Origin of the sequence: Nitratireductor sp. ZSWI3 (assembly GCF_024655565.1) — a bacterium.
Classification (GTDB): domain Bacteria; phylum Pseudomonadota; class Alphaproteobacteria; order Rhizobiales; family Rhizobiaceae; genus Nitratireductor.
This window is the reverse complement of sequence record NZ_JANKOF010000018.1, coordinates 1-56,578: the sequence shown is the minus strand read 5'-3', so window position 1 is coordinate 56,578 and position 56,578 is coordinate 1. Positions and strand designations below refer to the sequence as shown.

The window sequence follows — 56,578 nt, the reverse complement described above, 5'->3', positions numbered from 1 at the left end:
CGGCGGCGACCACAGCCTGTCGGCCGGCTCCGTCTCGGGGATAGCCCGGCGCGCCGCCGAGACAGGCCGGCCGCTGTTCGTCCTGTGGCTCGATGCGCATCCCGATTTCCATACACTTGAAACCACCGCCAGCGGCAATCTGCACGGTGTGCCGCTGGCCTATGCGGCCGGCCAGCAGGGCTTCGAGGGCTATTTCCCGAAACTTGCGGCGCCCGTCGATCCAGGCCGCATCTGCACGCTCGGCCTGCGCAGCGTCGATCCGGCCGAGCGGGAGGCGCTCATGAGGGCGGGCGTCACCATCCACGACATGCGCGCCATCGACGAGCACGGCATCGCGCCGCTTCTGCGCGCCTTCCTGGAGCGGGTGGCGGCGGAGAACGGCATGCTGCATGTCAGCCTCGACGTCGATTTCCTGGATCCGTCGATCGCCCCGGCGGTCGGCACCACCGTGCCGGGCGGCGCCACCTTCCGCGAGGCTCACCTGGCCATGGAGATGCTGCACGACGCCGGCCTCGTCACCAGCCTCGACCTGGTGGAACTCAACCCGTTCCTCGACGAGCGCGGACGCACCGCGATCCTGCTCGTCGACCTGACCGCCAGCCTGATGGGCCGGCGCATCATGGATCGCCCGACAAGGAGCCATTGACCGCCATGACCGCCGATCTCGCCGACCGTCACCTGAATCTCGTTCCCTTCGTCAGCGTCCACCATATGATGGAACTGGTGCTGGAGATCGGCGTCGAGCGGTTCCTGACGGAGCTTGCCGCCTATATCGAGGAGGATTTTCGCCGCTGGGAGGATTTCGACAAGACGCCGCGCGTCGCCTCGCACAGCCGCGAGGGCGTGATCGAGCTGATGCCGACCAGCGACGGCAGGCACTACGGCTTCAAGTATGTGAACGGTCATCCGAAGAACACGCGTGAGGGGCGGCAGACGGTGACGGCCTTCGGCGTCTACGCCGATGTCGGCACCGGCTACCCGCTGCTCATTTCCGAGATGACCATCCTGACGGCGCTGCGCACGGCCGCCACCTCGGCGCTGGCGGCGAAATATCTGGCGCCCGAGGGCGCGCGATGCATGGCCATCATCGGCAACGGCGCCCAGGCCGAATTCCAGGCGATGGCCTTCAAGGCGCTGCTCGGCATCGACCGGCTGCGCTTCTTCGACATCGATCGCCAGGCGACGCAGAAGTGCCTGCGCAACCTTGCCGGCCTCGGCTTCGACATGACGGCCTGTTCGACCGCGCAGGAGGCGGTCGAAGGAGCCGACATCATCACCACAGTCACCGCCGACAAGCAGTATGCGACCATCCTCACCGACAACATGGTCGGCTCCGGCGTCCATATCAACGCGGTGGGCGGCGACTGCCCCGGCAAGACCGAATTGCACCGCGACATCCTGCTGCGCTCCGACATCTTCGTCGAATATCCGCCGCAGACGCGCATCGAGGGCGAGATCCAGCAGCTCGATGCCGATCATCCCGTCGAGGAGCTCTGGCGGGTGATCGCCGGCAAGGCCGGCGGGCGGCGCGATGCGCGGCAGATCACGCTGTTCGATTCCGTCGGCTTCGCCACGGAGGACTTTTCCGCCCTGCGCTATGTCCGGGACCGGCTGGCCGGCACCAGCCACTATGTCGATCTCGATCTTCTCGCCGACCCCGACGAGCCGCGCGATCTCTTCGGCATGCTGCTGCGCTTCCCCGGTTCGTCGCTTCTGGCAGCGCGCCGGAGCGCCTGACCCTGGCATGCGGAGCAAGGCGCGGCTGCTCCGGCCGGCGGTGCAAGCGTCATTGGTTGCAGGCATCGGGGCTCGGCTGCTAAATTGACGGCGGTGGTATCGGATGCGGGACGGGGGTTTGAGTGGCAAGTGCCCGGCAACGAGGCTTGCATGGCGACAGGGACATGTCGATTTCCACGGCCTTGTCGCGCGGGCTGAGCCTGCTTGCCGCCTTTGCCGAAGCGCCGGTCTGGCTGTCCAACTCCGATCTCACGGCGCGCACCGGCCTGCCGGCGCCGACCGTCGCGCGGCTGGCGAAGTCACTGCGGGCGATGGGCCTGCTCCACTACAGTTCCACCCACCGGCGTTTTCGGCTGGGCGCCAGGGTGCTGACGCTCGGCTGCGGCGTGCACCGGGAGACGCGCTTCATCGCCGCCATGCGACCGCTTCTGCAGAGCCTCGCCGACCGTCATCGGGTGCATGTTTCCCTGGCGGTTCTGGAAGGGACGGATGCCTTATGCCTGGAAGTCTGTCACAGCGCCTCGACGCTGCTGACATTGCGACTCGAGGTCGGCTCGCGCATCCCCCTTCTGGGTACGGCGACCGGCCATGCGATCCTCGCCACCCTCAGCGAAGCCGAACGCAAGGGGATCATGCCCCTCCTCAAAGCGCGCGATCGCGAAACCTGGCCGGCGCTTTTCGCAGGCCTCGAAAGGGCCCTGGAGGAGGCCGCCGAGACCGGCACGATACGGTCGCTGGGGGGCTGGCATCCCGATATCAACGCCGTCGCCATCCCGCTGCGCTCCTCCGCGCTCGGCGGAGCGATGTCGATCACCTGCGCTGCGCCGGCCAGGCATCTTCCCGAAGAGACGTTCGCAGCGATCATCGACGAGTTGATGCCGCTCGTGGCGTCCCTGGCTTCCGGTCAGGACATCAGCCGCTCCTCAGGACGACCGGTGGCGGAAGATCAATAGCCGGCCTGCGGGATCATCCGCGCCGGTTGGTGCAGATAATTTCCGGCTTTGCGCTTGGCGACCATGTCGCGCCAGACCAGGCCGACCTGCCGCTCGCTGAGGCCGGTTGCCGCCGCCACCTCGCCGGCCGGAATGTCGTGCTCCAGGCCGTAGAGGCACAGGTCCATCTCGCGGTAGGGCAGCGCGAAGAAAAACTCTTCATGGGTTTGCGACAGGGAGTAGGTGTCGGTCGTGGGCGTGCGACAGCAGATCCGTCTGGGAATGCCCAGATGGTTCGCCAATTGGTAGACCTGCGACTTGTACAGGTGGGCGATGGGCTTCACGTCCGCGGCCCCGTCGCCGTTCTTCACGAAGAAACCCTGGTCGTGCTCGAGCCGGTTCTGCGTGCCGATGACCGCATAGTTGAGCCGGTCGGCATGATAGTATTCGAGCTGCTTGCGCGTGCGCTGCTTCATGTTGGTGGCGGCGACGATGCCGAGATAGACGTGCGGCGCGAGCCGATGCTTCTGGATCGTACGGTCGGGCCGGCGCACGACCAGCGAAGAGATGTTGTAGGCCCTTGTGGTCAGCGCGGTGTTGATGACGATCTTCGAGGCCCAGCCTTCGCCGTAATCGGGAACCGCCTGGCGGATGAAGGCGTCGCGCCGCTCATAGCAGCCCATCGCTTCCAGGGTCGGGCTGATGTCCTCGATCGCGCCGTCGAGCCCGAGCGCCCCGGCAAGGCACTTGCCCAGATGCAAGCTCTCCGGGTCGGATTCGCGCTCCGGCATGAGCAGGCAGAAGACCCGCTCGGGGCCGACGGCACGCGCCGCCAGCGCCGCGCAGACGCTGGAATCGATGCCGCCGGAAAGGCCGATGACGAAGCCGCGCTTGCGCAGGACCTGGCGCAGCTCGGTGCGCAGCCAGCGGGCGATGCGCTCGACCTCCGCGGTCGCGTTCAGCCTCAGCGCCTTCTCGCAGAAGCGCTTCCCGATACCGGTCATGGCACCCACGAGGCCTTCTTCGCGGCGTGGTTGCCGCCCGTTCTGCCGCTCGCGGCCGGAGCCTTGCCCCTGCTGCAGCCTTGCTGAGCGAGCTTGCCGGTGATGAAGGCAGCGAGGCGGGCGATGGTGTCGAAATTCTCCGGCACGATCTCCGGATCGGCAACGGGGATGTCGAAATGTTCTTCCAGGAAGGACACGAGTTCCAGGATGCCCGCCGAATCGACGATGTCGCGGTCGGTCAGCGACACATCGTCGTCGGGAAGCTGGCTGTGGTCGCCGAGCAGGAAGGTCTCGACGATAAAGCTGCGGATCTCGGTGTTGACGGAATTGGGCATGCGGATCCTCCGGACGATCTGCGAGAGGCACAGCGCGCCCTGCTGCCGTGCACGCGCGGGCGAGCTCCCTTGCCAGATCTGCGTGGAAAGACTGTCGATGAAGGCGGCCGGGCGCGCCAGGCGGCAACGCCGTGAGAAGACGGCATATGGCCGCTCGAAACCGGCCCTGAAAAAGGCGCGGCTAGAGGAATGGATACGGCAAAAGCGCTGCGGCCGTAACAGGGCCTTGGAGGCGCAATAGCAGCGGGGACGCGGCTTGCCGCCGGCCCCGCGAGGAAACCGGCGGAGAAGCCCTGCAAACCGTAACGGCCGCAAGCGCCGCGCCGATGCCGATGCGCCGGCTGCGCCGAAGGCGCGGCGCGGGACGTTGCTCAACTCCAATGGGCGAATTTCCTTCACGGTCGAAGTCCTGACGTTGTTCGATGCACGCCTGGGTTATCTTCCGTGGTTGTGCTTCAAAGGTTCTAAAAAGTGTTTTGAGAATGCTCTTGCTGAAAACCTGCATATACCGGAAAGCCGCGTGAAAGTCACTCGGTCATGGCGCTTAAAACTTTCGCGATGCTTGCGCTCCGGATACCGGGCCAAGTCCGCTCAGACGCCGCGGCGCGCCTTGATTCGCGCGCGTATCAGGAGCCCGATGGCTGCAAGAAGGATCGTGCCGACGATGAACAGGAAAGCCGCCGCCGCGATGGCGGGGCTGATGTTCTCGCGGATGGTGGCGAACATCTGCCGCGCCAGCGTGCGCTGATTCGGCCCTGCGACGAACAGGGTCAGCACCACCTCGTCGAGCGAGGTGGCGAAGGCGAGGACGGCGCCCGACAGGATTCCCGGCATGGCGAGCGGCAGGGTCACCCGGCGAAACACGGTGAGCGGCGAGGCGCCGAGGCTGGCTGCGGCGAGCTCGACGCGTTGGTCGATGCCGCCGAGCCCGCCGATCACGCTGACGACCACGAAGGGAATGGCCACCACCGTATGGGCGACGATGACGCCGAGATAGCTCGAGGCGATGCCGAGCCGTACGAACAGCACCTGCATGCCGACGCCCATCACCACGGCCGGAACCACCATCGGGAGCAGGAACAGCGTGCGCACTGTGCCCTTGAAGGGCAGGCGCCAGCTTCTGAGCCCAAGGGCGGCCATGGTGCCGAGCACGGTGGCCAGGAGCGTGGTGCCGCCGCCGATGACGAGACTGTTGAAGATCGCCCGTTTCCACGAGGCGGCGGTGAACAATTCATCGAACCAGCGCAGCGAGAGCTGCGGGATCGGATAGGTGAGGAACAGGCTGGAGGTGAAGGCCAGCGGTAGGATGGCGACGAGCGGCGCGATCAGGAAGACCACTGCCAGGACGCCGAAGGACAGGCGCAGCCCCTGGAACATCTCAGCCCCTCCTTTCCTCGGCCGAGGAAAGCCGGCCGTAGATCGCATAGAGCAGGATGGTGACTATGAGCAGGACGATGCCGAGGGCACCGGCCATGCCCCAGTTCGCCGAGCCCGTTGCGTAGAAGGCGATGACGGAGCTGATCATCTGGTCGCCGGCGCCGCCGATCAGGGCGGGTGTGATGTAGTAGCCGATGGCGGTCATGAAGACGAGCAGCGAACCGGAGGCGATGCCGCGCAGGCTGAGCGGCAGGAGCACGCGCAGGAAGGCCCGCATGGGATGCGCGCCGAGCGAGGCGGCGGCGCGCATCAGATTGTCCGGGATCGAGACGAGGACGCTGTAGATCGGCAGCACCATGAAGGGCAGCAGCACATGCGTCATGGCAATCACGACGCCGGTGCGGTTGAAGATCAACGGCACAGGCCCACCGGTGAGACCGAGGCCGACGAGGATCGTGTTGATCAGCCCGTTGTCCTGCAGGATGATGAACCATGCCGCCGTGCGCACCAGAAGCGAGGTCCATAAGGGCAGCAGCACGGCGGCGAGCAGAACCTGGCGCTTCCAGCCGTCGGTGGAGGCGATCAGCATGGCGTAGGGAAAGCCGATGGCAAGGCAGGCGACCGTCACCAGCGCGGCGACCCAGAAGGTCCTGAGCATGATGGCCCGGTTCGCCGACGCCGTCTCCGGCATGGCGACGATCTCGCCCGAGACGTCACGCTCGAGATCGACGGCGGCGAGGAGATAGCGATCCGTGGTCGGCGACAGCGCGCCGACGATCGCCTGCCAGTAGCGCGGATCGTCCCAGCGCTCGTCGATCTCACCGAGATCGGGAACCTGTTCGCTGCGCAGCGCCCGGGTGGTGCGCGACATCAGCGTGCGGAAGCCGGCCTGCGCGCTGTTCAGGCGCCGGGTCATGTCGCCAAGCGCCTGCCGGTCGTCGACGGCCTGCAGATCGGCTGCCAGAGCGGCCTTCATCTCTGCCGTCGGCGGTGTTTCGGGATCCCATCCGCGCGATGCCGCCGCCGTCTGCGGCAGAAGCTTGAGCACGGCCGTGTCGGAAACGGCCTGCGACATCATCGTCGCCAGAGGCCACAGGAAGAACACGGCGATGAAGACGAGCAGCGGCGCGATCAGTGCCAGACTGCCCAGATGCTTCTTCCTGTCCGTGCCGCTCATGCGCGGATGACCCAGCAATCATCGGGCTGAAAGCGGGCCACGACATCCGCGCCCGGCGGATGCTGCTCGGCCTTGCGGTCGAGATGGACGACGAAATTGTGGGCGCCCTGGTCGAGCTGGATGCGCAGGTGATTGCCCTGGTAGACGCTGTCGGCCACCCGCGCCGAAAGCATGTTCTCCCCGCCGTGCAGATCATCGAGGCGGATGCGCTCAGGGCGGATCGACACGAGCACGTTTTCGCCGGTGGAAAGGGCCTGCGAGGCGGCGGCGGCAATCTGCCGTCCATCCGGCAGCCGCACCCGCAGGCTGTTTCCTGCGCTGCCGTCGATGACCCCTTCCAGCAGGTTCGTTTCGCCGATGAAGCTCGCCACGAAGCGGGTCTGCGGATGGTCGTAGATCTCCTGCGGTGTGCCGATCTGCTCGATCTTGCCCTTGTTGAAGACGGCGATCCTGTCGGACATGGTCAAGGCCTCCGACTGGTCGTGCGTGACGAAGACGATCGTCAGCCCCAGCCGGTTGTGCAGCGCGCGGATGTCGAGCTGCATCTGTTCGCGCAAATTCTTGTCGAGCGCGCCGAGCGGCTCGTCCATCAGCACCACGCGCGGCTCGAAAACGAGGGCGCGGGCAAGGGCCACGCGCTGCTGCTGTCCGCCGGAGAGCTGTGCCGGCCAGCGGTCGCGCATGGCGCTGAGCTGGACCATGTCGAGCACCTTCGCCACTCGCTCGGCGATCTCGGCCTTGCCGACACCGCGCATCTCAAGCGGAAAGGCGACATTGCCGCCCACCGTCATGTGGGGGAAAAGCGCATAGCTCTGGAAGACCACGCCCATGTCGCGCTTGTATGTGGGGGTGTCGTCGACCACCTCGCCATCGACCAGGATCCTTCCTTTGGTCGGCCGCTCGAAGCCGGCGAGCATCATCAGCAGCGTGGTCTTGCCGGATCCCGAGGGGCCGAGGAGGCTGACGAATTCGCCCTTGGCGATGTTGAGGTCGAGATCGTCGACGACGCACAGCGAGCCATAGAACTTGGTCACATGGTCGAAGCGGATGCGCAAGTCGCTCAAGAGCCTCTCCCGTGGCTGTCCTGGTGGTCTGACCGAAACAGATGGTACCCATCTGTTGGGATCGCACCACTGGTGTTGTGTTCCTGGGAGGCCGGGCGCGCGCCCGGCCGAGAGGGCGCATCGAATGGGCGGCAAGCCGCTCCGTCCGATGCGCCGGCCGAAGGGGTTACTGGGCGAGCCAGGCGTTGAAGCGCTCGGTAAGGGCTTCGGAATTGTCGATCCAGAAATCCACGTCGAGCGAGATGGCGCCTTCGAGATTCTTCTCGGTCGTCGGAAGGTCCGCCTCATACTCCTCGCTCACCATGCCGGCCGCTTCCTTGTTCGGCAGGCCGTAGGCGACGAATTCCGGCAGCTTCTTCTGGTTTTCCGGCTCGCTGGCAAAGGCGATGAAATCCATGCCGGCGTCCTTGTTCTCGGCGTCCTTCAGGATCACCCAGCTGTCGACGGCATAGATGCTGCCAGGCCAGACGACCTTGAAATTGCGGCCTTCCGAGCGGTTGATGCCGGTGATGCGGCCGTTATAGGCGGAGGCCATCACCACTTCCCCGGAAGCGAGGAACTGCAGCGGCTGGGCGCCGGCTTCCCACCACACGATATCGTCGCGGATCTCCTCGAGCTTGGCGAAGGCGCGGTCCACGCCTTCGGGCGTGGAAAGCACGTCGTAGAGCTCTTCGGCGCTCACGCCGTCGGCCAGCAGGGCGAATTCGAGCGTGTATTTCGGCCCCTTGCGGAGCGAGCGCTTGCCGGGGAACTTCGCCGTGTCCCAGAAATCGGCCCAGGATTGCGGCCCGTCGGCCAGCTTGTCAGCGTCATAGGCGATGGCCGTCGACCAGACGATGGCGCCGACGCCGCATTCGTTCACGGCGCTGTCGAGGAACTTGTCCTCGCCGCCGAGCTTGTCCCAATCAATGGGCTCGAAGAGGCCGTCGCCGCAGCCGAGTTCCAGCTCCTCGGCCTCCACCTGCACGACGTCCCAGTTGGGCGCGCCGGCCTTCACTTTCGCCTGCAGCACGCCGTAGCCGCCGTTCCAGGCCTCGTCGAGCACCGGCTTTCCGAGCTTTTCGGAAAACGGCTTGAAGTAGATGTCGCGCTGCGCGTCCTGATAGGTGCCTCCCCAGGAGACGACCGTCAGGTCGCGCGCGCCGGCCGGGACGCCGGCAAGCCCCGTCGCGGCGGCAAGTGCCCCGATGCATAACCACGTCTTCGTCTTCAAACGCATGTCACCCTCCGTTTTTGCTTCTTTTGATTGCGTTTCCGATCGCATTTCCTGAACGGCGCGCCCACCGTATCCTATGCCGGGACGGCGTCCTTCGGTAGTGCGGAAAGCGCGTTGTCCAGCCCGGTCTTGAAGCGGGCGAGCAGGTCGTCCACCTCGGAAGCCGTGATGATGAGCGGCGGGCAGAAGGCCACGGCATCGGTCATGGCGCGGCTGATCACGCCGACTTCCTGCAGGTGGCCGTTGACCAGCGCGCCCAGCGCTCCCGGCGCCTCCAGCGCCTTTTTGGCCGCCTTGTCGGTGACCAGCTCCACGGCGGCGATCAGGCCGACGCCGCGCACTTCGCCGACCAGAGGATGATCGGCAAGCGCGGCAAGGCCGCTTCTCAGCCGCTCGCCCATCGCCGCGGCGTTGCCGACCAGGTCGCGTTCCTCGATGATCTTCAGGTTCTCCAGCGCCACGGCGGCCGCCACCGGGTGGCCGCTCGCCGTGTAGCCGTGGCCGAGCGTGCCGATCCTGTTGCTCTCCTCCATGATCGGCTCGAAGACCTTGTCGTTGATCATCAGGGCCGAGGCCGGCATGTAGGAGGAGGAAAGCTGCTTCGACATCACCATGATGTCGGGCTCGATGCCGAAGGTGGTGGAGCCGAACATCGTGCCCGTGCGGCCGAAGCCGCAGATCACCTCGTCGGCGACCAGCAGCACGTCGTATTTCTTCAACACCGCCTGCACCTTCTCCCAATAGGTGGCGGGCGGCACGACGACGCCGCCGGCGCCCTGCACCGGTTCCGCGAACATGGCGGCGACCGTCTCGGGGCCTTCGGCCAGGATGGCGTCCTCCAGCTCCTTGGCAAGGCGGGTGGCGAACGCCTCCTCGCTTTCGCCGGGCATCGCCTCGCGCCAGTGATGCGGGCAGGTCATGCGCAGAACGTTCGGCACGATCAGATCGAACGACTTGTGGTTCGCCGGCAGGCTGGTCAGGCAGGCGCCGGCGATCGTCACGCCGTGATAGGCGCGGTTGCGCACGATGATCTTCTTCTTCTCGTGCTTGCCGAGCGCGTTGGAGCGGTACCAGATCAGCTTCAGCGCCGTGTCGATCGCCTCCGAGCCGGAATTGGTGAAGAACGCCTTGCTCATGGGCACCGGCGCAAGGCCGACCAGCTTCTCCGCCAGCTCGATCACCGGCCCGTGCGACTTGTGCGTGAAGGTGTGGTAGTAGGGCAGCTTCTGCATCTGCTCGGTGGCCGCCTTCACCAGCCGCTGCTCGTTGAAGCCGACGCCGACGCTCCACAGGCCGGCCATGGCCTCGATGTATTTCCTGCCGTTGTTGTCGTAGACGTAGATGCCTTCGCCACGGTCGATCACCAGCGGACCCGTCTCCAGATGCTTTTTCGCATTCGTGTAGGAATGCAGGTGATAGGCGATATCGCGGGCTTCGATGGAGTTGGGTTTGTCGTTCATCGGCTTGTCCTGCTTGGAAATGACTGTAGACTTTCAGCGCCGGAGGTCCGGATCGTGCCGGTCGCCGATCGATTATGCGCAGTCCGAAATGCGTAGCACCCATTTCCGGTCGAGGCAATCTGGCGCTCAATATTTTGAGCGATTTTGGTCCTCAGGGCTTTCCATTTAGAGTAAATGTTTGATTCGACTAACTATATGATTTTTAATGGAAAAATTTATATTAGGACGAGCTGACCGCGATGAAAGCATGGCCCGTATCTGCGCCATTCTCTTCTGATTTCTTGAGCAAATTTCCTGCCGCCGGCTAGGCTCGCCTCGCAAATCGTGCGAGAGTCTTCTGCCGCTGCAGGGGGAGCCGCGGCCGGGCCGGACGACGATCGGGAGAGGCATGGAAGATTTCGATATCGGAATACGCCTGAAGGCGATGCGCAGCGCCAGCAAGCTGTCGCAGCGGCAGCTTGCCGAGCAGGCCGGCGTGCCGCATGCGCAGATTTCCAATATCGAGAAGAACAAGATCAGCCCCTCCATCGCCACGCTGCGCAAGGTGCTCGGCGGCATGGGCGTCAGCATGGCCGATTTCTTCGAGCCCGAGCGGCAGCTCAAGCCGGGGCCCTATTTTTCGGCCGACGAACTGGTCGACCTGACGTCGCGCGTGGCGATCAATCCCGGCGTCTCGGGAGCCGGTCTCGAGATCCTGCGCCAGATTGGCGATGCGCGGCTGCACAATCTGCAGATCCTGCATGAGGTCTATGAGCCGGGTGCGGACACGGGCGAATCCATGCTGCAGCATGCCTCGAGCGAGGGGGGCTATGTGGTGGAGGGGGAGCTGGCGCTCAATGTCGGCGATCAGTTCCGTATCCTGACGGCGGGCGAGGCCTATCTTTTCGACAGCCGCATCCCGCATCGTTTCCGCAATCTTTCAGACCGCCGAACCGTGGTCGTTTCCGCCTGCACGCCGCCCTATCTGTGAGGTGGAACCTGGCACACGCGTGAGCGCGTCAGGAAGCGCTGTTCGCGTCCATTGTCGAGGGAGAACATCCCGCCACGCCCCGGCACCACGTCGATGACCAGATCGGTGTGCTTCCAGGCTTCGAACTGCGCGGCGCTGATGTAGACGGGCGTGTCGCCGATGGCGCCGAGCAGCACGTCCTGTTCGCCGACGATGAAGTCGCCTCTCGGATAGCACATGGGCGAGGAGCCGTCGCAGCAGCCGCCCGACTGGTGGAAGAGCACCGGCCCGTGGTCGGCGATGATCTCGCCCAGAAGCGCCAGCGCTGCCGGCGTCGCGGAAACCTTGTCATGCATGGTCTTCTCCGGCTGACGCGTGGCGGCGCGGGAGACTGCCCCGCGCCACCGTCCGTCCTGGGAGGGGAGGCGGATCAGAAGAAGCCGAGCTTCTTCGGGCTGTAGCTCACCAGCATGTTCTTGGTCTGCTGGTAGTGGTCGAGCATCATCTTGTGCGTCTCGCGGCCGAGTCCGGACTGCTTGTAGCCGCCGAAGGCCGCATGGGCCGGGTAGGCGTGATAGCAGTTGGTCCAAACGCGGCCGGCCTGGATCGAGCGGCCGAAGCGGTAGAGCCGATTGGCGTCGCGGCTCCAGATGCCGGCTCCCAGCCCGTAGAGCGTGTCGTTGGCGATCGTCAGCGCCTCGTCGTCATCCTTGAAGGTGGTGACGGAAACGACCGGGCCGAAGATCTCCTCCTGGAAGATGCGCATCTTGTTGTGGCCCTTGAAGACCGTCGGCTTGACGTAATAGCCGCCGGCGAGGTCTCCCGGCAGATGGGCCTGCTCGCCGCCGGTCAGCACCTCAGCGCCTTCCTGCCGGCCGATATCGATGTAGCTCAGGATCTTTTCCAGTTGCTCGGAAGAGGCCTGGGCGCCGACCATGGTGGCGGGGTCGAGCGGGTCGCCCTGGATGATGGCTTCGACGCGCTTCAGGGCGCGCTCCATGAACTCGTCATAGATTGCCTCGTGGATGAGGGCGCGGCTCGGGCAGGTGCAGACCTCGCCCTGGTTGAGCGCGAACATGACGAAGCCCTCGATGGCCTTGTCGAAGAAGTCATCGTCCTCCGCCGTCACGTCCTTGAAGAAGATGTTGGGCGATTTGCCGCCGAGCTCCAGCGTCACGGGAATGAGGTTCTGGCTGGCATATTGCATGATCAGGCGGCCGGTCGTCGTCTCGCCGGTGAAGGCGATCTTGGCGATGCGGCTGGAGGAGGCGAGCGGCTTGCCCGCCTCGAGCCCGAAGCCGTTGACGATGTTGAGGACGCCGTCGGGCAGGATGTCGCCTATCAGGTCGGCCCACAGCATGATCGTGGCCGGGGTCTGCTCGGCCGGCTTCAGCACCACGCAATTGCCGGCGGCGAGCGCCGGGGCGAGCTTCCAGCAGGCCATCAGCAGCGGGAAGTTCCACGGGATGATCTGGCCGACGACGCCCAGAGGCTCGTGGAAATGATAGGCGATCGTGTCGTGGTCGATCTCCGAGATCGAGCCCTCCTGGCTGCGCAGCGCGCCGGCGAAATAGCGGAAATGGTCGATGGCCAGCGGCAGGTCGGCGGCTGTCGTCTCGCGGATCGGCTTGCCGTTGTCCCAGGTCTCGGCGAGCGCCAGGAGATCGAGATTCTCCTCCATCCTGTCGGCGATGCGGTTGAGCAGCAGGGCGCGCTCGGCCGGGCTCGTCCTGCCCCAGGCGTCCTTTGCCTTGTGGGCAGCGTCGAGCGCCAGCTCGATGTCGGCAGCTTCCGAGCGGGCGATCTCGCCCAGCGGGCGGCCGGTCACCGGCGAGATGTTGTCGAAATAGCGGCCCGACTGCGGGGCGACCCAACGGCCGCCGATATAGTTGTCGTAGCGCTTGGCGAAGGGCATTTTCGCGGTGCGCGCGAATTCCACCTTGTTCATGAAGACCTCCCGATTTCAACGCCGCCTCCTGCGGCATGAAGGAAGGATGGGAGGGAAAGGCGGTGCTGTCAGCCAGGGGAAGAGAGCGCGCCCGGCGCACCTGTCGCAGAACTGCGACAGGTCGATGCCGAAAACGTCAGTGAGGGCGCCGGATCCCGAGCCGCGCCATCTTCCGATGCATCGTGGCGCGCGAGATGCCGAGCCTGCGGGCGGCCTGCGAGACGTTGCCGCCGGCGCTTGCCAGGGCGCGCAGCAAGGCGCCGCGCTCGGCGTCCGAAAGACAGATGCCGGCTCGCTCCCGGCCGCCCAGCACCTCGGCGGCAGGAAACGGGTCGAGCGGCCCGGCAGCAAGCCCGAGGGCACCGCGCGCCGTGCGGGTGGCGCCGATCACCAGATCGTCCCCGTCCACTGCGATCAGCGCGCCGGCGTCGGCCGACGGCAGGAGCATGATCCGTGCTTTCGGATAGGCCAGGCGAAGGCTCTCCGCCTCGATACGGCGGGCCGCGTCGCCGGCCGCCGTGGCGATCAGGCTGACGAAGCCCTCGGTCAGGTCGGCGCGGCAGGACGAGACGTCGAGCGCGCCGGCCAGCCGGCCCTCATGATCGTGCACGGGCGCGGTGGTGCAGGAGAGCAGCGTGTTGCGCGAATGGAAGTGCTGGTCGCGGTGGATCGTCAGCGTGCGGCGTTCCACCAGGCAGGTGCCGATGCCGTTGGTGCCTTCGCTCTCCTCGCTCCACACCGTGCCGGTCCACAGGCCCCACTGGCGGAAGGTCTCGTCATCGCCGGGGGCGCCGCGGCGTTCGAGAGGAATGCCCTCGCGGTCGGCCAGAAGGACGCAGCAGCCGACGCCGCCGACGGCGAGGAAGAGCTGGTCGAGCGCGGCCTGGGCCGAGCGGATCAAAGGCTCCAGCCGCTGCCGCGCCTCCGCCAGCTCGCGATCGGAGATGCGGCGCGGCGCCCGGCGCTCCGCCGGGTCGAGCTGGTGCAGCCTGCACGAGCGCTGCCAGGAGGCGACGAGCGCCGATCTGGCCGACCGGTTGGCATCGATCGCCGCAAGAACCCTGTCTGAATGGTGCAGAAGACTGCGTCCGTCCATGTTTTTCCTCCCGCGGCCCTTCTCTTGCTTCTCCACTTTCCCGGTCCGGGGCCGATAGCGGTTCCTCGCAAGTCTGCCGTCGGCGCCGCGTCTGTCAATACGCCGAAGGGTTAATACCAAGGGAGGTGGGCGCCGCGATGCGCGGTCGTTCATATTCTCTCGACGCGGCCGCTGTCGGCGGCTATCCATGCGGCCGGCGGTGCAATCCCATCACAAGGACGGACAGTTTTGGAACTCGCATTCGATCCCTCCACCTTCGATGCCACGACCATTGCGGTGCTGATAGCCGGCATGGCGGTCACCGGCATGATCGGCGGCATCCTGGCGGGCCTGCTCGGCGTGGGCGGCGGCATCGTCATCGTGCCCGTGCTCTTCTGGGTGCTGCACACCTTCAGGATCGCGCCCGAACACGCGAGCCACCTGGCGGTCGCCACGTCGCTGGCGACCATCATACCGACGTCGATCTCCTCCATGCGCTCGCACGCCAAGCGGGGTACGGTCGATCGCAGTCTTCTCAGGCTGTGGGGGCCGGCGGTGTTCGTCGGGGCATTGATCGGCGGCGGTCTGGCGAAGGTCGTCTCCGGCGACAGCCTGCGCGCCATTTTCGGCGTCGTCGGCCTGCTGGTCGCCGTCAACATGGCCCTGCCGAAAACCCTGGTCGTGTCCGAAGCGCTGCCGGTCAGCAAATGGATCAACCGGCTGATCGCGGGCGTCATCGGCATCATCTCCTCGCTGATGGGCATTGGCGGCGGCACCCTGTCGGTGCCGACGCTTTCCGCCTTCTCCTTCCCGGCCCACCGCGCCGTCGGTACGGCAGCGGCGATGGGGTTGCTGATCGCCGTGCCGGGCGTCGCCGGCTTTCTCTATGCCGGGCTCGGCGTCGAAGGGCTGCCGCCGGGCAGCCTCGGCTATGTGAGCCTGCCCGCGGCCTTGATCATCGCTCCCGTCAGCTATCTCTTCGCCCCGCTCGGCACGCGGCTGGCGCACGCCCTCGACGCGAAGAACCTGAAGCGCGTCTTCGCGCTGTTCCTGGCCATCACGGCGATCAGGATGCTCACCTCATAGGTCCTGACTGCGTTTGATCGGGAACTGCGCTCGGCGACTTGCATTCCTCTTGCGGGTTGCGGCTATAGTGCGTTGCGCACTTAGAGCGGGATGAGGAAAAGTGTGAAGCGGTTTTCCGCCCGCATCCCGCTCTAACTTCTCGAAAGCGTTCGCGTTTATGATTTTGGATTGAATCAATCCAAAATCATCGCGATCTAGCGGCCACCGGAGGTTCCGCCCATGACGATCCGCAATCTCGAGTTCGCCGCCCGCCCGACCTCGGTCGCCGTGCTCGGCGCGTCCAACCGGCCGGGCGCGGTGGGCCAAATCGTCATGCAGAATCTCCTCGTCGGAGGCTTCGAGGGGGAGATCTGGCCGGTCAATCCGAAATACACCGAGGTCGCCGGCCGGCGTTGCTATCGCAGGGTACGCGACATTCCCGCCGTGCCGGACCTCGCCGTCATCCTCACGCCGCCGCAAGCCGTGCCGGGCCTTATCGGCGAACTCGGCAAGAAGGGAACGCGCGCCGCGGTGGTCATCACCGCCGGGCTGACGCGCGAGAACGGCCTGCGGCAGGCGATGCTCGACGCCGCCAAGCCGTATCTCTTCCGCATCATCGGGCCGAACACGGTCGGGCTGATGGTGCCGCCGATGAAGTTCAATGCCAGCTTCGCCCATATGCAGCCGAAATCCGGCGGGCTGGCCCTGCTTTCCCAATCCGGCGCCATCGCCACCTCTCTCGTCGATTGGGCGGCGGCGGAGGGGATAGGCTTCTCGCACATCGTCTCGCTCGGTGACATGGCCGACGTCGATGTCGGCGATTATCTGGAGATGCTCGCCGGCGACGGCCGGACGCGCGGCATCCTGATGTATCTGGAGACCGTCCCCAGCCCGCGCAAATTCATGACCGCGGCGCGCGCGGCGGCGCGTCTCAAGCCGGTCATCGCCATCAAGGCCGGCCGGCATGCCGAGGCGGCCAAGGCGGCGGCCACGCACACCGGGGCGCTGTCGGGCGCCGATCGCGTGGTGGAGGCGGCGCTGCGGCGTGCCGGCATCCTGCGCGTCATCGATCTCGGCGAGCTGTTCGATGCGGCCGAGATCCTCGCCCGCTTCGCGCCGCTGCAGCGCTCGCAGGTGGGCATCGTCAGCAATGGCGGCGGTGCCGGGGTGCTCGCCGTCGACCGGCTGATAGACCTCAACGGTGCGCTGGCCGAATTCACACCGCACACGCTGGAGCGGCTCGACCGCGCGCTGCCGCCCAACTGGTCGCACGCCAATCCGGCCGACATCATCGGCGACGCGCCGGCGGAACGCTACAGCGAGGCCGTCCTGGCGGTCGCCGACGACCAGAACACGGATGCGGTTCTGGTGTTCAACTGTCCGACCGGCCTTGCCTCGCCCTCGGATGCGGCGCGGGCGGTCGCCGCCCTGGCCGATCGCGGCAAGGTCAATGGCAAGCCGCTGATCACCTGCTGGCTGGGCGAGGAGAAAGCGCGCGAGGGGCGACGCATCCTGCAGGATGCCGGCATTGCGAATTTCAGCACGCCGTCGAGCGCCACCGCGGCGCTCTCCTATCTCGGCGAGTGGTCGCGGGCGCAGAAGGCGCTGACCCGTGTGCCGTCCAGCCGCAGCGAGGATGTGCGGGGCGATCGCGAGGCGCTGGCGTCGATTCTGCGCCAGGCGGCCGCCGAGGGGCGGCGCATGCTGACCGAGCCCGAGGCGAAGGCGGCGATCGCCGCCTACGGCATTCCGGTGCCGGAGACTGTCGTGGTCGAGACGCCGCAGGCTGTCGGCGGGGCCGCCGGAAAGCTCCTCGAAACGTCGGCCCGCGTGGTCGTCAAACTGCTGTCGAAGACGATCAGCCACAAATCGGATGTGGGCGGCGTGGCGCTCGATCTGAAGACGCCGGAAGCGGCCACGGCTGCTGCCGAAGCGATCGTGCGGCGCCTGCAGGAGGCGGGCTCCGAAGCGGCGCTCGAAGGGTTCGTCGTGCAGCCGATGGTCTCGCGCAAGCATGCGCATGAGCTGATCCTCGGCGTCAGCCAGGATCCCGTCTTCGGCCCGGTGGTGCTGTTCGGCGCCGGCGGCACCTCGGTCGAGGTGGTCGACGACACGGCCATCGCCCTGCCGCCGCTCGACGACGTGCTGGCCGGCGATCTTCTGGCCTCGACGCGCATCGGCAAGCTGCTCGCCGGCTATCGCGACCGCGCGCCGGCCGATCGCGAGGCGATTATCGGGGCGCTCAACGCCATGTCGCAGATGATCGTCGATTTCCCCTGCATCAAGGGCATGGACATCAATCCGCTGATCGCCGACAGCGAGGGCGTCGTGGCGCTCGACGCGCGCCTCGAGATCGAGCCTTCGCAGATCGATCGCAAGGGGCCGAACCCGGACATCGCCATCAGGCCCTATCCAGACGGCTGGGAGAAGGACGTCGACCTCGAAGGCCATCCCTATCATCTGCGGCCCATCAAGCCGGCGGATGTGGCCCTGTTCCCGGATTTTCTCGCCCGCGTCTCACCGGAGGACATCCGCTTCCGCTTCCTCGCGCCGCGCAAGCATTTCCCGGACGAGATGCTGCTGCGGCTGACCCAGCTCGACTACGAGCGCGACATGGCTTTCATCGCGCTCCGGGCCGAGGACGGCGAGATGGCGGGCATCGGCCGCCTGTCGTCCGATCCGGACAAGGAGGTGGCCGAATACGGCCTTCTGGTGCGCACCGACCTGCAGGGCCACGGCCTCGGCTTCGCGCTGCTGAAGCAGCTCATCGATTACGGCAAGGCGGAAGGCATCGGCGCCATCGAGGGCATCGTTCTGTCCGACAACACGAAGATGCTGAACATGTGCCGGGAGTTCGGCTTCGAGGTCAAGGAAGGCGGCAGCGAGGCGGGGGTGATCACGGTGTCGCTGGCGTTGTAGATGGTGGCGTCGGGAGATCGCCCCTCACCCTTACCCTCTCCCCGTGAACGGGGAGAGGGGGCTTGCACGTTGGCGGGTATTCCGCGGCGTATCAACCAGCTTCCTTCTCCCCGCAGGCGGGGAGAAGGTGCCGGCAGGCGGATGAGGGGCGGGCGCAAGGCTCTCCTCAAATACACGCCTCAAACAACGCCTTCGTATTCTCCGCCGTCATCTTGACCGGGTTGCCTCCGGCGCTTGGATCTTCCAGCGCCATTGCCACCATCTCGTCGATGCGGTCGGTGCCGACGCCGAGCGCCGAGAGCTTGTCGGGGATGCCGAGCTCGGCGCGCAGGCCGATGACGAAATCGTAGAAGCCGTCGAAGCCGCCGGAAATGCCGAGATAGGCGGCGGCGGCGGCGATGCGATCCTCGATCGCCGGCCGGTTGAGCCTCAGCACCGGCGGCATCACCACGGCGTTGGTCGTGCCGTGATGGGTGTTGTAGAGCGCTCCGACCGGGTGCGACAGGGCGTGGATGGCGCCGAGCCCTTTCTGGAAGGCGACGGCGCCCATGGCGGCTGCGCTCATCATCTGGGCGCGAGCCTCGATGTCCGCCCCGTCCGCATAGGCGCGCGGCAGATATGCCTTCACCAGCCGCATGCCCTCGAGCGCGATGCCCTGGCTCATCGGATGGTAGAAGGGCGAGGAATAGGCCTCCAGGCAGTGGGCGAAGGCGTCCATGCCGGTGCCGGCGGTGATCGCCCTGGGCATGCCGACCGTCAGCTCGGGATCGCAGATCACCACGGAGGGCAGGATCTTCGGATGGAAGATGATCTTCTTCACATGCGTCGCCGAATTGGTCAGGACGCCGGCGCGGCCCACCTCCGAGCCGGTGCCGGCGGTCGTCGGCACGGCGACGTTGGGGGCGATCCTGGCGGCATCGGCGCGGGTCCACCAGTCGCCGATGTCCTCGAAGTCCCACACGGGCCGGCTCTGGCCGGCCATGAAGGCGACGAGCTTGCCGAGGTCGAGGCCGGAGCCGCCGCCAAAGGCGACGACGCCGTCATGGCCGCCGTCCTTGAACGTCCTGATGCCGGCTTTGAGGTTGTTCTCGTTCGGGTTCGGGTCGACATCGGAGAACATGGCGCGGCCGAGGCCCGCCGCCTCCAGCACGTCGAGCGCGGTCGCGGTGATCTCCATGCCGGCCAGGCCGCGGTCGGTGACGAGCAGGGGTCGTTCGATGCCGGCGGCCCTGCAGGCTTCCGCCAGCTCCTTGATGCGTCCGGCGCCGAAGCGGATCGATGTCGGGTAGGACCAGTTGGCGACGAGTGTCATGCTTGCTTCTTCCTGAGGTGATAGGATTTCGGACGGGTCAGGTTGTGGTAGCCGATCTCCGACAGCGCGCCGCCGCGGCCGGTGTTCTTGCAGCCGGTCCAGCAGAGGGCAGGGTCGAGATAGTCGGCGCGGTTCATGAACACGGTGCCGGTCTCGATCTCGGCGCCGAGACGCGCCGCGCGCTCGGGATCGGCGGTCCACAGCGAGGCGGTGAGGCCGAACTCGCAGTCGTTCATCAGGGTCAGAGCCTCGGCATCGTCCTTGACCGGCATGATGCCGACCAGGGGACCAAAGGTCTCCTCGCGCATCACACGCATCTGGTGGTTCACGTCGACCAGGATCTGCGGCATCAGATAGGTGCCGCCGTCGTCCTCAGGAAACAGTTTCGGATCGACCAGCGGCCTCGCCCCTTGCGCGACGGCATCCCCGGTCTGCGAGCGCACCATGTCGGCAAAGCGCCGGTTGGCCATCGGCCCGATCGTGGTTTCCTGCGACAGCGGGTTGCCGAGCTTCAGCTTCGACACCCAGTCGACGGACTTCTCGACGAAGGCGTCGAACAGCGGCGCGGCCACATAGATGCGCTCGATGCCGCAGCAGCACTGGCCGGCATTGTACATCGCACCGTCCATCAGCACATCGACCGCCCAGTCGAGGTCGGCGTCCTCCATGACATAGCCGGGGTCCTTGCCGCCGAGCTCCAGCCCGAGGCCGGTGAAGGTGCCGGCGGCGGCCCGCTCGATGGCCCGACCGCCACCGACGGAACCGGTGAAGTTGACGAAGTCGAAGGCGCGCGCGCCGATCAGGGCCTCGGTGCCCTGATGGTCGAGGAACAGGTTGACGAACAGCTCTTCCGGAATGCCCGCCTCATGGAAGGCGCGCACGATGCGCTCGCCGACGAGCAGCGTCTGGGTGGCGTGCTTGACGGCCACCGCATTGCCGGCGATCAGGCCGGGCACGATGGTGTTCATCGCCGTCATATAGGGATAGTTCCACGGCGCGATGACGCCGACCACGCCATGCGGCTGGCGCTGGATGTGCCGGTCGAAGGTCTCCGAATCCTCGATCACGATGGGGGCGAGGGCGCGCGCGGCGATCCCGGCCATATAGGCTGAGCGCTCGTTCATGCCGCCGAACTCGCCGCCATAGCGCACCGGCCGGCCCATCATGTGGGCAAGCTCCGGCACCACCTCGTCGGCCATCTCGTTGAGGCGCGCGACGCCGGCGTTGACCAGCGCGATGCGCTCGTCGAGCGGGCGTCTGGCCCAGGCCTTCTGGGCGTGCCTCGCACGCCCCAGCAGGGCGGCCGCCTTGTCCGGATCCATGACGGGACGCTCGGCATAGACCGAGCCGTCGATGGGGGAAATACATTGCAAAGTCTTTGTCATCTCATGCTCTCTCGAAGCCGCGCCTCAGCTCCCAGTCGGTGACGCGGCGGTCATATTCGGTCTGTTCCCAACGGGCCGCGTGGACATAGTGATCGACCACCGCATCACCGAAGGCCTTGCGCAGCATTTGCGAGCCGTCGAGGGCGGCGGCGGCGTCGCGCAGCGTGGACGGGATCTCGCGGATTCCCGTTTCATGATACGCGTCGCCGGTGAAGGCCGGCTCGAGCTCTCTCTTGTTTTCGATGCCATCGAGCCCGGCGGCGATCAACGCCGCGAAGGCAAGATGAGGGTTGAGGTCGGCCCCGCCGACGCGGCATTCCACGCGCACCGCCTTCGTGTCGGCGCCGCACACGCGGTAGCCCGCTGTGCGGTTGTCGAACGACCAGATGGCCTTGGTCGGCGCGAAGGTGCCGGCGGCAAAGCGCTTGTAGGAGTTGATATAGGGGGCGAGGAAATAGGTGATCTCGCCGGCATGGGTCAGAAGCCCGGCGAGGTAATGGCGCATGGTTTGCGACATGCCGTGCTCGCCGGCGGTATCGAAGAACAGCGGCTTGCCGTCGGCCGACCAGAGCGACTGATGGACGTGGGAGGAACTGCCGGCGGCCTGGTTGTCCCATTTCGCCATGAAGCTGACGGCGCGGCCCTTCTGCCAGGCGATCTCCTTGCAGCCGTTCTTGATGATGGCGTGCCGGTCGGCCATGGTCAGCGCGTCGGCATAGCGGACGTTGATCTCCTCCTGGCCGGCATCGGCCTCGCCCTTGGAGTTCTCGACCGGGATGTCGGCGCCGTTCAGCCCGTTGCGGATGGCGCGCATCACATCCTCCTCCTTGGTGGTCTGGAAGATGTGGTAGTCCTCGTTGTAGGCGCTGATGCGCTCCAGCCCGCGATAGCCCTTGGCGTGGACTTCCTCGAAGGAGTCGCGGAACAGGAAGAATTCCAGCTCGGAGGCCATCATGGCCTTCATGCCCATCGCTTCCAGCCGGGCGATCTGCTTCTTCAGGACGGCGCGCGGCGAATGCGGCACCTCGGCGTGCGTGTGGTGGTCGAGCACGTCGCAAAGCACCAGCGCGGTCCCTTCCAGCCACGGCACGCGGCGCAGCGTCGACAGGTCGGGCTTCATCGTGTAGTCGCCGTAGCCGGCTTCCCAACTGGTCGCCTTGTAGCCTTCGACCGTATACATCTCGAGGTCGGTGGCGAGCAGATAGTTGCAGCTGTGCGTTTCCTCGAAGGCGCTTTCGAGGAAGAAATCGACATGGAAGCGCTTGCCCATCAGGCGGCCCTGCATGTCGACCAGCGCCACCAGAACGGTGTCGATCTCACCGCGGCTTGCGGCCGTCTCGAGATCTTGAATGGAAAGGTGTCCGGCCATGAAAGGGGATCCTGGAAAAGTTGTTCAGGCGCCGCCCGCAGCCTGTGGCCGGGGCGGCGTGGTCGTCGGTTGCGGGATCAGGTCTGGCTGTACGGGAAGCCGGCGTTGTTGATGACGCCGTTGTACTGCTTGAAGATCTCGATCACCTTCGCCTTGGTTTCGCTCTCGGCGGCGATCTCCTCCCAGAACTTCACCGCCGCATCCTCGACCTGCTTCCATTCCGCCGCGGGAACGGAGCGCAGCTTGAGTTTGTCTCCGGTGGCCCGCAGCTTGGCCTCGCCGCCCCAGTACCACTGGTTGCGGAAGGTGTGGCTTGCCTCCATGCAGGACATGTAGATCTGCTTCAGGTGGTCAGGCAGGTCCGCCCACTTCTTCTCATTGGCAAACCAGGAGCCGATCCAGGCGCCGGAGATGTTATTGGTGAGGAAGTAGTCGGTCACGTTGGCCCAGCCCACCGTATAATCCTCGGTGATGCCCGACCAGGCCATGCCGTCGAGTTCGCCGGTCTGGACGGCCACTTCGGCATCCTCGTAGGGGATCGAGACCGGCACCACGCCGAACTGGGTGAGGAAGCGTCCGGCGGTCGGGAAGGTGTAGAGCTTGAGGCCCGACAGGTCGGCAAGGCTCTTGATCTCCTTCTTGGTGTTGAAGTTGCACGGATCCTGCCCGGCAGCCGACAGCCATACGACGCCGCCGGCCTTGGCATAGGCATCGCGCCAGATGTCGGCGAGCCCGTATTGCGTGAAAAGCACCGGCACGTCGACGATGGAGCGCGTCGCGAACGGGAAATAGCCGCCGAAAATGCTGATCTCTACGGGAGCGGCCATGGAATCGTCGTCGGAATGCACGGCGTCGATGGTTCCCGCCTGCATGGCGCGGAAGAGCTCGCCGGTCGGAACGATCTGATCGGCGAAGAACAGCTCGATCACCATCTCGCCGTTCGCCGCCTTGTTGAAGGCATCGACGAAGGGCTGGGTGACGAACTGCCCGAGCGTGGCGCCGGCATAGGTCTGCATGCGCCAGCGGATCGGCTCCTGCGCGATGACGGGAGGAGCGGCCAATGCGGTTCCGGCTGCCGCGCCGGCGGCCCCGGCCTTGGTGAGGAATTGTCGTCTGCTAAACATGCTGCTCTCCTTCTCTGGTGGTTTTCTTCGTTTTCATTGGCTTCAGCCTTGAAGCTTCCCCTGGAACTGGCCCGGGAGCCACAGTGCGAGCTGCGGGTACACCATCACGATGATGAGAGTGATGATCATCACAAAGACAAACGGAATGACCGAAAGGTAGATGTCGCGCAGCCGGATGTCGGGTGGCGCCATGGCGCGCATCAGGAACAGGTTGTAGCCGAAGGGTGGCGTCATATACGCGATCTGGCAGGTGATCGTGTAGAGAACGCCGTACCAGACCAGATCGAACTCGAGCGCCTTGACCAGCGGCACGTAAAGCGGCGCCACGATGACCAGCATCGCCGTGTCGTCGAGGAAGGTGCCCATCAGCAGGAAGCTGAGCTGCATCAGGATGAGCACCTGCCAGCGATCGAGGCCGAGGCGGTCGAGAAAAAAGCCCTCGATCGCCTTGACGGCGCCCAGCCCGTCGAAGACGGCACCGAAGCACAGGGCGGCGAGGATGATCCACATGAACATGCAGGAGATGCCGAGCGTCTTGCGGACCGTGTTCTCGAAGACCTCGCGCGTCAGGCGTCCTTTGATGATGGCCGCCGCCATGGCGGACAGCGCACCCACAGCAGAGCTTTCCACGAGGCTGGTGACGCCCATCAGGAACAGGCCGTTCATGAAGAAGAAGATCATGAAGGGCAGGATGCCCGCGCGCAGAAGGGCAATCCGCTCGCCCCAGGTGATGGCGGCGCGCTCCTCGCGCGTCAGCGCCGGCCCGAGATGCGGTTGGAAATAGCAGCGGATGGCGATGTAGGCGACGAACAGGCCCGCCATCAGGAAACCCGGCATCGCGCCGGCAAGCCAGAGCTGGCTGACCGGCTGGCGGGCGATCATGCCGTAGAGCACGAGCACGACCGAAGGCGGGATCAGGATGCCGAGGCTCGATCCGCCCTGGACGACGCCGGTGATCATCTGCTTGTCGTAGCCGCGCCGCAGGAGCTCGGGCAGGGCAATCGTCGCGCCGATGGCCATGCCGGCCACCGACAGCCCGTTCATCGCGGAGATGACGACCATCAGGCCGATGGTGCCGATCGCCAGGCCGCCGGGCACGGGGCCGAACCAGACATGGAACATGCGGTAGAGATCGTCGGCGATCCGGCTTTCCGACAGCATGTAGCCCATGAAGATGAACATCGGCAGCGTCAGCAGCGGATACCATTTCATCAGCTTGATCGACTGGGCGAAGGCGATCTCCACGCCGCCGGTGCCCCACAGCGGCAGCGCCGCCAGCACGGCCACTGCGCCGATGACGCCGAAAACGCGCTGCCCGGTGATCAGCAGCGCCATCATCGAGGCGAACATGAACAATGCGATCAGCTCGTAGCTCACAGGCCTGCCTCATGCGGGTGGTCGACATTGATGCCGCGCAGATAAAGAACGTCTCGGAAAAGCTCGGCCAGGGCCTGCATCAGCATGAGCAGGATCCCGGTTGTGGCGACCAGCTTGACGGGCCACATGTAGGGCCGCCAGACCGAATGGGCGCGCTCGCCGAATTCGAGGGCGTAGGTCGTGCTCGAGACACCACCGTAGAGAAGGATGAAGAGGTAGAAGATCAGGAACAGGACGGTGATCGCGTCGACGGCCGATTTGCGCCGGTGCGACCAGCCCGAATAGAGGAGATCCATGCGCACATGGTCGCCGAGCTGCATCGAATAGGGCCCGCCCAGTATGTAGTAGCCGACCATGATGAACTGCGCCATCTCCAGCGTCCACAGGGCGGGCGAGCCGGCAAACTTCGAGATCGACGACCACAGGAGCACCCCCATCATGGCGAAGATCAGATACATCGCGAAACGCCCGATCCGCCGGTTGAAGCGGTCGACGATGCGGACATAGGCGGCGAGAGCCTTCATGCTTTCGGCTCCTTCTGAGGCATGCCGGCGTCCTCCTTCTCGAAAAGGGGCAGGGCGCGGGCCAGGAGACCGGCGACGCGATCGGCCCATTCCGCCTGGCCCTGCGGTCCGGAAATCAGGTCGTTGCGGATCTCGAGCATCACGTTAGGGATGCCGCGGGCGAGCCCGTGGCGCTTCAGCGTGTGCGTCACTCCATCGGCGGGGCCATAGGGATAGTTGCGCCGCACGCCGGCAAGGCCGATCTCTTCGGCCGCCGCCAGCATTGCATCGCCCAGCTCCCGGTCGGCGTCGTGCAATATGCCGAGGCCGCCCTCGCGCATCTTGCCGAAATAGACCGGCGTGAAGGAATGGACCGTCACCAGCACCGGGCGGCTGCCGGCGGCAAGTCGCGTTTCGATGAGGGCGCCTATGGCGGCGTGAAATGGATGATAAAGCGCGTCGGCGCGTTGCTGCCGCATCGCGGCATCGAGGTTGCGATTGCCCGGAACCCGATGGATCTCGCTTGTCTCCGGGATGGCATCCGGCGCTTCGGGTGGCCGGTTGCAGTCATAGACGAGGCGCGAGAAGCGCTGGAAGACGAGCGGCGCGTCGAGGCGTTCGGAAAGTCCGCGGGCGACGGCCAGTGCGCCGATGTCCCAGGCCGCATGGCTGTCCAGCGTCTCGGGTTCGGCGCCGAGCGTGCCGAGCGCCAGCGGGATCGTCCTGGAGGCGTGTTCGCAGACGAGCACGACCGGCGAGCGCCCCTCCCGCCGCTCGATCGCGACAGGTGAACCCTCAGACGGTTCGAGCAATGCCTTCGCCACCAGGAAGATCTCCTCGCAAGCCCCTTTGGTCGCCGTGTGTCCGAGTTCCACCGGACCGTTCCCCTTGCGGCGTCGTTTGTAATATTGATTAGCATTGCGACACTTTTGTCAATCGTGTAATTTTTATTACGAAGCGGTCCGCAGCCGTCCGCCAATGGGGAGTCTCGTTTGGGAACCAAGGAACAGGTGCACGAAGCGCTCGGTCACATGACCGACGCGGAGCGGAAGGTCGCGCATGCCTTCCTTGCCAACTATCCGAGCAGCGGCCTGTCGACGGTGGCCGAATTCGCCGACCGTGCCGGCACGAGCGCTCCCACCGTCTTGCGCTTCGTCTCGCGCCTTGGCTATTCCGGCTATCCCGAGTTTCAGCGGGCGCTGAGGACGGAGATCCAGGCCGAGCTTCTCTCGCCGCTCGAAAAGGGCGAAACCTCCTCGGCGCGCAGTGCCGACGGGTCGGCGCTCGGGGCGTATTTCGCCCGCGCCGAGGCCAATCTCGCCGCGACGCTGGGCGCCATCCCGGAGAGCGAGTTCGAGGCCGCCTGCCTGCTCCTGTCCGATCACAAGGCGGCCTGCTACCTGCTCGGCGGGCGCTTCAGCGATGCCGTCGCGCGCTACATGGCGGCGCATTTGCGCATCGTGCGGCCCAATGTGCGCCGCTTCCAGGACCAGACCTCCACCTGGGACGACCAGTTGCTCGACATCCGGGCGGGCGATGTGGTGGTGCTGTTCGACATCCGCCGCTACCAGCGCGATCTCGTTCATCTGAGTGAACTGCTCGGCGAGCGCAGGGCGCGCATCGTGCTCATCACCGACAGCTGGCTGTCACCCATCTCGCGCTATGCGAAGGTGGTCCTGCCCTGCGCCATCGATGCGGGCCGCACCTGGGATTCCAGTGTGGCGCTCATCGCGCTGGCGGAAGCCATCATCGACCGGGTCACCCACAGGAACTGGGATGCCTCGCGCAGCCGCATCCAGGCGCTGGAGCACATCCACTGGAACAAGCCCGCTGCCGGCTGATGCCGCGCCAAGCAGAACCGCTACCCGTAGATCGCCGCCGCGGCTTCCTGCAGGCGGGCCATCGCCGCCCGGTAGGGGCCGGGACCGTGGCTGATCCGCGCCACGCCCAGCGCGCCGAGACGGCCGGCGTCCGGTGCATCCTTCATGGCCATGATGTTGACCGGCAGCGCTGTCGCGTCGCAAAGCTCGCCGATCAGTCCCTCATCGACCAGCGCTGGCGCGAAGAAGCCGCTGGCGCCGGCCTCCTCATAGGCTCGCGCGCGTTCCTTCGCCTCGGCCAGCAGCGCCGCGTGCCGGCTGCGGTCGCTTTCCTTGAGGAAGAGGTCGGTCCGCGCGTTGATGAAAAGCGCCACGCCCTTCCTTTCGGCCATGGCCCGGATGGCGGCGATGCGCGCCGCCTGGTCGGCAATAGCGTGCAATCCGTCTCCGCCGACGATCTGGTCCTCGAAATTGATGCCGATCGCGCCAGCGTCGAGCAGGCGGGCAACGTTTTCGGCGGCTTGTTGCGATTCGGTCGCGTAAGCGCCCTCGAAATCCACGGAGAGCGGCAGGTCCACCGTTTGCGCGATGCGCTCCGCGACGGCGGTGAGCACGGCGAGCGGTATCTTCTCGCCGTCGCCATAGCCATGGGCGGCGGCGACCGACCAGCTTCCGGTGGCGAGCGCCTTCGCGCCGCCCCCGGCGACGGCCTTTGCCGAACCCGCATCCCAGACATTGTAGAGGATCAGCGGGTCGCCCTTGACGTGCAGGGCGGCGAAGGCGTGGGTTTTGTCACTCTGGCTCATGGTGTCCTCCGGTTCCTGAAAACATCACTCTTTCATGTTCGAGCAGCCATCGCTTGCGCCACAGACCGCCGCCATATCCGGTCAGGCCGCCATCAGCGGCGAGCACCCGGTGGCAGGGGATGACGATGGCGATCTGGTTGGTTCCGTTGGCCCGCGCCACGGCACGCGTGGCATCCGGGCGGTCGAGCTCTGCGGCAAGCTGCGAATAACTGCGCGCCGCGCCCGGCGGGATCTTCCGCAAGGCACGCCAGACGTCGCGCTCGAAGGGCGTTCCGTGGCCGGCGAGCCGCGTCTCGAAGCGGGCCGAGCGGCCGGCGAAATAGGCGTCGAGCTCGGCGGCGATCTGTCCGATGGGCGCGTTGCGCCCCATGGCGATCGCCGAGCCGGTCGCTTTTTGCAGCTTGCGGATCTCGGCCGGCAGGGCCGTGCGTTCGAGAAATTCGAGGAGGTGCAGCGCGTGGCCGTCGGCGACCGCGACCATTGCGCCGATCGGCGTCTCGATCCAGTCGGCCAACAGCAGCGGGCGGCGACGCATGCCGGCGGGCGCTTCGCCGAGAAGCCGTGTCACCGCATTGCGAAAGCCACTGCCGGAGGCAAAGCCCGCCTCCTGCTGCGCCTCGATCACGCTGGCGCCGCCGGCAAGGTTCTCCACCGCCTGGCCGACGCGCCGCAGCCGCGCCATCTCCAGGAAGCTGAGGCCGAAGCGTCGCTTGAAGGCGCGGCGCACGGTCGAGGGGTCGTGACCCAGCCGGACAACATCCGTCTCCGACCAGCGTCTTTCGGGTTCCGCCTCCAGCCGCGCGAGGAGGTCGCCGACGAGCGGATCGGCCTCGCCGGCGCGGGCCAGGGGCCGGCAGCGCTTGCATGGCCTCAGACCCGCCTCGAAACATTGCGCGACCGTGTCGTAGAAGACGACGTTCTCGCGCCTCGGCTTGCGGGCCGGGCAGGTGATGCGGCAAAAGATGCCGGTGGTCGTCACGCCCGCATAGACGAAGCCGTCGAGGGCCGCGTCGCGGGCGATCAGCGCCTGATAGAGATGGTCGTCGTCGGGGCGTTGGAACAGCATGGGCGGACAGTAGCGCAAAGCCGTTCGCCCGCCGCCGAAAATCGGGCGTTTATTTCAACGCTCCTGACATGGTTCCAGACACCGTCTCCCGGCCCATGCGGCGTCGTGCCTTGTGCCGGGGTCAGTCGCAGAACGGGCGCAGCAGGTCCTGTGTCGCGGCGATGTCATCGACGATGGCCTGCCGCACACCGGCCGCGTCGCGCCTGCGCAGGGCCGCGATGGCCGCGTGGTGATGGCGCGTGTAGGTCTCGCCCTCCCGCGACTGCAGGATCGGTTCCACATTGCGCGTCAGCATGCGCATATAGGGGCCGAAACGCAGCCACAGCGTCTCGGCGAGCTGGATCAGCACGTCCGAGCGCGAGCCCTCGTAGAGAGCGAAATGAAACTCGCGGTTCCTGGCGAGCATCGCATAGACGCTTTCGTCGCGTCCGGAGGCTTCATGCGCGGCGACCAGGCGCTCCAGCTCGCGGATATCGTCGGCGCCGAGATTGTCGGCGGCAAGCTCCGCCGCCAGGCCCTCCACCGCCATGCGGGCGCGGCAAAGGTCATCGAGCCGCGCCTTGCTGACGGCGGGCACCCGCGCCGAACCATTCGGCGCGATCTCCAGGGCGTTCTCGGCGGCCAGCCGGCGCAGGGCCTCGCGGACCGGCATGTGGCTGGTGCCGAAGCTCTCGGCCAGCGACGCGATGGTCAGCACCTGCTCGGGATCGAAGCGGCCGGTCATCAGGGCGTCGCGCAACTGGCGGTAGACACCGTCCTGGATCGTCACGCGCGATGAAACCGGAACAAAGTCGCTCTGATGCACTGTCTGCCTCCCCAGAGCGTCCTTTTGGACGCAAAGGACGCTCTATTTCTTTGTCTTTCGCTGCAGGGTCGAGTACGGGGAGTTTGCTTCTCGCGCAAGTGTCTCGGTGGCGGGATCGGTCGCCCACCGGGCTGCCGTCAGCGGATCACCTTGCCCTGATCGTCGAAACGATAGAGGCGCCGGGCGTCGAACCTGGCATGCAGGGTGCTGTCGATGCCGAACCGGTGCTCGCCGAAAAGCCGCGCACAGACGAGGCCTGCCTCGCCGCAGTCCAGGTAGACGTTGGTGTCGGCGCCCAGGTGCTCGATATGCGAGACACGGCCCTTGATGTCGCCCTCCGTGCCGTCGACGGAGATGTGTTCCGGCCGCACGCCGATCGTCTTCGCATCCTGACGGCCAAGCTGCGATGCCTCGATGAAGTTCATCTGCGGAGAGCCGATAAAGCCCGCCACGAACAGGTTGGCCGGGTCGTTGTAGAGCTCCATCGGCGTGCCGACCTGCTCGATCCGCCCGGCGTTGAGCACGACAATCCGGTCGGCCAGCGTCATCGCCTCGGTCTGATCGTGGGTCACATAGATCATTGTCGAGCCGAGTTCGCGGTGCAGGCGGGCGATCTCCAGCCGGGTGTTGACGCGTAAGGCCGCATCGAGGTTGGACAGCGGCTCGTCGAACAGGAACAGCTTCGGCTTGCGCACCACGGCGCGGCCGATGGCGACGCGCTGGCGCTGGCCGCCGGAAAGCTCGGCCGGCCGGCGGTCGAGATAGGGCTCGAGCGACAGCATCCTGGTCGCCATCTCGACCCGCTCGGCGATCTGCGCGGCCGGATGCTTCGCCTGCTTGAGGCCGAGGCTCATATTGTCGCGCACCGTCAGATGCGGGTAGAGCGCGTAGGTCTGGAACACCATGGCGATGCCGCGCTTGGAAGGCGGCGTGGCGTTGACCGCCGCCCCGTCGATCTCGACACTGCCTCCGGTGGCGTCCTCGAGGCCGGCGATGATGCGAAGAAGGGTGGATTTGCCGCAGCCGGAGGGGCCCACGAAGATGACGAATTCCCCGTCCTTCACCTCCAGGTCGACCCCCTTGATGACGTCGACCTTGCCGAAGGACTTGGTGATGTTGTTGAGTGCGAGTGAGCCCACTTGTTCTTCCTACAATTCTATTTCCTTGCCGCTTCGCACGCTTTCGTCGGCTGCGAGGCAGATGTTGAGGGATTGGACCGCGTCTTCCATGTGCCGGGAAAGGTCGATGTCCTCGCGGATCGCCTTCAGCACGAAGGCCTGTTCGCGGTCGCACAGCTCCTGGTGGCCGGGCTCGTCCTGCATCGACAAAAGCGTGTCGGGATGGGCGAAGCCGCCGCCGTCCGTGGTCTCCGCATGATGGATGCGGATGGTGGATGTCCTGGTGTGGGTGTCGATGTCGTCCGAGCGCGCGCCCTCGGCCATGACGATGGAGACGCAGCCTTTCGGCGAGACGATGTCCTTCACGAAGAAGGCGGTCTCCGACATCATCGGACCCCAGCCGGCCTCGTACCAGCCGAGCGAGCCATCCTCGAACAGCACCTGGAAATGACCGTAATTGTACATGGCCGGCGCGATCTCGTCGGAAAGGCGCAGGCCCATGCCGCGCACCTTGACCGGCTTGGCGTCGGTGATCTGGCACATCACGTCCACATAGTGCACGCCGCAGTCGACGATGGGTGGCGTGGTCTCCATCAGTTGCTTGTGGGTGCGCCAGGTGGGGCCGGAGGATTGCTGGTTGAGGTTGAGGCGAAACACGTAAGGGCCGCCCAGCGCCCGCGCTTCCTCGATCAGGCGTATCCAGGACGGATGATGACGCAGGATATAGCCGATGACGAGCTTGCGCCCGTTGGCCTTCGCCGCGTCGACGACGCGGCGGGCGTCGGCGACATTGGTCGCCAGCGGCTTTTCGACGAACACATGGGCGCCCCGTTCGAGGGCCGCCACCGCATAGTCGGCATGGCTGTCGGAATAGGTGTTGACCGACACCAGGTCTGGTTGCAGCCGTTGAAGCGCCTCGAGATAGTCGCCCGTCAGTGGATAGGAACCGAGCGCTTCCGGCAGGGCCGGCCGCGAGCGGTTGACGAGGCCGACGATCTCGAAGCCCGGATTTGCATGATAGGACAGCGCATGACTGCGGCCCATATTGCCGAGGCCGGCAACCAGCACGCGGACGGGTGGCGCGCTGCCGCTCATTTGACCGCTCCCGAGGTGATGCCGCGGATCAGCTGGCGCGAGAAGATCAGGTAGAGGATCAGCACCGGAAGGATGGCGAGCGACAGGGCGGCCAGCACCGCGTTCCAGTTGGTCACGAACTGGCCGATGAAGACCTGCGCGCCGAGCGTGACGGTCTTGGTCTCCTCGGCCGGCGCCAGGATCAGCGGGAACCACAGGTCGTTCCAGATCGGGATCATGGTGAAGACGGCGACCGTCGCCATGGCCGGCCTGACGAGCGGCAGGACGAGGCGGAAGAAGATACGGTATTCGCTCAGCCCGTCGATGCGGCCGGCGTTCTTCAGGTCGTCGGAGACCTGGCGCATGAATTCCGACAGGATGAAGACCGCCAGCGGCAGGCCCTGTGCGGTGTAGACGAGGATCAGCGCCGTGCGCGTGTTGACGAGGTTCGAGGCCACCATCATCTGCAGGATCGCCACGGTGCCGAGTCGGATCGGGATCATGATGCCGAGCGCCAGGTAGAGCCCCATCAGCGTGTTGCCCCTGAAGCGGTATTCCGACAGCGCGAAGGCCGCCATCGCGCCGAACAGGAGCACGAGGAACAGCGAGACGATGGTGACGATCAGGCTGTTCTGGAAGTAGAGCAGGAAATCGCCCTGCTTGAGCACCGTCTCGAAGCCGATCAGGCTGAAGCTGTCGGCATCGGGCAGCGACAGCGGCGCGCGGAAGATCGCCTTGCGCGACTTGAAGGCGTTGATGACGATGACCACCACCGGAAACAGCGCGATCACCGTATAGGCGATGAGGATCGCGTGGGCGGCGATCGAATGGGCGGGGGAGTGTCTTGCGGTGCTCATGTCTGCCCCCTCAGAACTGATACCGGCGCAGGCGCCGCTGGATGCCGAACAGATAGATCGACACGCCGATCAGGATGATCGCGAACATCGCCGTGGCGATCGCCGCGCCGAGGTTCGGATCGCCGAGCTGCAACTGGAAACCGAAGAAGGTGCGGTAGAGGAAGGTGCCGAGGATGTCGGTCGAGAAATCCGGTCCGGCAAGCGCCCCTTGTGTCGAGTAGATCAGGTCGAAGGCGTTGAAATTGCCGACGAAGGTGAGGATCGAGATGATGCCGATGGCCGGCAGCACGAGCGGCAGCTTGATCTTCCAGAACTGCGCCATGCCGGTGACGCCGTCGCATTCGGCCGCCTCCAGCAACTCGTCGGGGATCGACAGCAGCGCCGCGTAGATCAGCATCATGGGGATGCCGACGAACTGCCACACCGAGATCAGCGCCAGCGTCGTCAGCGCATAGGCCTCCTTGCCGAGCCAGGGCTGGAACAGGCTCTTCAGGCCGACGAGGTCGAGCAGGTTCGGCGCCACGCCCCACAGCGGGCTGAGGATCAGCTTCCAGGCGAAGCCGGCGATGACGAAGGAGAGGATCGTCGGGATGAAGATCGCCGTGCGATAGAAGGCGCGCATGCGCAGCCTGGGATTGCTGAGCAGGGCCGCCAGCAGGATGCCGATCGGGTTCTGCACCAGCATGTGGATGACGAAGAACCAGACATTGTTGCCGAGCGCGTTCCAGAACTGCCCGGCCCAGCGTGGATCGCCGAACAGCAGCCGGAAATTGTCGAGGCCGATGAAGACCTGGCTGTTGGCGACATCCGTGTAGAGCGACAGTTTCAGCGTGTTGAACAGCGGCAGGATCATGACGGCGGTGTAGACCAGCACCGCCGGCGCCAGGAACACGGCGATATGCCACCGGATGGCGGGTCTTTTGGGTTGCTCTGCGGCCATGGATGCCCCTTCACTTCGATGGCTGCCGGGCGGGCGTGCCGCGCCCGGCAGCATGATCGAGCAGATGTTACTTCTGCTGCGGCTCGTACCAGCTCGCCAGGCCCTTCTGCAGGGTCGCGGCGCCTTCTTCGGGCGTCTGCGCGCCGCGCAGCACGTTGGCTGACACGTTCCACATCTCGTTCCACAGGTTCGGCGTGCCGCGCGACAGGATCTGGTGCGCCGGGCGGATGGTCGACTTGCAGCTCTCGCGCCAGGAGACGAACTCCTTGGCGAGCGGGTCTTCCATCTCCACCGTCTCGTTGGAGAGCGAGAAGAAGCCCGGCAGCGAGTTGGCGTAGAGCGTGGCGAATTCGGCCGAGCCGACCCAGTTGAGGAAGGTGCGGGCAGCCTCCGGATTGGCCGACTTGGCGTTCATGCCGATGCCGATGTCGGTGTGGTCGGAGATGTAGCACTCGTCGCCGGCATTCTGCACCGGCGGCGCGAAGGCGCCCATCTCGAAGTCGGCCTGCTCGTTGAAGATCGAGATCTCCCAGGAGCCGGCCGGAAAGATCGCCGCGCGGCCGAGCGTGAAGAGATTCTGGCTGTCGGGATAGGCCTGCGCCTCGTAACCGTCGCCCAGATAGTCCTTCCACCGGGCAAGCTGGCGGAACGGCTCCACCCAGGGCTCGTCGGTCAGCTTCTGCTCACCTTTGATGAGCGCCAGACGGCCTTCCTCGCCTTTCCAGTAGTTGGGGCCGATGTTGGTGTAGCCCATGGTGGCGGCTTCCCACTGGTCCTTGGCGCCCATGGCCATGGGAACGTAGGTGCCGTCCTCCTTGATCTTGTCGAGCAGGGCGAAGAACTCGTCATTGGTCTTCGGTGGCGTGAGGCCCAGCTCCTCGAAGACCTCGGCATTGTAGATGAAGCCGTGGATGACCGAGGCCATCGGCACGCAGAAGGTGGCCGAGCCGTCGTCAGTGCTCCAGGCGGCCGTCGCCACATCGCCGAAGTTCTTCATGTTCTCCAGGTCCTGGATCGCCGCCAGCTGGCCCTTTTCATAGAGGCTGAGCGAGGCGTCGAAGGGACGGCAGGTGATCAGGTCGCCGGCGGTGCCCGCTTCCAGCTTGGAGTTCAGGACGGCGTTGTATTCGGTCGGCGCCGAGGGGGTGAACTTCACCTTGATGCCGGGATGGGCCGCCTCGAAGGCGGGGATCAGCTTCTCCTGCCAGATGGTCAGGTCGTCGTTGCGCCAGCTCTCGATGGTCAGCGTGACGTCCTGCGCCAGGGCCGCGGAGGCCGGGGCGAGCATCGTCGCTGCCAGAAGCGCCAGCTTCATGTGTTTGAAAGTCATTCCCTTCTCCCTGTTGAATGCTTGATGAAGTCCATGTTCGGCGGCGCCCGCAGGCGCGCGGGCAGCCGAAACGCTGCGCCGGGGCGCGCTGCCCCGGCGTGCCGTTCGCCCGATCGTCTCTATTTCTGCGGTTCGTACCAGCCGGCAAGGCCCTCTTGCAGCCGCGCGGCGGCGGCTTCCGGCGTCTCGGTGCCCTTGACGACGTTGGCCGAGGCGTTCCAGGTCTCGTTTTCCAGGTTCGGCGTGCCGCGCGACAGGATCTGGTAGGTCGAGCGGATGGTCGATTTGCACTTGCCGCGCCAGGAGACGAATTCCTGCGCCAGCGGATCCTCCATCTTCACGTCGTGGTCGGAGAGCGAGAAGAAGCCGGGCAGGGCGTTGGCGTAAAGGCTCGCAAACTCGGCCGAGCCGACCCAGTTGAGGAAGGTCTTGGCGGCCTCCTGGTTCTTGCCCTTGGCGTTCATGCCCATGGCGATGTCGACATGGTCGGAGATGTAGCATTCGTCGCCCGCGGCAGCGACCGGCGGCGGGAAGGCGCCCATCTTGAAGTCGGCCTGCTCGTTGAACACCGAGATCTCCCATGAGCCGGCCGGATAGATCGCCGCGCGGCCGAGCGTGAAGAGGTTCTGGCTGTCGGGATAGGTCTGCGCCTCATAGCCGTCGCCCAGATAGTCCTTCCACCGGGCAAGCTGGCGGAACGGCTCCACCCAGGGCTCGTCGGTCAGCTTCTGCTCGCCTTTGATGAGCGCCAGACGGCCTTCCTCGCCTTTCCAGTAGGTGGGACCGATGTTCTGGTAGCCCATGGTGGCGGCTTCCCACTGGTCGTTTGTGCCCATGGCCATGGGAACGTAGGTGCCGTCCTCCTTGATCTTGTCGAGCAGGGCGAAGAACGCGTCGACCGTCGCCGGCGGTTCGACGCCCAGTTCGGCGAACGCATCCGCATTGTAGATGAAGCCATGGATGACCGAGGCCATCGGCACGCAGAAGGTGGCCGAGCCGTCATCCGTGCTCCAGCCGGATTTTGCGACGTCGCCGAAATTTTTCATGCCTTCCAGGTCCTGGACCGGCGCGAGATAGCCCTTCTCGTAGAGGCTGAGCGAGGCGTCGAAGGGGCGGCAGGTGATCAGGTCGCCGGCGGTACCCGCTTCCAGCTTGGAGTTCAGGACGGCGTTGTATTCGGTCGGCGCCGAGGGGGTGAACTTCACCTTGATGCCGGGATGGGCCGCCTCGAAGGCAGGGATCAGCTTTTCCTGCCAAATGGTCAGGTCGTCGTTACGCCAGCTTTCGATAGTCAGGGTCGTGTCCTGCGCCAGGGCCGTGGAGGCCGGGGCGAGGACCGTGGCGGCTAAGAGCGCCAGTCTCAGTCTCTTCGTCATGTTCTTCTCCCTGTTTGCCTCGACAGTGCGTCCGCCATGCGGGCGGTCGATGCGCCGAGAGCGCGGCAGTGCCGCCTCTTGTTCCGGTGTGGGGAATTCTTCTTCTGCCGGTTACCCGCGCCGTCGAGCGCGGGAGACCTTCCGACCGTCGCGGAAACCGGCCTCGGGCTCCTGCCCCTGTGGGATGCCTGTGCCGTTTTTCGTGCGGTGCGGATCGTAAGACCTCCACCCGGCGATTTAAGGCCAAAAAAATACCATTTGTCCAGAGGAGATTCCGCGACAGTCACTGCCGAAGTGCCGAATCGAAGGGGAAAAGCCATCCGTTTCAGGGAAATGTCCATCTTTTGTGCGTGCGCATTTTTTGCGGTTTCCCAAAGGTATCTTTTTGGTATCATGTGTGGGAGGAGTGTTCATGAGCAATTATGTTATCGCCATCGATGGTGGAGGGACGAGTTGCCGGGCGGCGCTGGCCGATCGGCATGGCCGGGTGCTGGGGCGCGGCACGCGCGGCGCCGCCAACATCTTTTCCCGCTCCGACGCCATTGCCGACAGCATCCTCGCCGCATCCACCGCGGCCCTCGAAGATGCGGGGCTCGAGCCCGCTCTCCTGTCGCAGATTCCCGCTTTCTTCGGCCTTGCCGGCCTCAATGTCGGCATGCGCCAGGAGACACTGGCCGCAGCTCTGCCGTTTCCCGACACGCGTTTCGTGCATGACGGCATCATCGCCCTCCAGGGGGCGTTGGGCGATGCCGAGGGCGTGATCGCCATTCTCGGCACGGGCTCGGCCTATGTGGCCCGCAAGGGCGGGGAGATCCGCAGCATCGGCGGTTGGGGCTTCATGGTCGGCGATCAGGCAAGCGGCGCGGTCATCGGGCGCACGCTCCTGCAGCAGGTGCTGCTCGCCCATGACGGGATCCATCCGCTGACGCCGCTCGGCCGCGCGGTGCTGGAGCGCTTCGACGGCAATCCGGAGAACGTCGTCGAATTCACCCTGTCGGCCAAGCCTGCCGATTACGGCGCCCATGCGCCGATGATCTTCGAGTTCGATGCGAGCGGCGATCCGCTGGCGCGCAGGATCCTCGACGACGCCGTGCGCGACATCACCGAAGCGCTCGATGCGGTGGTGTTCGAGGGCTGCGAGCGGCTCTGCCTGCTCGGCGGCCTCGGCGAGAATTATGGCAGGCGGCTGGCACCGCGCCATCGCGCTATCCTGCGCGCGCCGGAGGGCGACGCACTCGCCGGGGCCGTCCAGCTCGCAAGGCGTGCCTTCCTGGCGCAGTCAGAGGGAGCGGAGAACGGATGAACGCCGTCGATCTCTTCAAGCCGGACCGCGTGGCGGCCATGGGCCCGGGGCCGCTCTACATGCGCCTGCGCCGCTTGCTGGAAGAGGCCATCGCGGCCGGTGTGCTGAAAGAGGGCGAGGCGCTGCCGACGGAGCGCGACATCGCCGACCTTGCCGATCTGAGCCGCGTCACGGTGCGCCGCGCGGTGGACGATCTGGTCAAGCAGGGCCGGCTGATCCGCCGTCACGGCTCGGGAACCTTCGTCGCGCCCTCCGTGTCGCGCGTCGAGCAGTCGCTGTCCCTGCTGACTTCCTTCACCGAGGACATGGCGCGGCGCGGCCTGTCGGCCCGCTCCGAATGGCTGGAGCGCGTCGTCGTCGCCCCGTCGCCCGACGAGATGATGGTGCTGGGCCTGTCGGTCGGTGACAAAGTGTCCCGCCTGGAGCGCCTGCGCATCGCCGACGACGTGCCGATGGCGATCGAGCGCGCCTCGATCATCGGCGCCTTCCTGCCGGACCCCCAGTCGGTGACGGAATCCCTCTATGACGCGCTGGAAAAGCGCTCCGCCCGGCCGAGCCGCGCCACCCAGCGCATCTCGGCGCGCAATGTCGACGAGCGCGAGGCGGCGCTCCTCAAGGTCGCGCCCGGCGAGGCCGCCCTCTATATCGAGCGCGTCTCCTACCTGCCCAACGGCAGGGTCATCGAATTCACCCGCTCCATCTATCGCGGCGACGCCTATGATTTCGTCGCCGAACTGAAGATACCCGAGCACTGACAAACGAAGCATTGGACCCAACGGCATGACCTCTCAGGCAGTTACCGGCGCGCGTATCTTCGACGGCGAAAAGTGGCATGACGGCCACGCGCTCCTCGTCGAGGACGGCAAGGTTGCGGGTCTCGTCCCGGATGCCTCCCTGGCGCCCGGGCAGGCGGTGCGCAAGGCTGCCGGCACGGTCATCGTGCCGGGGTTCGTCGACCTGCAGGTCAATGGCGGCGGCGGCGTGCTGCTCGACGGGCAGAGCGGGGTCGGCGGGCTGGAAACGATCTGCCGGGCGCATGCCAGGTTCGGCACCACCGGGCTCCTGCCGACGCTGATCACCGATACGAAGGAGGGAACGGCCGCGACGATCGCCGCCGGCATCGAGGCGGCGCGGTCCGGCGTTCCCGGCTTCCTCGGCCTGCATCTCGAAGGCCCGCATCTGTCGCTGGCCAGAAAGGGCGCGCACGACCCGTCGCTGATCCGCCCCATGACCGATGAGGATCTCGCCGCCCTGATCGAGGCGCAACGGCATCTGCCGGTGCTGATGGTGACGCTGGCCCCCGAAAACGTGACCGTCGAGCAGGTCCAGGCCCTCACCGCCGGCGGTGTCCGGGTCAGCCTCGGCCACACCGATACGGATTGCCGCACGGCGCTCGCCTATGCGGATGCCGGCGCATCCCTCGTCACCCATCTCTTCAATGCCATGAGCCCGCTCGGCCACCGCGAGCCGGGGCTGGTCGGCGCGGCGCTCGAAAGCGGCAGCTTGTGGACCGGGATCATCGCCGACGGCATCCATGTCGATCCGGTGGCCATGCGCGCCGTGCTCAAGGCCAAGACGGGCCCGGCGCGCATCTTCGCCGTCACCGACGCGATGTCGACCATCGGCACCGATCTGACCTCCTTCACCCTCAACGGCCGCACCATCGAGCGGCGTGACGGGCGGCTGACGCTCGCCGACGGCACGCTTGCCGGCGCCGATATCGACATGATCTCGACCGTCGCCAATCTGCATCGCTCGGTCGGCCTGCCGCTCGAGGAGGCGCTGCGCATGGCAAGCCTCTATCCCGCCGAGGCGATCGGCCTGGACGGCGCCAAGGGCGGCCTTTTCGCTGGCGCAGACGCGGATTTCGTCGAGCTGACGGACGCGCTCGCGGTTGCCGCCACCTGGATTGGCGGACGGGTCGTGTTCGAAGCATCGAGCGCCTGATTTTCCTGGCGAGCCGGTACCCTTTGCAGAAAATGCGATTTTCCTCTTGAAGCTCTAGTAACTAGAGATCCTACCTTGCGGCTGATGGCAGATCGCAAGGAGAAACAAGTGTCTTCGAATCAGGAAAATGCGGCCCGCGCGCTCACCTGGACGGTGAGCGGCATGGATTGCGCGAGCTGCGCCACCAAGATCCGCGGTGCGGTCGAGCGGCTGCCGGGCGTCGGCGACGTCGAGATCTCGGTGATGGCCGAGACGCTTGCGCTGTCGCTCGACGAGCGGGAGACGGCGCCCGAGGCGGTGGAGCGCACCGTCAAGCGGCTGGGCTACGGGATCGCTCCGCGCGACGTGAAGGGGCCGGTCGCGGTCGATCAGGCGGGGGAGGGAGCCTGTTGCGGCGGCCATGCCCCTGCGGGCGGTCACGATGAAGCCGAGCGGGACAAGCGCTGGTACCAGACCGGCAAGGGCCGTCTGGTGGTCGTCACCGGCTTGCTGCTTGCCGCGGCCTGGGCGATCGAACTCCTGGCTCCGGGCCCGCTTTCCCCCTGGGCCTTCACAATTGCCTGCCTGATCGGCGTTCTGCCGGTGGCGCGGCGGGCATTCGCCGCCCTTTCCGCCGGCATGCCCTTCACCATCGAGATGCTGATGACAATCGCCGCCGCCGGAGCGCTGCTCATCGGAGCGGCCGAGGAGGCGGCGCTGGTCGTCTTCCTGTTCGCCGTCGGCGAGGTGCTGGAAGGCGTTGCCGCCGACCGCGCGCGCGCCGGCATTCGCGCCCTGGGCGATCTGGTGCCGAAGACGGCTTTGCTGGAAGAGGATGGCGCCACCCGCCAGGTGCAGGCGGCCGAGCTGCGCATCGGCCAGACCGTTCTCGTTCGTCCCGGCGACCGGATTCCCGCCGACGGGGCGATTGTCGAGGGCACCGCCGGCATCGACGAGGCGCCGGTGACGGGCGAATCCGTGCCGAAGACCAAGGGCGTCGGCGAGGAGGTGTTCGCAGGCTCGATCAGCACCGATGCGCTGCTGCGCATCCGCGTCACGCGCACCCCGCAAGACAACACCATCGCCCGCATCATCCGCCTCGTGGAGGAGGCGCAGGAGGCGCGCGCGCCCACCGAACGCTTCATCGACCGCTTCAGCCGCTACTACATGCCCGCCATCGTCGGGCTGGCGGTGCTGGTGGCCCTCGTTCCGCCGCTGTTCGCGGGGGCTGCCTGGGACACCTGGATCTACCGTGCGCTGGCGCTGCTTCTCATCGGCTGCCCCTGTGCGCTTGTCATCTCCGTGCCGGCCTCGATCGCCTCGTCGCTGTCGGCCGGGGCGCGCCGCGGCCTCCTGATGAAGGGCGGGGCGGTGATCGAGGCCGCCGCGCGCACCGATCTCGTCGCCTTCGACAAGACCGGCACGCTGACGGTCGGCAGACCCATGGTCACCGACGTGTGGAGCGCCGACGGTGGTGATGAGCAAACGCTGGCGCTCGCCGCGGGGGTCGAGGCGGGCTCGAGCCATCCGCTGGCCGAGGCGATCGTCCGGCATGCCACCGCGCGCGGCATCAGGCCCAGGGCGGGGCGCGGGGCGCGCGCCATCGCCGGCCGCGGTGTGGAAGCGCAGGTCGACGGCGAGACCGCCTTTGTCGGCTCTCCGCGCTATGCCGAGGAACAAGGGGTTATGACGCCCGCTGCGAAACGGAAGATCGAGATGCTGGAAGAGGAGGGCAAGACCGTTGCCGCCGTCTTCCGCGCCGAGGCGCTGGCCGGCGTCATCGCGCTGCGCGACGAACCGCGCGAGGATGCTCGAAAGGCCGTCGAGGAGCTCTCCGCCCTCGGCGTCCGCTCCCTGATGCTGACGGGCGACAACGAGCGCACCGCGGCGGCCGTGGCCGGCGGCCTGTCGATGGAGCACCGGGCGGGCCTGCTGCCCGACGACAAGGTGGCCGCGATCCGCGAGCTCACCGGCCGGCAGGCCGTCATGATGGTCGGCGACGGCATCAACGATGCCCCGGCGCTCGCCGCCGCGCATATCGGCGTGGCGATGGGCTCGGGCACCGATGTGGCGCTGGAGACGGCCGATGCCGCGCTGCTCGGAAACCGGGTGAGGGATGTCGCCGCCCTGTTGCGGCTGGCGCGGGCGACCATGGCGAACATCCGTCAGAACATCGTCATCGCCCTTGGCCTGAAGGCGGTGTTCCTCGTCACGACGGTGCTCGGCCTCACCGGCCTGTGGATCGCCGTCATGGCGGATACGGGCGCCACCGTGCTCGTCACCCTCAACGCGCTGCGCCTCCTCGGCTTCCGCGCGGCGCGCTGATCGGTGCGGTTCCGGGCGGCTGTTCCGCGCGCCGGCGCCTTTCGGTTGCAGGAATAAACCTATGGGTTGTATCAGCCGTTTAGGCCGCGTCTTTGATGGCGAGGCACATCCATTTGATTTTAATGACGAAAAATCAGTATGCGTAATCGTTTACATCCCTAAAATTGTATAGATATCCACATAATCTATTATAGGTTGTATATCGAAAACGAATCCGCTATCGTGCAGAAGTTGTATCGAGACAGGTCGCTTTCCAGTCACCTTGGGGGTGGGAGAGTTTCAGCGGACATCTGTACGGCGCCGCGGTGATCGGAGGCCGGGAACCCGGTGGGTCCTGCCTTTGAAGAGTAGGCGTTTTGGCAGGCGCGTCTGGCGCCCTGCGACGGGCGGCGAGGCATTCGCCGCGCGAACCTGCCTTGCGCGATGAACGCGTGGCGGCAGGGCGGGGCCGGTTGTCCCATCCCTCCGGGCAGTTGCGTGCCGTTCCGGCGGCATCGTCAGTCGGGTCTCATGTTTCACCTCTTGAAGAGCGAGGCGCACAACCTATGGGTATGCACAAACAGGATGGACTTTCGTTTGCGACATTGCGGGCCGCCGAGGCGGTCATCGACACGCGCAGCCTGACGGGCGCGGCGCAGAAGCTGGGCATCAGCCAGCCTGCCGTCAGCATGCATCTCGGCCGCCTGGAGAAGGCGATCGGCACACCGCTGATCAAGAAGCTCGGCAACCGCATCATCGTCAAGGAGGAGATCTCCGGCCTGATCCGCCAGATGCTCGATCTGGAACGGCGGCTGCGCACGGTGGGCTACGAAAAGAACGTTTCCAAGCTGAAGGTCGGCGTTTGCACCTATTGTGCACCGCTCCTGCTCAGCGGCATGGGCCGTCTCGGCAAGATCAGGGAGACGGTGAGCTGGCGCATCGCCGATTCCCGTCGTCTGGAGGAGATGTACGATCTCGGCCAGATCGACGCCGTCTTTCGTGCCCTCTACCCTTCCGAGATGGGGCCGGACCTGATCGCCGACCACACTTTGCGCTGGATCGGCTCGCGCGACATCGCCGAGCAGTGGAAGCGCGCTGCAGGGGCGGTTCCCGTGGTGCTGACCAACGCGCAGTCGCCCCTCGGCATGGCCGCCCGCGAATGGCTGCGGCAGCGCCAGGTCTCCTACGACGTCCTGGGCGAGGTCGACGACATCGCCACGGCCATCCGGCTGGTGTCGTCCGGCGTCGCCGTGTCTCCGCTGCCAAGCTTCGTCTTCGACGGGCAGGTGGGCGTGCTGGGGGATTGCGTCGAGGTTCTGCCGGGCGGGCTCGAGATGCGCTACGGCATGTTCTTCGACGACAAACGCTTCAACCTGCGCATGGCGCTCGACATCTTCGAGCTGCTCCAGGGCGAATTGCATCGCATGACGCCGCCGCCGCCGGCCTTTCCCCGCCACAGCCTCGCCCATCAGTAATTCTTGGCCCTGCAACCGCCGCCGCGCAGCCTTCTGCGCGGCGTGGTCATGCCTAGAAACTGTCGTCAAAAATTCATCCGCCCGCCTCCTTCCCGTCAGGATCGCGGGAGAGATTCCGAGCCATGAACACACCGATTCACACCGCCCGTGCGGACGCCGAAGCCGATGCGCGGATCGAGGCTCTCCTGTCGCCGCAGGAGGAGGCCTCCATCGTCGATTCCCTGTTCGCCGTGGCCGGCGGGCAGGCTGCCGTGGAAGCGCGCGATGTGCTCGACCATGTGCTGTCCGTCCGCCTGCAGGCACGCCTGGCGCGCCGCATGCGCGAGGCGATCGAGCAGCCGAAAACGTCACGGAGCGCGGCATGAGCGAGACCGCCCGCCTGCTGCACATGCCGCTATTGCAGCGCCAGAAAGTCTTCCAGCTTGCGGGCCGCATCGAGCAGCGGCGGCAGAAGGATCCGCTCCATCTGCGGGCAGGTGAAGCGCGCCGACTGGGTGGAGACGTTGAGCGCCGCGACGATGCGGCCGAATTTGTCCCGCACGGGAACCGCAATCGAGCGCAGGCCGAGCTCCAGTTCCTCGTCGACGACGGCATAGCCCTGCTGGCGCGCCAGCGCCACCTTGGCGGCGAGGGCGGCCTTGTCCGTCACCGTTTTCGCAGTCTTGGCGCCGATAGACGCATGCGCGAGAAAACGGGTGAGTTCAGCCGAATCCAGGTCTGACAGCAGCACGCGGCCCATCGAGGTGCAATGGGCGGGCAGCCGCGCGCCCACATGCAGCGCCACCGAGACGATGCGCCGTCCCGCCACGCGCGCCACATAGACGACGTCCTCGCCTTCCAGAACGGCCGCCGAGCAGGATTCGCCAAGCGCCTCGGAGACCTCGCGCATGATCGGCTCGGCATAACGCCACAGAGAGGCCGAGGCGCCGCCCAGCCATGCCCGCGTCAGCGACAAGAGCCTGGCCGACAGAACGAAGCGCCGCTCCTCCTGGCGGGCGAAGCCGCTTGCCACCAGCGTGAGCAGCAGCCGGCGCGCGCCGGCGCGCGTCAGCCCGGCGGCAGCCGCCACCTCGGTCAGCGTCATGCCGCCGGGCGCTTCCGCCAGGATCTCCACCACGCCAAGCCCCTTGGCGAGCGATCCCACCAGATCGCGGCCTGCGGCTGCGGGCGGGTTTGACTCGTTTTCGATCTCCATCTAATAAGTATCACATACAATACTTATGTTCGCAATGCGAACTTTGGAGGAGGAATCATGGCGCGCTTCGTCCCGCTTCCGCAGGCGGTCGCGGACAACCTCAAGGATGGCGACAGCGTCGCCTTCGAGGGGTTCACCCATCTCATCCCGACGGCCGCCGCCCACGAGGCCATCCGCCAGGGCTTCCGCGACCTGACGCTGATCCGCATGACGCCGGATGTGGTGTACGATCAGATGATCGGCATGGGCATGGCGAGGAAGCTTGTCTTCTCCTATGCCGGCAATCCCGGCGTTGGCCTTCTGCGGCGCCTGCGCGATGCGGTGGAGAATGATTTTCCGCGCCCGATCGAGATCGAGGAGCATTCCCACGCGGCCATGGCCAATGCCTACGAAGCGGGTGCGGCGGGGCTTCCGTCGGCCATTTTCCGCGGCTATCGCGGCGCGGAGCTGGCGCATGTCAATCCGAACATCAAATTCGTCCGCTGCCCCTTCACCGGCGAGGAACTGGCGGCGGTTCCGGCGCTGCGGCCGGACGTGACCTTCATCCACGCGCAGAAGGCCGACAGGAAAGGCAACGTGCTCATCGAGGGCATCGTCGGCATCCAGAAGGAGGCGGTGCTGGCAGCGCGGCGCGCCGTGGTCACGGTGGAGGAGGTGGTGGAGGACTTTTCCGGCCTGCATCCCAATCTCACCATCCTGCCGCACTGGACCGTGGCGGCCATCGCCGTGGTGCCGGGCGGTGCCCACCCGTCCTACACGCACGGCTACTACGCCCGCGACAACGCCGAATATCTCGAATGGGACAGGATCGCCGCCGACCGCGATCTGTTCGGCGACTGGATGGAACGGAACGTGCTGCGGGCAACGCCCGAGGATTTCGCCAGGCGCGTCGAGAAGCTGAGGGTGGCCCGATGACCAAATCCGATTTCACCCCCAACGAGATGATGACCATCGCCGCCTCGCGGGCGCTGCGAAACGAGGACGTCTGCTTCGTCGGCATCGGCGCGCCGTCGGCGGCCTGCAACATCGCCCGGCTGACGCACGCGCCCGACATCACCCTGATCTACGAATCCGGCACCATCGGCACCGCGCCCGACGTGCTGCCGCTGTCGATCGGCGACGGCGAATTGTGCGACACGGCGCTCACCACCGTGCCGGTGCCGGAGATGTTCCGCTACTGGCTGCAGGGCGGGCGCATCACCATCGGCTTCCTGGGCGCGGCGCAGATCGACAGATTCGGCAACATCAACACCACCGTGGTCGGCGACTATGCCCGCCCCAAGGTGCGGCTGCCGGGCGGCGGCGGGGCGCCGGAAATCGCCTCCTCCTCGCAGGAGGTCTACATCACGCTTGCCCAGTCGAAGCGGGCGATGGTCGAGAAGATCGATTTCTACACCTCCTTCGGCCATGGCGAGGGCGGCGACCACCGCAAGCGCCTCGGCATCGACACCAAGGGTCCGACCCTGCTCATCACCGATCTTGCCGTGTGGAAGCCGGATCCCGAGACGAAGGAGTTCACCGTCGTCTCGCTGCATCCGGGCGCGACACGCGAGATGGTGCAGGAGACCTGCGGCTGGACGGTGAAGTTCGCCGAAGCCCTCGACCAGACCCCGCCACCCACCGAGCTCGAGCTTGCGACATTGCGTGACTTGAAAGCACGCACGGACAGGGCCCATAAGGGCGCATGAACTGGAGAACCCCGCATCATGGCTGAAGCCTTCATCTGCGATTACATCCGCACGCCCATCGGCCGCTTCGGCGGCGTGTTGTCCTCGGTCCGGGCCGACGATCTGGCGGCGGCGCCTATAAAGGCGCTCGTCGAGCGCAACCCGAAGGTGGACTGGGCGGCGCTCGACGACGTCTTTTATGGCTGCGCCAACCAGGCGGGCGAGGACAACCGCAACGTCGCCCGCATGGCCGTGCTCCTGGCGGGGCTTCCGATCGACGTGCCGGGCTCGACGGTCAACCGGTTGTGCGGTTCCGGCATGGATGCCGTCACCATCGCCGCGCGTGCCATCAAGGCGGGCGAGGCGGAGATCATGATCGCGGGCGGCATCGAATCCATGAGCCGCGCGCCCTTCGTCATGCCGAAGGCCGAGACCGCCTTCTCGCGCAATGCGGAGATTTACGACACCACCATCGGCTGGCGTTTCGTCAACCGGGTGCTGAAGAAGCAGTACGGCATCGATTCGATGCCCGAGACGGGCGAGAACGTGGCGGAAGAGTTCTCCGTCGGCCGTGCCGATCAGGACGCCTTCGCCGTACGCAGCCAAAACAAGGCCGTTGCCGCCCAGGAGAGCGGGCGGCTCGCCAAGGAGATCGTGCCGGTCACCATCCCGCAGCGCAAGGGCGATCCGGTCGTGGTCGACAAGGACGAGCATCCGCGCCCCGGCACCACGGTCGAATCCCTGGCCAGGCTGCCGACGCCGTTCCGCGAGGGCGGCACAGTGACGGCCGGCAACGCTTCCGGCGTCAACGATGGCGCGGCGGCCCTGATCATCGCTTCGGAGGCGGCGGCGAAGAAATATGGGCTCACCCCCATCGCCCGCATCCTCGGCGGCGCGACGGCGGGCGTTGCGCCGCGCATCATGGGCATCGGCCCGGCGCCGGCGACGCGGAAGCTTTGCGCCCGGCTCGGCCTGAAGCCGGCGGATTTCGACGTCATCGAATTGAACGAGGCCTTTGCCGCGCAGGGCATCGCGGTGCTGCGTGAGCTCGGCATTGCCGAGGATGCAGCGCATGTGAATCCCAATGGCGGTGCCATCGCGCTCGGTCATCCGCTCGGCATGTCCGGCGCCCGCATCTGTGGCACCGCGGCACTCGAACTGTCCGAGCGCGGCGGCAGGCTGGCGCTGGCGACGATGTGCATCGGCGTCGGCCAGGGCATCGCGCTGGCGATGGAGCGGGTGTAGCGCGTTATCCCGGTACGGCCAATCGCACCCGCTGGCGCTCGCCCCTCATCCTCACCTTCTCCCCGCAAACGGGGAGAAGGGGCATAGACGTCGAGGCTCGCCATTTCGACCATCCTCCTTCTCCCCGCTTGCGGGGAGAAGGTGCCGGCAGGCGGATGAGGGGCAGCGGCCGGCGGGGCGCGGTGGTGCGCGCCTGAAAAAACAATAGAGTGGTGCGACCAACGCACCCACCAGCCAGAAAAACCGGGACCCCACCCTTCAGTTCAGCGGAATGTCGTTCTCAGCCTTGCCGGCCTGGTAGGCGTCGGACAGCGCCCGATAGGCGGTGGCGAGCCGCTCTATGCGCGCCAGGGCGGGACCGGCCTCGGCCTCGGGCAGGCCGGCGGCGAGCCGGGCGATGGCAAAGCTCTTCCAGAAGGCGTTCTGGGCATTGTAGCCGCCGGGATCGAGCGTGAAGACCTCCTTCAGGATCTTCAGGTCGTGCGGAATGGCGAAGGAATCGCGCGAATCCTCGTGGCTGAAGAGATAGTAGAAATTGTCGAAGCCGGTCCAGGTGATCGCCGACAGGCACAGCGAGCAGGGCTCGTGCGTCGACAGGAAAATGCAGTCGCGAGTGTCGGGCCGTATCGCCTTCGGCATCTCGTAGAAGCGCTTCAGCGTGTGCACCTCGCCGTGCCAGAGCGGGTTTTCCAGCTCGTTGTTGGTCTCGGCCAGCACCAGCGACAGATCGCTCTTTCTCAGGATCGCCGCGCCAAAGAGTTTGTTGCCCTTGGCCACGCCATTCTCTGTCTTCGGCAGGATCTCCATCTCGACCACGTCGAGAAGGCGGTTGACCAGTGCGGCATCGGTGCTCGTCATAGCGGGTCCGGCAAGGTGATGAGATGAGGTTCGGGGAAAAAATACTCTTCGAGGTTGCCGCCGTCGCCGCCGCGGTCGACGACCAGGAACTCCTGCTCGCCGCCGATCGGCGTCAGCACGCCGTGCCACGTGCCGCGCGCATAGTTCACGCCCTGGCCGGGGCCGGTGACGAAGGCCTGCGGCATGCCGGGCTTTCCGTCCTCATCGGGGCAGACGACGACCAGGAAGGGGTTCGGCGTGAGCGGCATGAAGGCCTGGCTGCCGAGCGGGTGGCGCTCCACCATGGCGAGCCGCAGGGGAAAGTCATAGGGCTGACCGCGGAAGAGGTTGATGAGAACGCGGGCATTGTCGCCCGCGGCCTCCACTCTCGCCAGATCATGAAAGCGGCGGCACTTGCCCCCGTTGATCAGGAAGCTTTCGGCACCTTCGGTCTCGATCACGTCGCCGAAGGGGGCGAAGGCCTGGCGTGTCAGCCTCTGTGCGGCAATGCTGGTCATCGCGGGAAGAGACCCCCTGCAAGCTTGGCGTGCCGGTTCACGTCCTTGTAGAGCAGGTATCGGAAACGCCCCGGGCCGCCGGCATAGCAGGCCTGCGGGCAGAAGGCGCGCAGCCACATGAAGTCGCCGGCCTCCACCTCGACCCAATCCCGGTTGAGCCGGTAGACCGCCTTGCCCTCCAGCACGTAGAGACCGTGTTCCATCACATGGGTCTCGGCGAAGGGAATGACCGCTCCCGGCTCGAAGGTGACGACGGTCACGTGCATGTCGTGGCGCAGGTCGCCCGGGTCGACGAAACGCGTCGTCGCCCATTTGCCCTGCGTCCCCGGCATGGGCGCGGGCTCGATCTCGGCCTCGTTGACGAAGATCGGCTCCGGCGCGTCGAGACCGGGCACGGCCTCGTAGGCCTTGCGGATCCAATGGAAGCGCGCCGGTGCCGTTCCGGCGTTGCGAGCCGTCCAGCCGCTGGCCGGCGGCAGGAAAGCATAGCCGCCCGGCGTCATGAGATGAGACCGCCCGCCGAGCTCGACCGTCAACTCGCCTTCGACGACGAACAGCACGCCCTCGGCGCCCGCGTCCGGTTCCGGCCGCTCGCTGCCGCCGCCCGGCTGCACCTCCATGATGTATTGCGAAAAGGTCTCGGCAAAGCCCGACAGCGGACGGGCGATCACCCAGCACCGGCTCTTCTCCCAGAAGGGCAGGTAGCTCGTCACGATGTCCTGCATGACGCCCCTGGGCATCAGCGCATAGGCTTCCGTGAAGACGGCGCGGTCGGTGAGGAGCTGGGTTTGCGGCGGGTGGCCGCCTTGCGGTGCGTAATAGCTGCGTGCGCTCATTTGCGGGTCCTGTGTCTCACGCGGGCAGGAGGTCTTTCAACCGCAGATAGGCGATCCGCTCCACCTGCCTGCAGGCGGTGGCGAACTCCTTTTCGCGGCTGTTCTCGAGGCGCGTGCGGAACGCTTCGAGGATGCTGTCCCTGGTATTGTCCTTGACGGCGATGATGAAGGGGAAGCCGAACTTGCCGGTGTAGGCCGTGTTCAGCTCCGTGAAGCGCGCGCGCTCTTCGTCGGTCAGCGCATCGAGCCCGGCGGAGGCCTGTTCCCTGGTCGATTCCGCGGTCAGGCGCCTCGCCGCCGCCAGCTTGCCCGCAAGGTCGGGGTGGGCTGTCAACACGCCGAGACGCTCGACCTCGCTGGCCGAGCGGAAGACGCGCGCCAGTGCGTTGGCGAGGCCGCCCGCCGTGTCGTGCGCCGGGCCGAGCTCCAGCTTCGCCGCCCGTTCGGCGATCCACGGCGAATGCTCATAGATGCCGCCAAAGCGCTCGATGAATTCGGCCTCGCCCATGCGGCTCGGGCGCAGGGCCGGTGCCTGGTAGGGGTGGTGTTCGCGCCAGTGGGTGGCGATGGCGCCGCGCGTCGCTATCCACACCCGGTCATGGCCCTTCACGTAGTCGATGAAGCGCTGCAGCGCCGCCGCCCGCCCGGGCCGTCCGATCAGCCGGCAGTGAAGGCCGATGCTCATCATCGCCGGCCGTCCGGCAGCTCCCTCGGCATAGAGCGTGTCGAAGGCGTCCTTGAGATAGGCGAAGAACTGGTCGCCGGAGTTGAACCCCTGCGGGGTGGCGAAGCGCATGTCGTTGGCGTCGAGCGTGTAGGGAACGACGAGCTGCGGCCGCGTGGCATTGCCCTGGCCGTCATGATCGATCCAGTAGGGAAGGTCGTCGTCATAGGTGTCGGAAATCCAGTCGAACCCGCCTTCCTCGATGGCGAGCTTGACGGAATTGACCGAGGTGCGCCCGAGATAGAGGCCGCGCGGGCGCTCGCCCACCACCTCCGTGTGCAGGCGGATCGCTTCCAGGAGGTCCCGGCGCTCGCTCTCCTCGGAGTGCGAACGGTAGTCGATCCACTTCAGGCCGTGCGAGGCGATCTCCCAGCCGGCGTCCTGCATCGCCGCCACCTGGTCGGGGCTGCGGGCAAGGGCGGTGGCGACGCCGAATACGGTGACCGGAACCTGGGCGGCGGTGAACATGCGGTGCAGCCGCCAGAAGCCGGCCCGCGAACCGTATTCATAGATCGATTCCATGTTCCAGTGGCGCATGCCGACCCATGGGGCGGCGCCCACCACCTCCGACAGGAACGCTTCGGAAGCCTCGTCACCATGCAGAATGCAGTTCTCGCCGCCTTCCTCGTAGTTGACGACGAACTGGACGGCCACCTGCGCGCCACCCGGCCAGCGTGGGTCGGGCGGAGTCGGGCCGTAGCCGATCATGTTTCTCAGATAGCGGGTCATGCTCTCGTCCGTTGATCTTCATTGCCAAAGATAGTCGAAGGAATAGGGTGGGCACTTTGCCGAAAAATTTGAAAGTCTTTTGTTATCGATCTGCCGCGCAGCCCCTTATGCTCGCAAAGGATTTGCCGCACAATCGAGCCGATGACGAAAGAAGGAAGGGAGGCCGCATGAGCAATGCGGGCGAGGGTCGCCTGACGACCCATGTGTTGGATACGGCCAGTGGAAGCCCGGCCGCCGGGATGGAAATCGCGCTCTACCGCATCGAAGGCGAGGGCCGTACCCACGTCAAGACGGTAAGGACCAATGGCGACGGGCGTTGCGATGCGCCGCTGCTCGAGGGTTCGGCGTTCCAGATCGGTCAGTACGAGCTGGTGTTCGAGGTGGGCAATTATCTGCGTGCGCAGCACGTGAGGCTGCCGGCACCGGCCTTTCTGGACCAGGTTCCCATTCGCTTCGGGATGGCGGAAAAGGCCCATTATCACGTGCCTCTGCTTGTCTCGCCCTACGGCTACTCCACTTACAGGGGAAGCTGATGAAAACACGCGACGAAATCCGCTTCCTGCTGAACGGCGAGGCGGTCGCCCTGCGCGATGTGAAGCCGGACGAGACCCTGCTCGACCATCTGCGGCTCCAGCGCCGCCTGACCGGCACCAAGGAAGGCTGCGCGGAAGGCGATTGCGGCGCCTGCACGGTGCTGGTGGGGCGCCTGCAGGCGGGCGGGCTCGTCTATGAAAGCGTCAATGCCTGCATCCGCTTTGTGGGCTCGCTCGACGGCTGTCACGTCGTGACGGTGGAGCATCTCAAGCGGCCGGACGGCGGGCTGCACCCGGTTCAGCAGGCCATGGTGGATTATCACGGCTCGCAATGCGGGTTCTGCACGCCCGGCTTCGTCATGTCCCTCTACGCGCTGTGGATGCGCGAGCCGCAGCCTTCCGACAGGGCCATCGAGAAGGCTCTGCAGGGCAATCTCTGCCGCTGCACCGGGTACGAGCCGATCGTGCGGGCGGCGCACGCGATCTCGAGCTACGGCGATGCGTCGGCCGACCCGCTGAAAGCCGAACGGGATGCCGTGACCAAAAGCCTTGTCGCCATGAAGGACGGCGCACGGGTCGAGATCGGTTCGGGCGGGGAGCGCCTCGTCGTGCCCGCCAGCCTCGACGATCTGGCGGCCGTGCTCGAGGCCGAACCCAAGGCGACCATCGTCGCCGGGGCGACCGATGTCGGCTTATGGGTGACGAAGCTCATGCGCGACATCGCGCCGGTCGTCTTCATCGGCGGATTGGACGAATTGCACGGGATCGAGGAGGACGGGAACGTGATCCGCATCGGTGCCGGCGTCAGCTACACCGAAGCTTTCGCATTGCTTGCCCGGCGCATCCCGCCGCTCGCAGACCTGATCGATCGCATCGGCGGCGAGCAGGTCCGCAACATGGGAACCATCGGCGGCAACATCGCCAACGGTTCGCCCATCGGCGACACGCCGCCGCCGCTGATCGCCCTCGGCGCGACGCTGACGCTGCGCAAGGGCGGTGCACGGCGCACGATCCCGCTGGAGGATTTCTTCATCGACTACGGCAAGCAGGACCGCGCCCCTGGCGAATTCGTGGAGGCGGTCAACGTGCCCGTTCCCGGTGCTGAAACCCGGTTTGAAGTCTGGAAGATCTCCAAGCGTCGCGACGAGGACATCACGGCGGTGCTCGGCGCCTTCAACATCGCCATCGCCGATGGAAAAGTCGCGTCGGCGCGCATTGCCTATGGCGGCATGGCGGCGACGCCGAAGCGGGCGAAGGCGGTGGAGGCGGCGCTTGTCGGCAAGCCCTGGACGGCCGAGAGCATCGAGGGTGCGCTGTCGGCATTCGAGGAGGACTACAAGCCGATCACCGACATGCGGGCCTCGGCGGATTATCGTATGCTCGCCGCCAGAAACCTCCTTCGGCGCTTCTTCCTGGACGGCGTCGCGGGCCATGTGCCCCTCCAGGTTTCCCGATACGAGGCGGCGTGATCATGACCAAGCACGAAGCACTGGATCTTGCCAAAGCGAAGATCACCGGCGGTGTTGCCGCGGACCAGAGACACGATTCCGCGCACAAGCATGTCACCGGAGAGGCGGCGTATATCGACGATATGCCGGAGCCGGCCGGCACGTTGCACGCCTGCCTCGGCCTGTCGCAGGCCGCCCATGGCGCGATCCTGTCCATGAACCTCGAGGCCGTCCGGGCGGCCCCCGGCGTGGTCGATGTGCTGACGGCGGAAGACCTGCCGGGAGCAAACGACATCAGCCCTTCCGGGCTGCATGACGAACCGGTCCTTGCCGCCGACAAGGTGCAGTTTTTCGGTCAGCCGATCTTCGCAGTCATTGCGCAGACGCGCGAGGCGGCGCGGCGTGCCTGCCGCCTGGCAAAGGTCGAGTATGCCGAGGAGCCGGCGCTGATCGATATCGGCGACGCGCCGGCTGGCGCGAAGCTCGTCACCAAGCCGTTGAAGCTCCAACGCGGCAGCGCCGAGGAAGCGATCGCCAACGCACCGCGGCGGATCAAGGGCCGGATGCGCGTCGGCGGGCAGGATCATTTCTACCTGGAGGGCCAGATCGCCTTTGCCATGCCGGGGGAGGATGGCGACGTCACCGTCCATTCCTCGACGCAGCATCCGAGCGAAGTGCAGCACATGGTCGCCCATGTGCTGGGGGTGGCTTCCCACGCCGTCACCGTCGAAGTGCGCAGGATGGGCGGCGGCTTTGGCGGCAAGGAAACGCAGGGCAATCAGTTCGCGGCCATCGCGGCGGTGGCGGCCAAGCGCCTCAACCGTCCGGTCAAGATCCGGCCGGATCGCGACGACGACATGACCGCCACCGGAAAGCGGCACGATTTCCTGATCGACTATGAAGTCGGCTTCGACGACGACGGCAACATCCTGGGCACCGATTTCACTTATGCGGCGCGCTGCGGCTTTTCATCGGACCTGTCCGGTCCGGTCACCGACCGCGCGCTGTTCCACTGCGACAACGCCTACTATTACCCGGCGGTTCGCGCCGTCTCGGCGCCGCTCTACACGAACACGGTCTCGAACACCGCCTTCCGCGGTTTCGGCGGCCCGCAGGGCATGGTCGGCGCGGAACGCATCATCGACGAGGTCGCCTTCGCGGTGGGCAAGGATCCGCTGGAGATCCGCAAGAAGAATATCTACGGGACCACGGCGCGCAACGTCACGCCTTACCACCAGACGGTGGAGGACAACGTGATCGCGCGCATCGTCGAGGAGCTGGAGCAGAGCGCGGACTACGGGAAGCGCAGGCGCCAGATCGAGGCCTTCAACGCCAACAGCCCGATCGTCAAACGCGGTCTGGCGCTGACGCCTGTCAAGTTCGGCATCTCCTTCACCGCCACCCATTTCAATCAGGCGGGCGCCCTCGTGCATGTCTATACGGACGGTTCCGTGCATCTCAATCACGGCGGCACGGAGATGGGGCAGGGCCTTTACGTGAAGGTGGCGCAGGTGGTGGCCGAGGAGTTCCAGATCGACATCGACCAGGTGAAGATCACGGCGACGACCACCGGCAAGGTGCCGAACACCTCGGCGACGGCGGCGTCCTCCGGCTCCGATCTCAACGGGATGGCGGCACAGAACGCGGCACAGCAGATCAAGGGCCGGCTGGTGGATTTCGCCGCCGGACACTACGAGGTTCCGAAGGACCAGGTCGTCTTCCTGCCCGGACGTGTCCGCGTCGGCAACCAGGAAATTCCCTTCGCCGATCTGATCAAGCAGGCCTACATGGCCCGCGTGCAGCTCTCCGCGGCCGGCTTCTACAAGACGCCGAAGATCCATTGGGACCGCGAGAAGGGTCGCGGCCATCCCTTTTATTATTTCGCCTATGGGGCCGCCTGCGCCGAGGTCTCGGTCGACACGCTGACCGGCGAATACATGGTCGAGCGGGTGGATATCCTGCACGAGACCGGCCGGTCTTTGAACCGGGTCATCGACCTCGGCCAGATCGAGGGCGGCTTCATCCAGGGCATGGGCTGGCTGACGACGGAGGAACTGATCTGGGACGACAAGGGGCGGCTGCGCACGCATGCCCCGTCGACCTACAAGATCCCGCTCGCCTCGGACCGGCCGAAGGTGTTCAACGTCACGCTCGCGGACTGGTCCGAGAATGCGGAGCCGACCGTACACCGCTCGAAGGCGGTGGGAGAGCCACCCTTCATGCTCGGCATGTCGGTGCTGCACGCCTTGTCCGACGCGGTGGCGAGTGTGGCCGGTCATCGGATCTGCCCGCGCCTCGATGCGCCGGCGACGCCCGAGCGCGTGCTGATGGCGGTGGAGCGGCTGCGGGCGGCGCGGTAGCGCCGCCGGTTCCAGTGGTGCGATCCCAACAGATGGTACCCATCTGTTGGGAAAAATCGCCCCACCAGATCAATAGCTTGTGGGCTGACTTGTCGAAACAGATGGGTACCATCTGTTTCGGTCAGGCCACTAGATCGGTTCATCGTTTCATGGAAACGCTGTCCCGTTCCATCTCTTTATTTTTCCGCATTTATGCGGTCGTCAGGTGATTTCACCTGACTGCAAAATGCTTTAGGGACTGCGGATGTCATGAGTGCGATTGCCACACGCCTGAAAGCCTTTCTGGAGGCTGTGCCCGCAGCGGCGCTGGTGGAGGTGCGCCGGGCTCGGGGCTCGACGCCACGCGAGGAAGGCGCCTGGATGCTCGTCGCGCCGGATAGGACGCTGGGCACGATCGGGGGCGGGCAGCTCGAATTCCTGGCGATCGACAAGGCGCGCGAGCTGATCGCCGACAACATCGCCGAGGGAACGCTCGACATTCCGCTCGGCCCCGAGATCGGTCAATGTTGCGGAGGGCGCGTGGCGCTCGAGATCGGCATCGTCGATGCAGATATGCAGCGCGACCTCGAGCGGCGGGCGGAGGCGGCCGATCTGGCGCGGCCTGAGGCTCTTCTCTTCGGCGGCGGGCATGTGGGGCACGCCCTTGCCTCCGCGCTCGCCCTGCTGCCGGTGCGGGTGAGCGTGATCGAGACGCGCAAGGAGGCTCTCGAAGGTCTTCCGGACGATGTCGAGACGCGCCTCACGGCCCTGCCCGAGGAAGCCGTGCGGGAAGCACCGCCCGGCAGCGCCTTCGTCGTCCTGACCCACGACCATGCGCTCGATTTCATGATCACCGCGGAGGCCCTCGCGCGGCAGGATGCAGCCTATGTCGGGATGATCGGCTCGAAGACCAAGCGCGCGACCTTCAGAAGCTGGTTCCTGAAGAACGGGGGTGACGAGACGCGGTTCGCGCGGCTCG

At 66.1% G+C, this 56,578-nt stretch carries 51 protein-coding genes (1 of these 51 cut by a window edge); 20 read left to right on the top strand and 31 right to left on the bottom strand.

Going from position 1 to position 56,578, the window contains the following annotated elements; genetic code table 11:
- The 3 genes from rocF to NUU27_RS08480 all read left to right on the top strand — a co-directional run.
- Positions 1–646, top strand: partial view of an arginase gene (gene rocF / locus NUU27_RS08490; protein ID WP_257761656.1) — the 3' portion only. The gene continues 278 nt to the left of window position 1, outside the view; only the last 646 of its 924 coding nucleotides appear in the window; its start codon lies off the left edge, out of view; its stop codon occupies positions 644–646.
- Positions 647–651: 5 nt separating this feature from the next.
- Positions 652–1,737: an ornithine cyclodeaminase gene (locus NUU27_RS08485; RefSeq protein ID WP_257761655.1), complete on the top strand. Its 1,086-nt coding sequence runs from the start codon at positions 652–654 to the stop codon at positions 1,735–1,737.
- A gap of 164 nt (positions 1,738–1,901) precedes the next feature.
- Positions 1,902–2,690 carry an IclR family transcriptional regulator gene (locus tag NUU27_RS08480; RefSeq protein ID WP_257761654.1) on the top strand — a complete coding sequence of 263 codons (789 nt, stop codon included), beginning with the start codon at positions 1,902–1,904 and terminating at the stop codon, positions 2,688–2,690.
- Here NUU27_RS08480 and nadE read toward each other — a convergent pair.
- The 7 genes from nadE to NUU27_RS08445 all read right to left on the bottom strand — a co-directional run bounded on the left by nadE (position 2,684) and on the right by NUU27_RS08445 (position 10,302).
- A complete protein-coding gene (nadE, locus tag NUU27_RS08475) occupies positions 2,684–3,673 on the bottom strand; it encodes an NAD(+) synthase (protein ID WP_257761653.1) in 990 nt (329 codons plus the stop codon). The genes NUU27_RS08480 and nadE overlap by 7 nt on opposite strands.
- Positions 3,670–4,008, bottom strand: a complete 339-nt coding sequence (locus NUU27_RS08470; RefSeq protein ID WP_308219956.1) for an acyl carrier protein — start codon at positions 4,006–4,008, stop codon at positions 3,670–3,672. The genes nadE and NUU27_RS08470 overlap by 4 nt, the downstream gene beginning before the upstream one ends.
- Positions 4,009–4,599: 591 nt before the next feature.
- Positions 4,600–5,385 carry an ABC transporter permease gene (locus NUU27_RS08465; protein WP_257761652.1) on the bottom strand — a complete coding sequence of 262 codons (786 nt, stop codon included), beginning with the start codon at positions 5,383–5,385 and terminating at the stop codon, positions 4,600–4,602.
- A gap of 1 nt (position 5,386) precedes the next feature.
- Complete coding sequence (locus NUU27_RS08460; RefSeq protein WP_257761651.1) at positions 5,387–6,562, bottom strand: ABC transporter permease; 1,176 nt, start codon at positions 6,560–6,562, stop codon at positions 5,387–5,389.
- Positions 6,559–7,626: an ABC transporter ATP-binding protein gene (locus NUU27_RS08455; RefSeq protein WP_257761650.1), complete on the bottom strand. Its 1,068-nt coding sequence runs from the start codon at positions 7,624–7,626 to the stop codon at positions 6,559–6,561. Before NUU27_RS08455 ends, NUU27_RS08460 begins: the two co-directional genes overlap by 4 nt.
- Before the next feature lie 166 nt (positions 7,627–7,792).
- Complete coding sequence (locus NUU27_RS08450; protein ID WP_257761649.1) at positions 7,793–8,845, bottom strand: ABC transporter substrate-binding protein; 1,053 nt, start codon at positions 8,843–8,845, stop codon at positions 7,793–7,795.
- A 71-nt stretch (positions 8,846–8,916) separates the two neighbouring features.
- A complete protein-coding gene (locus NUU27_RS08445) occupies positions 8,917–10,302 on the bottom strand; it encodes an aspartate aminotransferase family protein (protein ID WP_257761648.1) in 1,386 nt (461 codons plus the stop codon).
- A 388-nt stretch (positions 10,303–10,690) separates the two neighbouring features.
- Between NUU27_RS08445 and NUU27_RS08440 the strand changes: the two genes are divergently transcribed.
- Positions 10,691–11,272, top strand: coding sequence for a cupin domain-containing protein (locus NUU27_RS08440; protein ID WP_257761647.1), 582 nt, complete (start codon positions 10,691–10,693; stop codon positions 11,270–11,272).
- Here the strand turns inward: NUU27_RS08440 and NUU27_RS08435 are convergent.
- The 3 genes from NUU27_RS08435 to NUU27_RS08425 all read right to left on the bottom strand — a co-directional run bounded on the left by NUU27_RS08435 (position 11,263) and on the right by NUU27_RS08425 (position 14,295).
- Positions 11,263–11,607 carry a DUF779 domain-containing protein gene (locus NUU27_RS08435; protein ID WP_257761646.1) on the bottom strand — a complete coding sequence of 115 codons (345 nt, stop codon included), beginning with the start codon at positions 11,605–11,607 and terminating at the stop codon, positions 11,263–11,265. The genes NUU27_RS08440 and NUU27_RS08435 overlap by 10 nt on opposite strands.
- Before the next feature lie 74 nt (positions 11,608–11,681).
- Positions 11,682–13,199 carry an aldehyde dehydrogenase gene (adh, locus tag NUU27_RS08430; protein ID WP_257761645.1) on the bottom strand — a complete coding sequence of 506 codons (1,518 nt, stop codon included), beginning with the start codon at positions 13,197–13,199 and terminating at the stop codon, positions 11,682–11,684.
- A 136-nt stretch (positions 13,200–13,335) separates the two neighbouring features.
- Entirely contained in the window at positions 13,336–14,295 is a 960-nt protein-coding gene (locus tag NUU27_RS08425; RefSeq protein WP_257761644.1) for a GAF domain-containing protein, read from the bottom strand.
- A gap of 228 nt (positions 14,296–14,523) precedes the next feature.
- Here NUU27_RS08425 and NUU27_RS08420 point away from each other — a divergent pair, with 228 nt between their 5' ends.
- On the top strand, positions 14,524–15,360 hold the full coding sequence (locus NUU27_RS08420; RefSeq protein ID WP_257761643.1) for a sulfite exporter TauE/SafE family protein: 837 nt from the start codon (positions 14,524–14,526) through the stop codon (positions 15,358–15,360).
- Between the two features lie 219 nt (positions 15,361–15,579).
- A complete protein-coding gene (locus tag NUU27_RS08415) occupies positions 15,580–18,258 on the top strand; it encodes a bifunctional acetate--CoA ligase family protein/GNAT family N-acetyltransferase (RefSeq protein ID WP_257761642.1) in 2,679 nt (892 codons plus the stop codon).
- 166 nt (positions 18,259–18,424) lie between these two features.
- On the opposite strand, the gene NUU27_RS08410 is transcribed toward NUU27_RS08415, so the two are convergent.
- From NUU27_RS08410 to NUU27_RS08380, 7 genes are all read right to left on the bottom strand, one after another.
- Positions 18,425–19,570: an iron-containing alcohol dehydrogenase gene (locus NUU27_RS08410; protein WP_257761641.1), complete on the bottom strand. Its 1,146-nt coding sequence runs from the start codon at positions 19,568–19,570 to the stop codon at positions 18,425–18,427.
- Entirely contained in the window at positions 19,567–20,955 is a 1,389-nt protein-coding gene (locus NUU27_RS08405; protein WP_257761640.1) for an aldehyde dehydrogenase family protein, read from the bottom strand. The genes NUU27_RS08410 and NUU27_RS08405 overlap by 4 nt, the downstream gene beginning before the upstream one ends.
- A gap of 1 nt (position 20,956) precedes the next feature.
- A complete protein-coding gene (locus NUU27_RS08400) occupies positions 20,957–22,324 on the bottom strand; it encodes a glutamine synthetase family protein (protein WP_257761639.1) in 1,368 nt (455 codons plus the stop codon).
- Between the two features lie 77 nt (positions 22,325–22,401).
- Positions 22,402–23,448 (bottom strand): TRAP transporter substrate-binding protein, encoded by a 1,047-nt coding sequence (locus NUU27_RS08395; protein ID WP_257761638.1) that lies wholly within the window; start codon positions 23,446–23,448, stop codon positions 22,402–22,404.
- Between the two features lie 42 nt (positions 23,449–23,490).
- Entirely contained in the window at positions 23,491–24,825 is a 1,335-nt protein-coding gene (locus tag NUU27_RS08390; RefSeq protein WP_257761637.1) for a TRAP transporter large permease subunit, read from the bottom strand.
- Positions 24,822–25,349 (bottom strand): TRAP transporter small permease subunit, encoded by a 528-nt coding sequence (locus NUU27_RS08385; RefSeq protein ID WP_257761636.1) that lies wholly within the window; start codon positions 25,347–25,349, stop codon positions 24,822–24,824. Before NUU27_RS08385 ends, NUU27_RS08390 begins: the two co-directional genes overlap by 4 nt.
- A complete protein-coding gene (locus NUU27_RS08380; RefSeq protein ID WP_374566122.1) occupies positions 25,346–26,161 on the bottom strand; it encodes an N-formylglutamate amidohydrolase in 816 nt (271 codons plus the stop codon). The genes NUU27_RS08385 and NUU27_RS08380 overlap by 4 nt, the downstream gene beginning before the upstream one ends.
- A 159-nt stretch (positions 26,162–26,320) precedes the next feature.
- Here NUU27_RS08380 and NUU27_RS08375 point away from each other — a divergent pair, with 159 nt between their 5' ends.
- The gene (locus NUU27_RS08375) at positions 26,321–27,169 is read left to right on the top strand and encodes a MurR/RpiR family transcriptional regulator (RefSeq protein WP_257761635.1); all 849 of its coding nucleotides are present in this window, start codon (positions 26,321–26,323) and stop codon (positions 27,167–27,169) included.
- Between the two features lie 20 nt (positions 27,170–27,189).
- Here the strand turns inward: NUU27_RS08375 and NUU27_RS08370 are convergent, their stop codons facing one another.
- The 9 genes from NUU27_RS08370 to NUU27_RS08330 all read right to left on the bottom strand — a co-directional run bounded on the left by NUU27_RS08370 (position 27,190) and on the right by NUU27_RS08330 (position 36,520).
- On the bottom strand, positions 27,190–27,954 hold the full coding sequence (locus NUU27_RS08370) for an isocitrate lyase/phosphoenolpyruvate mutase family protein (protein ID WP_257761634.1): 765 nt from the start codon (positions 27,952–27,954) through the stop codon (positions 27,190–27,192).
- On the bottom strand, positions 27,941–29,020 hold the full coding sequence (locus tag NUU27_RS08365) for a bifunctional transcriptional activator/DNA repair enzyme AdaA (RefSeq protein WP_257761633.1): 1,080 nt from the start codon (positions 29,018–29,020) through the stop codon (positions 27,941–27,943). Before NUU27_RS08365 ends, NUU27_RS08370 begins: the two co-directional genes overlap by 14 nt.
- Positions 29,021–29,141: 121 nt before the next feature.
- Entirely contained in the window at positions 29,142–29,825 is a 684-nt protein-coding gene (locus NUU27_RS08360) for a GntR family transcriptional regulator (protein ID WP_257761632.1), read from the bottom strand.
- Between the two features lie 137 nt (positions 29,826–29,962).
- Positions 29,963–30,964: an ATP-binding cassette domain-containing protein gene (locus NUU27_RS08355; RefSeq protein ID WP_308219955.1), complete on the bottom strand. Its 1,002-nt coding sequence runs from the start codon at positions 30,962–30,964 to the stop codon at positions 29,963–29,965.
- Between the two features lie 9 nt (positions 30,965–30,973).
- On the bottom strand, positions 30,974–32,038 hold the full coding sequence (locus tag NUU27_RS08350) for a Gfo/Idh/MocA family protein (RefSeq protein ID WP_257761631.1): 1,065 nt from the start codon (positions 32,036–32,038) through the stop codon (positions 30,974–30,976).
- Complete coding sequence (locus tag NUU27_RS08345; RefSeq protein ID WP_257761630.1) at positions 32,035–32,874, bottom strand: carbohydrate ABC transporter permease; 840 nt, start codon at positions 32,872–32,874, stop codon at positions 32,035–32,037. Before NUU27_RS08345 ends, NUU27_RS08350 begins: the two co-directional genes overlap by 4 nt.
- A 10-nt stretch (positions 32,875–32,884) precedes the next feature.
- Entirely contained in the window at positions 32,885–33,814 is a 930-nt protein-coding gene (locus tag NUU27_RS08340) for a carbohydrate ABC transporter permease (protein ID WP_257761629.1), read from the bottom strand.
- A gap of 67 nt (positions 33,815–33,881) precedes the next feature.
- On the bottom strand, positions 33,882–35,144 hold the full coding sequence (locus NUU27_RS08335) for an ABC transporter substrate-binding protein (protein WP_257761628.1): 1,263 nt from the start codon (positions 35,142–35,144) through the stop codon (positions 33,882–33,884).
- A 119-nt stretch (positions 35,145–35,263) separates the two neighbouring features.
- The gene (locus tag NUU27_RS08330; RefSeq protein WP_257761627.1) at positions 35,264–36,520 is read right to left on the bottom strand and encodes an ABC transporter substrate-binding protein; all 1,257 of its coding nucleotides are present in this window, start codon (positions 36,518–36,520) and stop codon (positions 35,264–35,266) included.
- A 412-nt stretch (positions 36,521–36,932) separates the two neighbouring features.
- Here NUU27_RS08330 and NUU27_RS08325 point away from each other — a divergent pair, with 412 nt between their 5' ends.
- The 6 genes from NUU27_RS08325 to NUU27_RS08300 all read left to right on the top strand — a co-directional run bounded on the left by NUU27_RS08325 (position 36,933) and on the right by NUU27_RS08300 (position 43,893).
- The gene (locus tag NUU27_RS08325; RefSeq protein WP_257761626.1) at positions 36,933–37,823 is read left to right on the top strand and encodes an N-acetylglucosamine kinase; all 891 of its coding nucleotides are present in this window, start codon (positions 36,933–36,935) and stop codon (positions 37,821–37,823) included.
- Positions 37,820–38,578 (top strand): GntR family transcriptional regulator, encoded by a 759-nt coding sequence (locus NUU27_RS08320; RefSeq protein ID WP_257761625.1) that lies wholly within the window; start codon positions 37,820–37,822, stop codon positions 38,576–38,578. Before NUU27_RS08325 ends, NUU27_RS08320 begins: the two co-directional genes overlap by 4 nt.
- Before the next feature lie 25 nt (positions 38,579–38,603).
- Complete coding sequence (gene nagA / locus NUU27_RS08315) at positions 38,604–39,770, top strand: N-acetylglucosamine-6-phosphate deacetylase (RefSeq protein ID WP_257761624.1); 1,167 nt, start codon at positions 38,604–38,606, stop codon at positions 39,768–39,770.
- 108 nt (positions 39,771–39,878) lie between these two features.
- Complete coding sequence (locus NUU27_RS08310; protein ID WP_257761623.1) at positions 39,879–42,074, top strand: heavy metal translocating P-type ATPase; 2,196 nt, start codon at positions 39,879–39,881, stop codon at positions 42,072–42,074.
- A gap of 545 nt (positions 42,075–42,619) precedes the next feature.
- Positions 42,620–43,528, top strand: a complete 909-nt coding sequence (locus NUU27_RS08305; protein ID WP_257761622.1) for a LysR family transcriptional regulator — start codon at positions 42,620–42,622, stop codon at positions 43,526–43,528.
- A 122-nt stretch (positions 43,529–43,650) separates the two neighbouring features.
- A complete protein-coding gene (locus NUU27_RS08300) occupies positions 43,651–43,893 on the top strand; it encodes a hypothetical protein (RefSeq protein ID WP_257761621.1) in 243 nt (80 codons plus the stop codon).
- Between the two features lie 29 nt (positions 43,894–43,922).
- Here NUU27_RS08300 and NUU27_RS08295 read toward each other — a convergent pair whose 3' ends face one another.
- Positions 43,923–44,723 carry an IclR family transcriptional regulator C-terminal domain-containing protein gene (locus NUU27_RS08295; RefSeq protein WP_257761620.1) on the bottom strand — a complete coding sequence of 267 codons (801 nt, stop codon included), beginning with the start codon at positions 44,721–44,723 and terminating at the stop codon, positions 43,923–43,925.
- A 57-nt stretch (positions 44,724–44,780) separates the two neighbouring features.
- On the opposite strand from NUU27_RS08295, the gene NUU27_RS08290 reads away from it, so the two are divergent.
- Genes NUU27_RS08290 through pcaF form a run of 3 tightly spaced genes read left to right on the top strand, consistent with a single transcriptional unit; the run spans position 44,781 to position 47,635 of the window.
- Positions 44,781–45,638 carry a CoA transferase subunit A gene (locus tag NUU27_RS08290; protein ID WP_257761619.1) on the top strand — a complete coding sequence of 286 codons (858 nt, stop codon included), beginning with the start codon at positions 44,781–44,783 and terminating at the stop codon, positions 45,636–45,638.
- Complete coding sequence (locus tag NUU27_RS08285; protein ID WP_257761618.1) at positions 45,635–46,411, top strand: CoA-transferase subunit beta; 777 nt, start codon at positions 45,635–45,637, stop codon at positions 46,409–46,411. Before NUU27_RS08290 ends, NUU27_RS08285 begins: the two co-directional genes overlap by 4 nt.
- 18 nt (positions 46,412–46,429) lie before the next feature.
- Complete coding sequence (gene pcaF, locus NUU27_RS08280; protein ID WP_257761617.1) at positions 46,430–47,635, top strand: 3-oxoadipyl-CoA thiolase; 1,206 nt, start codon at positions 46,430–46,432, stop codon at positions 47,633–47,635.
- A 258-nt stretch (positions 47,636–47,893) separates the two neighbouring features.
- On the opposite strand, the gene NUU27_RS08275 is transcribed toward pcaF, so the two are convergent.
- The 4 genes from NUU27_RS08275 to puuE are packed head-to-tail and all read right to left on the bottom strand — an operon-like array spanning position 47,894 to position 51,279.
- Positions 47,894–48,493: a nucleoside deaminase gene (locus NUU27_RS08275; RefSeq protein WP_257761616.1), complete on the bottom strand. Its 600-nt coding sequence runs from the start codon at positions 48,491–48,493 to the stop codon at positions 47,894–47,896.
- Positions 48,490–48,990, bottom strand: coding sequence for an ureidoglycolate lyase (locus NUU27_RS08270; protein WP_257761615.1), 501 nt, complete (start codon positions 48,988–48,990; stop codon positions 48,490–48,492). Before NUU27_RS08270 ends, NUU27_RS08275 begins: the two co-directional genes overlap by 4 nt.
- Positions 48,987–49,826: a bifunctional allantoicase/(S)-ureidoglycine aminohydrolase gene (locus tag NUU27_RS08265; RefSeq protein WP_257761614.1), complete on the bottom strand. Its 840-nt coding sequence runs from the start codon at positions 49,824–49,826 to the stop codon at positions 48,987–48,989. Before NUU27_RS08265 ends, NUU27_RS08270 begins: the two co-directional genes overlap by 4 nt.
- Positions 49,827–49,842: 16 nt before the next feature.
- On the bottom strand, positions 49,843–51,279 hold the full coding sequence (gene puuE / locus NUU27_RS08260; RefSeq protein WP_257761613.1) for an allantoinase PuuE: 1,437 nt from the start codon (positions 51,277–51,279) through the stop codon (positions 49,843–49,845).
- Between the two features lie 167 nt (positions 51,280–51,446).
- Between puuE and uraH the strand changes: the two genes are divergently transcribed.
- From uraH to xdhC, 4 genes are all read left to right on the top strand, one after another.
- Positions 51,447–51,812, top strand: a complete 366-nt coding sequence (gene uraH, locus NUU27_RS08255; RefSeq protein WP_257761612.1) for a hydroxyisourate hydrolase — start codon at positions 51,447–51,449, stop codon at positions 51,810–51,812.
- Complete coding sequence (gene xdhA / locus NUU27_RS08250) at positions 51,812–53,281, top strand: xanthine dehydrogenase small subunit (RefSeq protein ID WP_257761611.1); 1,470 nt, start codon at positions 51,812–51,814, stop codon at positions 53,279–53,281. The genes uraH and xdhA overlap by 1 nt, the downstream gene beginning before the upstream one ends.
- A gap of 2 nt (positions 53,282–53,283) precedes the next feature.
- Positions 53,284–55,620, top strand: coding sequence for a xanthine dehydrogenase molybdopterin binding subunit (gene xdhB, locus NUU27_RS08245; RefSeq protein WP_257761610.1), 2,337 nt, complete (start codon positions 53,284–53,286; stop codon positions 55,618–55,620).
- 249 nt (positions 55,621–55,869) lie between these two features.
- Positions 55,870–56,578 (top strand): xanthine dehydrogenase accessory protein XdhC (gene xdhC, locus NUU27_RS08240; protein WP_257761609.1); only part of this gene is annotated, 709 nt, incomplete at its 3' end.

What these genes read in the sequence shown, in the direction of transcription:
- NUU27_RS08485 (WP_257761655.1), top strand. Translation starts at nt 652, where the DNA reads ATGACCGCCGATCTCGCCGACCGTCACCTGAATCTCGTTCCCTTCGTC.
- NUU27_RS08480 (WP_257761654.1), top strand. Translation starts at nt 1,902, where the DNA reads ATGTCGATTTCCACGGCCTTGTCGCGCGGGCTGAGCCTGCTTGCCGCC.
- nadE (WP_257761653.1), bottom strand. Translation starts at nt 3,673, where the DNA reads ATGACCGGTATCGGGAAGCGCTTCTGCGAGAAGGCGCTGAGGCTGAAC.
- NUU27_RS08470 (WP_308219956.1), bottom strand. Translation starts at nt 4,008, where the DNA reads ATGCCCAATTCCGTCAACACCGAGATCCGCAGCTTTATCGTCGAGACC.
- NUU27_RS08465 (WP_257761652.1), bottom strand. Translation starts at nt 5,385, where the DNA reads ATGTTCCAGGGGCTGCGCCTGTCCTTCGGCGTCCTGGCAGTGGTCTTC.
- NUU27_RS08460 (WP_257761651.1), bottom strand. Translation starts at nt 6,562, where the DNA reads ATGAGCGGCACGGACAGGAAGAAGCATCTGGGCAGTCTGGCACTGATC.
- NUU27_RS08450 (WP_257761649.1), bottom strand. Translation starts at nt 8,845, where the DNA reads ATGCGTTTGAAGACGAAGACGTGGTTATGCATCGGGGCACTTGCCGCC.
- NUU27_RS08445 (WP_257761648.1), bottom strand. Translation starts at nt 10,302, where the DNA reads ATGAACGACAAACCCAACTCCATCGAAGCCCGCGATATCGCCTATCAC.
- NUU27_RS08440 (WP_257761647.1), top strand. Translation starts at nt 10,691, where the DNA reads ATGGAAGATTTCGATATCGGAATACGCCTGAAGGCGATGCGCAGCGCC.
- NUU27_RS08435 (WP_257761646.1), bottom strand. Translation starts at nt 11,607, where the DNA reads ATGCATGACAAGGTTTCCGCGACGCCGGCAGCGCTGGCGCTTCTGGGC.
- adh (WP_257761645.1), bottom strand. Translation starts at nt 13,199, where the DNA reads ATGAACAAGGTGGAATTCGCGCGCACCGCGAAAATGCCCTTCGCCAAG.
- NUU27_RS08425 (WP_257761644.1), bottom strand. Translation starts at nt 14,295, where the DNA reads ATGGACGGACGCAGTCTTCTGCACCATTCAGACAGGGTTCTTGCGGCG.
- NUU27_RS08415 (WP_257761642.1), top strand. Translation starts at nt 15,580, where the DNA reads ATGACGATCCGCAATCTCGAGTTCGCCGCCCGCCCGACCTCGGTCGCC.
- NUU27_RS08410 (WP_257761641.1), bottom strand. Translation starts at nt 19,570, where the DNA reads ATGACACTCGTCGCCAACTGGTCCTACCCGACATCGATCCGCTTCGGC.
- NUU27_RS08405 (WP_257761640.1), bottom strand. Translation starts at nt 20,955, where the DNA reads ATGACAAAGACTTTGCAATGTATTTCCCCCATCGACGGCTCGGTCTAT.
- NUU27_RS08400 (WP_257761639.1), bottom strand. Translation starts at nt 22,324, where the DNA reads ATGGCCGGACACCTTTCCATTCAAGATCTCGAGACGGCCGCAAGCCGC.
- NUU27_RS08395 (WP_257761638.1), bottom strand. Translation starts at nt 23,448, where the DNA reads ATGTTTAGCAGACGACAATTCCTCACCAAGGCCGGGGCCGCCGGCGCG.
- NUU27_RS08385 (WP_257761636.1), bottom strand. Translation starts at nt 25,349, where the DNA reads ATGAAGGCTCTCGCCGCCTATGTCCGCATCGTCGACCGCTTCAACCGG.
- NUU27_RS08370 (WP_257761634.1), bottom strand. Translation starts at nt 27,954, where the DNA reads ATGAGCCAGAGTGACAAAACCCACGCCTTCGCCGCCCTGCACGTCAAG.
- NUU27_RS08365 (WP_257761633.1), bottom strand. Translation starts at nt 29,020, where the DNA reads ATGCTGTTCCAACGCCCCGACGACGACCATCTCTATCAGGCGCTGATC.
- NUU27_RS08350 (WP_257761631.1), bottom strand. Translation starts at nt 32,038, where the DNA reads ATGAGCGGCAGCGCGCCACCCGTCCGCGTGCTGGTTGCCGGCCTCGGC.
- NUU27_RS08345 (WP_257761630.1), bottom strand. Translation starts at nt 32,874, where the DNA reads ATGAGCACCGCAAGACACTCCCCCGCCCATTCGATCGCCGCCCACGCG.
- NUU27_RS08340 (WP_257761629.1), bottom strand. Translation starts at nt 33,814, where the DNA reads ATGGCCGCAGAGCAACCCAAAAGACCCGCCATCCGGTGGCATATCGCC.
- NUU27_RS08335 (WP_257761628.1), bottom strand. Translation starts at nt 35,144, where the DNA reads ATGACTTTCAAACACATGAAGCTGGCGCTTCTGGCAGCGACGATGCTC.
- NUU27_RS08330 (WP_257761627.1), bottom strand. Translation starts at nt 36,520, where the DNA reads ATGACGAAGAGACTGAGACTGGCGCTCTTAGCCGCCACGGTCCTCGCC.
- NUU27_RS08325 (WP_257761626.1), top strand. Translation starts at nt 36,933, where the DNA reads ATGAGCAATTATGTTATCGCCATCGATGGTGGAGGGACGAGTTGCCGG.
- NUU27_RS08320 (WP_257761625.1), top strand. Translation starts at nt 37,820, where the DNA reads ATGAACGCCGTCGATCTCTTCAAGCCGGACCGCGTGGCGGCCATGGGC.
- nagA (WP_257761624.1), top strand. Translation starts at nt 38,604, where the DNA reads ATGACCTCTCAGGCAGTTACCGGCGCGCGTATCTTCGACGGCGAAAAG.
- NUU27_RS08305 (WP_257761622.1), top strand. Translation starts at nt 42,620, where the DNA reads ATGGGTATGCACAAACAGGATGGACTTTCGTTTGCGACATTGCGGGCC.
- NUU27_RS08300 (WP_257761621.1), top strand. Translation starts at nt 43,651, where the DNA reads ATGAACACACCGATTCACACCGCCCGTGCGGACGCCGAAGCCGATGCG.
- NUU27_RS08295 (WP_257761620.1), bottom strand. Translation starts at nt 44,723, where the DNA reads ATGGAGATCGAAAACGAGTCAAACCCGCCCGCAGCCGCAGGCCGCGAT.
- NUU27_RS08290 (WP_257761619.1), top strand. Translation starts at nt 44,781, where the DNA reads ATGGCGCGCTTCGTCCCGCTTCCGCAGGCGGTCGCGGACAACCTCAAG.
- NUU27_RS08285 (WP_257761618.1), top strand. Translation starts at nt 45,635, where the DNA reads ATGACCAAATCCGATTTCACCCCCAACGAGATGATGACCATCGCCGCC.
- pcaF (WP_257761617.1), top strand. Translation starts at nt 46,430, where the DNA reads ATGGCTGAAGCCTTCATCTGCGATTACATCCGCACGCCCATCGGCCGC.
- NUU27_RS08275 (WP_257761616.1), bottom strand. Translation starts at nt 48,493, where the DNA reads ATGACGAGCACCGATGCCGCACTGGTCAACCGCCTTCTCGACGTGGTC.
- NUU27_RS08270 (WP_257761615.1), bottom strand. Translation starts at nt 48,990, where the DNA reads ATGACCAGCATTGCCGCACAGAGGCTGACACGCCAGGCCTTCGCCCCC.
- NUU27_RS08265 (WP_257761614.1), bottom strand. Translation starts at nt 49,826, where the DNA reads ATGAGCGCACGCAGCTATTACGCACCGCAAGGCGGCCACCCGCCGCAA.
- puuE (WP_257761613.1), bottom strand. Translation starts at nt 51,279, where the DNA reads ATGACCCGCTATCTGAGAAACATGATCGGCTACGGCCCGACTCCGCCC.
- uraH (WP_257761612.1), top strand. Translation starts at nt 51,447, where the DNA reads ATGAGCAATGCGGGCGAGGGTCGCCTGACGACCCATGTGTTGGATACG.
- xdhA (WP_257761611.1), top strand. Translation starts at nt 51,812, where the DNA reads ATGAAAACACGCGACGAAATCCGCTTCCTGCTGAACGGCGAGGCGGTC.
- xdhB (WP_257761610.1), top strand. Translation starts at nt 53,284, where the DNA reads ATGACCAAGCACGAAGCACTGGATCTTGCCAAAGCGAAGATCACCGGC.